General features: G+C 70.3%; 37 protein-coding genes and 1 tRNA gene (2 of these 38 only partly in view). 16 read left to right on the forward strand and 22 right to left on the reverse strand.

The annotated features are described in order from the left end of the window. Positions 1–1262: the 5' portion of a hypothetical protein gene (locus tag ABZ321_RS04265; protein WP_354889270.1), read on the reverse strand. 859 nt of this gene lie to the left of the window's left edge; 1262 of the gene's 2121 nt are visible here — the first part of the coding sequence; it begins with the start codon at positions 1260–1262; the stop codon falls past the left edge of the window. After that, entirely contained in the window at positions 1259–2032 is a 774-nt protein-coding gene (locus ABZ321_RS04270) for a hypothetical protein (RefSeq protein ID WP_354889272.1), read from the reverse strand. The genes ABZ321_RS04265 and ABZ321_RS04270 overlap by 4 nt, the downstream gene beginning before the upstream one ends. Positions 2033–2185: 153 nt before the next feature. Between ABZ321_RS04270 and ABZ321_RS04275 the strand changes: the two genes are divergently transcribed. Both ABZ321_RS04275 and ABZ321_RS04280 read left to right on the forward strand, forming a co-directional pair. Beyond that, positions 2186–2707, forward strand: a complete 522-nt coding sequence (locus tag ABZ321_RS04275) for a hypothetical protein (protein ID WP_354889274.1) — start codon at positions 2186–2188, stop codon at positions 2705–2707. A 70-nt stretch (positions 2708–2777) separates the two neighbouring features. Continuing rightward, positions 2778–3473 (forward strand): Crp/Fnr family transcriptional regulator, encoded by a 696-nt coding sequence (locus ABZ321_RS04280; protein WP_354889276.1) that lies wholly within the window; start codon positions 2778–2780, stop codon positions 3471–3473. On the opposite strand, the gene ABZ321_RS04285 is transcribed toward ABZ321_RS04280, so the two are convergent. From ABZ321_RS04285 to ABZ321_RS04315, 7 genes are all read right to left on the reverse strand, one after another. Beyond that, positions 3468–5180 carry a hypothetical protein gene (locus tag ABZ321_RS04285; RefSeq protein ID WP_354889278.1) on the reverse strand — a complete coding sequence of 571 codons (1713 nt, stop codon included), beginning with the start codon at positions 5178–5180 and terminating at the stop codon, positions 3468–3470. The genes ABZ321_RS04280 and ABZ321_RS04285 overlap by 6 nt on opposite strands. Beyond that, positions 5165–5917 carry an ABC transporter ATP-binding protein gene (locus tag ABZ321_RS04290; RefSeq protein WP_344514908.1) on the reverse strand — a complete coding sequence of 251 codons (753 nt, stop codon included), beginning with the start codon at positions 5915–5917 and terminating at the stop codon, positions 5165–5167. Before ABZ321_RS04290 ends, ABZ321_RS04285 begins: the two co-directional genes overlap by 16 nt. A 77-nt stretch (positions 5918–5994) precedes the next feature. After that, on the reverse strand, positions 5995–6468 hold the full coding sequence (locus tag ABZ321_RS04295) for a hypothetical protein (RefSeq protein WP_354889280.1): 474 nt from the start codon (positions 6466–6468) through the stop codon (positions 5995–5997). 47 nt (positions 6469–6515) lie between these two features. Further along, the gene (locus ABZ321_RS04300; RefSeq protein ID WP_354889282.1) at positions 6516–7760 is read right to left on the reverse strand and encodes a TIGR02679 family protein; all 1245 of its coding nucleotides are present in this window, start codon (positions 7758–7760) and stop codon (positions 6516–6518) included. Next, positions 7757–12199 (reverse strand): TIGR02680 family protein, encoded by a 4443-nt coding sequence (locus ABZ321_RS04305; RefSeq protein WP_354889284.1) that lies wholly within the window; start codon positions 12197–12199, stop codon positions 7757–7759. The genes ABZ321_RS04300 and ABZ321_RS04305 overlap by 4 nt, the downstream gene beginning before the upstream one ends. Further along, on the reverse strand, positions 12196–13422 hold the full coding sequence (locus tag ABZ321_RS04310; RefSeq protein ID WP_354889286.1) for a TIGR02678 family protein: 1227 nt from the start codon (positions 13420–13422) through the stop codon (positions 12196–12198). The genes ABZ321_RS04305 and ABZ321_RS04310 overlap by 4 nt, the downstream gene beginning before the upstream one ends. Next, positions 13415–15136 (reverse strand): TIGR02677 family protein, encoded by a 1722-nt coding sequence (locus ABZ321_RS04315; protein WP_354889288.1) that lies wholly within the window; start codon positions 15134–15136, stop codon positions 13415–13417. Before ABZ321_RS04315 ends, ABZ321_RS04310 begins: the two co-directional genes overlap by 8 nt. A 77-nt stretch (positions 15137–15213) precedes the next feature. Between ABZ321_RS04315 and ABZ321_RS04320 the strand changes: the two genes are divergently transcribed. After that, on the forward strand, positions 15214–16161 hold the full coding sequence (locus ABZ321_RS04320; protein ID WP_354889290.1) for a beta family protein: 948 nt from the start codon (positions 15214–15216) through the stop codon (positions 16159–16161). 9 nt (positions 16162–16170) lie between these two features. Here the strand turns inward: ABZ321_RS04320 and ABZ321_RS04325 are convergent, their stop codons facing one another. Further along, positions 16171–16674, reverse strand: a complete 504-nt coding sequence (locus ABZ321_RS04325; protein WP_354889292.1) for a hypothetical protein — start codon at positions 16672–16674, stop codon at positions 16171–16173. A gap of 114 nt (positions 16675–16788) precedes the next feature. Here ABZ321_RS04325 and ABZ321_RS04330 point away from each other — a divergent pair, with 114 nt between their 5' ends. Continuing rightward, positions 16789–17571, forward strand: coding sequence for an META domain-containing protein (locus ABZ321_RS04330; protein ID WP_354889294.1), 783 nt, complete (start codon positions 16789–16791; stop codon positions 17569–17571). Here ABZ321_RS04330 and ABZ321_RS04335 read toward each other — a convergent pair. From ABZ321_RS04335 to ABZ321_RS04345, 3 genes are read right to left on the reverse strand one after another with little or no spacing between them, the layout of a single operon-like run. Further along, complete coding sequence (locus ABZ321_RS04335; RefSeq protein WP_354889296.1) at positions 17566–19062, reverse strand: plasmid pRiA4b ORF-3 family protein; 1497 nt, start codon at positions 19060–19062, stop codon at positions 17566–17568. The two genes, ABZ321_RS04330 and ABZ321_RS04335, sit on opposite strands and share 6 nt — an antisense overlap. 9 nt (positions 19063–19071) lie before the next feature. After that, positions 19072–20427, reverse strand: coding sequence for a hypothetical protein (locus ABZ321_RS04340; RefSeq protein ID WP_354889298.1), 1356 nt, complete (start codon positions 20425–20427; stop codon positions 19072–19074). Continuing rightward, positions 20424–20936: a SigE family RNA polymerase sigma factor gene (locus ABZ321_RS04345; protein ID WP_354889300.1), complete on the reverse strand. Its 513-nt coding sequence runs from the start codon at positions 20934–20936 to the stop codon at positions 20424–20426. The genes ABZ321_RS04340 and ABZ321_RS04345 overlap by 4 nt, the downstream gene beginning before the upstream one ends. Before the next feature lie 151 nt (positions 20937–21087). On the opposite strand from ABZ321_RS04345, the gene ABZ321_RS04350 reads away from it, so the two are divergent. Next, complete coding sequence (locus ABZ321_RS04350) at positions 21088–22653, forward strand: restriction endonuclease (protein ID WP_354889302.1); 1566 nt, start codon at positions 21088–21090, stop codon at positions 22651–22653. Between the two features lie 8 nt (positions 22654–22661). Here the strand turns inward: ABZ321_RS04350 and ABZ321_RS04355 are convergent, their stop codons facing one another. Next, positions 22662–26006, reverse strand: coding sequence for a helicase-related protein (locus ABZ321_RS04355; protein WP_354889304.1), 3345 nt, complete (start codon positions 26004–26006; stop codon positions 22662–22664). A 209-nt stretch (positions 26007–26215) separates the two neighbouring features. Here ABZ321_RS04355 and ABZ321_RS04360 point away from each other — a divergent pair, with 209 nt between their 5' ends. Next, the gene (locus tag ABZ321_RS04360) at positions 26216–27133 is read left to right on the forward strand and encodes an AAA family ATPase (protein ID WP_354889306.1); all 918 of its coding nucleotides are present in this window, start codon (positions 26216–26218) and stop codon (positions 27131–27133) included. After that, complete coding sequence (locus ABZ321_RS04365) at positions 27130–27543, forward strand: hypothetical protein (protein WP_354889307.1); 414 nt, start codon at positions 27130–27132, stop codon at positions 27541–27543. Before ABZ321_RS04360 ends, ABZ321_RS04365 begins: the two co-directional genes overlap by 4 nt. Before the next feature lie 6 nt (positions 27544–27549). Here ABZ321_RS04365 and ABZ321_RS04370 read toward each other — a convergent pair whose 3' ends face one another. After that, positions 27550–28485 (reverse strand): HNH endonuclease, encoded by a 936-nt coding sequence (locus ABZ321_RS04370; protein WP_354889309.1) that lies wholly within the window; start codon positions 28483–28485, stop codon positions 27550–27552. A gap of 129 nt (positions 28486–28614) precedes the next feature. On the opposite strand from ABZ321_RS04370, the gene ABZ321_RS04375 reads away from it, so the two are divergent. Together ABZ321_RS04375 and ABZ321_RS04380 are read left to right on the forward strand one after the other, a co-directional pair. Beyond that, complete coding sequence (locus ABZ321_RS04375) at positions 28615–28962, forward strand: replication-relaxation family protein (RefSeq protein ID WP_354889311.1); 348 nt, start codon at positions 28615–28617, stop codon at positions 28960–28962. Further along, positions 28932–29387 carry a replication-relaxation family protein gene (locus ABZ321_RS04380; protein ID WP_354889313.1) on the forward strand — a complete coding sequence of 152 codons (456 nt, stop codon included), beginning with the start codon at positions 28932–28934 and terminating at the stop codon, positions 29385–29387. Before ABZ321_RS04375 ends, ABZ321_RS04380 begins: the two co-directional genes overlap by 31 nt. Positions 29388–30264: 877 nt before the next feature. Here the strand turns inward: ABZ321_RS04380 and ABZ321_RS04385 are convergent. From ABZ321_RS04385 to ABZ321_RS04395, 3 genes are all read right to left on the reverse strand, one after another. Continuing rightward, positions 30265–30624, reverse strand: coding sequence for a hypothetical protein (locus tag ABZ321_RS04385; protein ID WP_354889315.1), 360 nt, complete (start codon positions 30622–30624; stop codon positions 30265–30267). Next, positions 30594–30881 (reverse strand): hypothetical protein, encoded by a 288-nt coding sequence (locus ABZ321_RS04390; protein WP_344514940.1) that lies wholly within the window; start codon positions 30879–30881, stop codon positions 30594–30596. The genes ABZ321_RS04385 and ABZ321_RS04390 overlap by 31 nt, the downstream gene beginning before the upstream one ends. Positions 30882–31033: 152 nt before the next feature. Beyond that, complete coding sequence (locus ABZ321_RS04395; RefSeq protein ID WP_354889317.1) at positions 31034–33085, reverse strand: hypothetical protein; 2052 nt, start codon at positions 33083–33085, stop codon at positions 31034–31036. Positions 33086–33424: 339 nt separating this feature from the next. Here ABZ321_RS04395 and ABZ321_RS04400 point away from each other — a divergent pair, with 339 nt between their 5' ends. The 4 genes from ABZ321_RS04400 (at position 33425) to ABZ321_RS04415 (ending at position 51951) form a co-directional block, all read left to right on the forward strand. After that, the gene (locus ABZ321_RS04400; RefSeq protein ID WP_354889319.1) at positions 33425–36520 is read left to right on the forward strand and encodes a DUF3427 domain-containing protein; all 3096 of its coding nucleotides are present in this window, start codon (positions 33425–33427) and stop codon (positions 36518–36520) included. Between the two features lie 123 nt (positions 36521–36643). Further along, positions 36644–39889 (forward strand): AAA family ATPase, encoded by a 3246-nt coding sequence (locus tag ABZ321_RS04405; RefSeq protein ID WP_354889321.1) that lies wholly within the window; start codon positions 36644–36646, stop codon positions 39887–39889. Between the two features lie 307 nt (positions 39890–40196). Further along, positions 40197–45365 carry a RecQ family ATP-dependent DNA helicase gene (locus ABZ321_RS04410; protein ID WP_354889323.1) on the forward strand — a complete coding sequence of 1723 codons (5169 nt, stop codon included), beginning with the start codon at positions 40197–40199 and terminating at the stop codon, positions 45363–45365. A 4-nt stretch (positions 45366–45369) separates the two neighbouring features. Beyond that, positions 45370–51951, forward strand: a complete 6582-nt coding sequence (locus tag ABZ321_RS04415) for a helicase-related protein (RefSeq protein WP_354889325.1) — start codon at positions 45370–45372, stop codon at positions 51949–51951. 61 nt (positions 51952–52012) lie between these two features. Here ABZ321_RS04415 and ABZ321_RS04420 read toward each other — a convergent pair whose 3' ends face one another. Beyond that, complete coding sequence (locus tag ABZ321_RS04420; RefSeq protein WP_354889327.1) at positions 52013–52465, reverse strand: GIY-YIG nuclease family protein; 453 nt, start codon at positions 52463–52465, stop codon at positions 52013–52015. A 121-nt stretch (positions 52466–52586) separates the two neighbouring features. Here ABZ321_RS04420 and ABZ321_RS04425 point away from each other — a divergent pair, with 121 nt between their 5' ends. Further along, the gene (locus ABZ321_RS04425; RefSeq protein ID WP_354889329.1) at positions 52587–54098 is read left to right on the forward strand and encodes a protein kinase; all 1512 of its coding nucleotides are present in this window, start codon (positions 52587–52589) and stop codon (positions 54096–54098) included. Positions 54099–54117: 19 nt separating this feature from the next. Here ABZ321_RS04425 and ABZ321_RS04430 read toward each other — a convergent pair whose 3' ends face one another. Continuing rightward, positions 54118–54762, reverse strand: a complete 645-nt coding sequence (locus ABZ321_RS04430; RefSeq protein WP_354889331.1) for a CBS domain-containing protein — start codon at positions 54760–54762, stop codon at positions 54118–54120. 106 nt (positions 54763–54868) lie between these two features. Here ABZ321_RS04430 and ABZ321_RS04435 point away from each other — a divergent pair, with 106 nt between their 5' ends. Then, positions 54869–55462, forward strand: a complete 594-nt coding sequence (locus ABZ321_RS04435; protein WP_354889333.1) for a hypothetical protein — start codon at positions 54869–54871, stop codon at positions 55460–55462. Positions 55463–55617: 155 nt separating this feature from the next. On the opposite strand, the gene ABZ321_RS04440 is transcribed toward ABZ321_RS04435, so the two are convergent. After that, positions 55618–55690: transfer RNA gene (locus ABZ321_RS04440), tRNA-Thr, on the reverse strand. Between the two features lie 214 nt (positions 55691–55904). On the opposite strand from ABZ321_RS04440, the gene ugpC reads away from it, so the two are divergent. Continuing rightward, the gene (gene ugpC, locus ABZ321_RS04445; protein ID WP_344509242.1) at positions 55905–56996 is read left to right on the forward strand and encodes a sn-glycerol-3-phosphate ABC transporter ATP-binding protein UgpC; all 1092 of its coding nucleotides are present in this window, start codon (positions 55905–55907) and stop codon (positions 56994–56996) included. A gap of 65 nt (positions 56997–57061) precedes the next feature. On the opposite strand, the gene ABZ321_RS04450 is transcribed toward ugpC, so the two are convergent. Further along, positions 57062–57671, reverse strand: partial view of an Hsp70 family protein gene (locus ABZ321_RS04450; RefSeq protein ID WP_354889335.1) — the final stretch only. Its footprint extends 2138 nt past the window's final position; 610 of the gene's 2748 nt are visible here — the last part of the coding sequence; its start codon lies beyond the right edge, outside the window; the stop codon is at positions 57062–57064.

Genomic DNA, 57671 nt, shown 5'->3' on the forward strand with positions numbered 1-57671 from the left:
GCCGTGTCGTACTCGTGCCACGCGACGTCGAGCAGCCCCCGGACCAACCCTGGCTGGCGGAGCCGGGCAAGCCTGGCCGCACCGACGCTGCTGGACCGGTCGGCGGGCAGGTCTCGGCGGATGCCGTCGAGCAGGTCGTCCAGGCTGTGCTCGAGCACGGTCCGGTCGGTCGGGGTTCGCCCGGCCGCCTCGTCGATCCGCCGCGTCAACACGTCGATCGCCTGGAACACCCTCGTCAGCGGGTACCCGTCGAACACCGCGAACGCCAGCCGGGCGGCCCGGCGGTGCTGCGCCAGGCGGCGGGCCTGTTCCTGTTCGCGGCCCCTGCCGTCGTCACCCGGCGCCGCCCCCAGCAACGTCACGGCCTTGGCGCGCAGGGCCGCACGATCGGCCAGCAGGTCGACGGCGCCGTCGGCGTCCGGCCGCAGTTCGGCGAAGTCCGTGGCGAACCGCACGGCGTCCGCCATCGTGGTCACGGACAGGTGCTGCACGAACTCGGTTCGGCAACGCTCGACGTACGAACGGATGCACCTGCCCTCACAGGTCGGGCATGTGCCGATGCAACGACCCAGGTCCCCGAGCCGCCGCTCCAGCCAGACGAGGAAGACCTTGTGCGGGTCGGGGCGGGCGTGCTCGACGTGGTATTCGACAAGCTGCCGGCTGTTGGCGTCGGCGAACCCGACGAGCACGACGGTCGCTCGCGCCGCGCGGGCCATCATGGACAGCTGCGCCAGCTCCGAAGGCTCTGGCTCGGCGGTGGGTGCCAACTCGACGATGTGCCCGTGGTCCGGCCTGAGCAGGTCCCTGTCGGAGAGGTACGCGTGGATCGGGTCATCGCCGATGAGATGCAGTTGGGTGATCCGATCCGGCGTGTGGGTACGCGCCAGCCCGACCAGTGCGGCGGTCACCCTTCCGCTGCCGGCGGACCCTCCGAGGTAGGCGACCGGGCGCCGGGCGAGGCTTTCGACCAGGCGGTCCGGTGTGGTCGTGGCCGCGTAGGTGTGGATCCGTTCCAGCACCACGGCCCCGTCCAGCGGCTGGTTGACGAACCGCCGACGCCCGGGACCGGTGCCGACGTTCAGGACCGTGCCGACCGACGTCGAGTTCGGTCCGATCGCCGAGGGTCCGAGAAAGCCCGAGTCTGAGATGCCGTACGACCGAATCATGTTCGCGGCCAGCGAGCGCACGGTGTCGGCGCCGTCGTCACGCCCCGCGGCGGCCGGTTGGTCGCGTTCGGCCTTCGGCTCGTTCTCGGCGGTCACGGCTCGACCCTTCCGTTCCATGCGCCGTGCACCGTGCCGATGGCGGTGCCGCCGGGCCCGAACACCGTCGGCCCGTGGGTGGTGACACCGCTGATCTGGTACGTCGCCGGCACATCCGAGGGTGCGTCGCTCTGCTGTACAGGCTTCGTCTTCTCAGCCGGCGCGGTCCACGGCACCGTGCTCACGTCCTCGTCGGGCACGCAGATCCAGGCGTCCATGGTCAGCTGCTTGACCGCGACCCGCACCTGGGCGAACCGTTCGGGGCGCAGTCCGCGGTACCCGTGCCGGACGACGTCGTGGAAGATGCTGCGCGACACGATCAGGGCGACCGACGCGCGCGGGAACGTGTCCAGCGCCTGCCGGAGCGGGTCGGCGTCCAGCAGCCGGCACACCTCGACGACGGCCTCGCCGGGGAAGCCGTTGGCGCCGGTCAGGTGGACGAGGCCCTGGTGGATCGCGACGCGGAGGCGGACCTTCGCCTCGGGCAGCAGGCTGCGGTTGTGTTCCCGCAGGATCCGGTCCAGTGCCGGCACGAAGTCGGCCACGACCGTGAGCTCGGAGGTCTCGGCCGGCAGGATCGCCAGCTCGCCGTCGCCGCTCTGTTGCGTGGTCCAGTCCTCGCGTCGCAGCCCGATGCTGGCGACGGCCTCGGCCATCACCTCGCGGAAGAGCCGTTGCGCCTGGTACTGCCGCAGGTTGTCGCGCGGGCTGTAGCGCTCCATGTCGACCGCGACGAGCACACAACGTCTGGGATGGTCCGGCTCGGACATCGCCGCCGCCTTTCACCGTCGATCGCCGCACGGCGGACACCGGCGACCGCTCCTGTATATCGATGAATGCCGCTGGAAATTCCGTCGAAATACGGCATGCGGAACCCGTCCTGCGAGGCAATGCGCTGCCGCTGTACGCGCTTCGATAGATGCATGACCGAACCGCTGGAGCCGCTGGAAGACCTCCGTATCGCCATGACGATGGGCGCGTCCGCCCAGTCGTCGATCCAGCACGCCGACACAAAAGCGGCGGTACTGCTGACGGTGCTGACGGGCGCCGCAGCCCTGGCCGCCACCCAGCCGGAGGTCGGCTCGGCGGCGGTCCGCGCCGGCATGGCGCCGGCCGCCTGCGTGATCGTCCTGGCCGCGGTCACCGTCATCAGCGCCTTCGTCGCCGGGTGGCATCTCGGCCGGTGCCTCCTGCCACGCCTGGCCGGCCCCGACGGCCCGAACCGCAACCGGTTCGCGCTGTCGGATCTCGGGGCAGGCCAGGACCCGGTGGACCCGGCCCCGGTCGAGCGGCAGCAACAGGAGGCATGGGCGGCGTCCATGCTCCTCGCAGGCATCGCGATGCGGAAATACGAGGCGATCAGGTCAGGGCTGCCATGGGTGGCGGTCGCGGTCGCCGGGTCGGTCGGCTGGGTCTGCCTCGCCTCCATGATTGGCGGACAGTAGCCACACCACTCCGGATGGTATCGTCGCCTGTCTATCCACACCAGCGCCTGCACGCGGAGGGTGACTGCAGATGAGCGTCGTCGACCTCGCCACCGCCACGTGGGCACCTGGCACCTTCCTGCACCGGCTGGCATCACCGGCGCGGGACCAGCTGCGGGCCATGGCCCCACGCCGCCGGGTCGAGCCCGGCACGGTCCTGATCAGCCAGGGCGCGATCGAGCACCACGTACTCCTCCTGCACAGTGGCATCTCGAAGATCACCGCCCTGACCAGCGACGGCGTCGAGTCCCTCCTGGCGATCCGGGTCAACGGCGACCTCATCGGCGAGATGTCCGCCCTCAACGACCTACCCCGCTCCGCGACGGCGACCGCCTGCACCCCGCTGGTGTACAGCGTGATCCGCCGCCCACAGCTGCGCGCCTTCCTGGAGCAGGAGCCGAACGCCGCGCTCGCCCTGGCCGGCATGGTCGCCGACCGCCTCCGCTGGGCCAACCAGTTCCGGGTCGACTTCACCGCTTACTCCGCCAAGGTCCGCGTCGCCCGGGTCCTCGTGAAGATGGCCCTGGCGTACGGCCGCCGCACCCCCGCCGGCCTGGAGATCGGCTTCGAGCTGACCCAGTCGGAGCTCGCCAGCCTGTGCGGCGCCGCGGAGGTCACCGTCCAGAAGTCCCTCCGCGACTTCCGTCGCACCGGCTCGATCGTCACCGGCTACCGCACCGTGACGGTCCTGGACCTGGATGGCCTGCGGCGTGCGGCCGAACTATGAACGCTTGGCCGGTCGGGCGAGCCAGAGGCCCGTGCCGTACATCGTGAGGCCGAGGGCGATGAACGCGCCCGCTACCGCGTACTGAAGGCCGGCCGGCATGTAGGTGGCGAGGAACCAGCTGTGGTGGAGCTTGTCGTTGGCGACGAAGATCGCGGCGACGATGCCCTGCGGGAACAGGGGGAGGGCGCCGAGGCCGAAGCACCAGCCGGCCACCGCCTTCTGGGTGTTGCTCAGGTGGTCGAAGCGCAGGGTCTTCTGCGTGACCGGCTTGCGGCCGGTGCGCATCGTGTCCAGCAGTTCGGGGCCGTGGGACGCGAGGCGGCGCTCGGCCAGCGAACCGAGGAACCAGAAGCAGGCCGCGCCGGTCAGGAGGCCGACCGCCACGCCCGGCCAGCCGAACCAGATCGCGGTGAGAAGAGCCGGCGCGGCCGCCAGCAGGACGAGGGCGATCATCAGGTACGCCAGGCCCGTCAGGCCGCCGTCGTTCTCGCTGGTGCGCAGGGGGTTGCCGGCGCGGCGGTGCGGGTCGGTGCCGGGGATCAGGGCGTACACCGAGACGAGCGGGATCAGGCCGGCGGCGCCGCCCAGCAGGGCGGGCAGCAGTGCGAGGACCAGCGGCCATGGGCCGCCCGTGATCGCGGTGAAAACCAACGTGACGAGGATTGCCAGCGGGGCCTGGACGGAAAGGAACGCGAGCTGGCGGCCGCGGACGTCGGAGGCGTTGGCGAGCAGGGTGAGCCAGAGGGCGGTGCCGTCGGTGCCGTACAGGTTGGAGGACATCGCGGCGGCCATGACGACGAAGATGGGGCCGGCGCAGGGGAGCATGCCGTTCCAGCCGATGAGCAGCGGGCTGGCGGCGAAGCAGACGCCATAGGAGAGGGCGAACGCCAGCTGGTGGTTGCGGACCAGGTCACGCGACCAGGTGAGCAGCTCCTTCGCCACCACGGCACCCGTGGGGGACGTGGGCCGCACAGACCACGCGCCGCGGCCCGACGAAGGGCGGGAACGCCGGCCGAGCAGCGCCGCCCAGAGCGCGAGCAGCACCAGTACCGACGCCGCCAACGCTGCCAGAGCCCACCAGTGCCCGCGAGCGGCCTGCACCCCCCACGACGACGGGAGATATCCAACGAACGATGGAATTCCGGTCTCGCCGAACACGGCGAAGAACACCCAGACCTGCCCGAGCGCGGCCAGGATCGCCCCGTTGACGAGGCCGGAGCCGACCGCCCCGACCCGCGACCGCAGCGCCAGGCCGACGACCGCCACGCACACCTTCGACAGCAGCACGAAGACCGCGAGTTGCAGCAGCGTCGCCGGTACTGCCAGCAACACCGAACCGGAGCGGATTCCAACAACGAGCAGACCGAGCAGCGCGGTGAACGACACGAGCGGCGCGACACCGACGAACGCCGCCGTCAGCAGGCCCATCGCCAGGCGCCGCCGGGGCAGCCCGAGCAGCGCGAAGTACTCCGGCCGGACCGTCTCGTCGCCGCCGCCCATGAAGACCGGGCCGAGCATCCAGCCGAGCATCCAGACCGCGTACCCGGCGGCGAGGAGGTCAGCGTCGACGAACGCCAGGTAGACCGTCCCGGCCGCCAGCACCGCCCCGAGCAGTGCACCCGTGCCGGCCGTCTGCGCGCGCGGCCCTCGGAAGGCGTGCCGCAGGATGGCGAACTTCATCTGCGCCATGGTCACTTCGACAGCCACGACAGCTCCTTCTTGGTCTGCTCGGTGCCCACCAGCCCGACGAACGTGTCCTCCAGCGACCGCCCACCCCGCACCTCGTCCAACGGCCCGGCGGCGACGACGCGGCCCGCATCGACGACGGCCACGTGATCGCAGAGCTGCTCGACCAGCGCCATCACGTGACTCGACAGCACGATCGACCCGCCGCCCGCCACAAACCCACGCAGGATGGATTTGATGGTCGCCGCCGACACGGGATCGACCGCCTCGAACGGCTCGTCCAGCACCAGCAACCGCGGCGCGTGCAGCAGCGCCGTGGCCAGCCCGATCTTCTTCCGCATGCCCGTCGAGTACTCGATGACCAGCGCCTTCTCGGCGGCATCAAGCTCAAGCACGGCAAGGAGCTCATCGGCCCGCTCGGCGACGGTCGCCCGAGGCATGCCGCGCAGGAGCCCGATGTACGTGAGCACCTCCCGCCCCGTCAGCCGCTCCGGCATGGCGAGCCCGTCGGGCAGGACGCCGACCAGCGCCTTGGCCTGCGCCGGCGCCGACCAGACGTCCGCCCCGAAGATGCTGGCGGTGCCACCATCGGGCCGCAGCAACCCGACCGCCATCGACAGGGTCGTGGTCTTCCCGGCCCCGTTCTGCCCCACCAGCCCGTAGAACGACCCCCGCGGCACCGCCAGGTCAACCCCAGCCACGGCGACCTTGTCCCCGAACCGCTTGACCAGCCCCCGAATATCCAACGCCGTTTCCATGCCGTCGACGGTACGGATGGATCAACTCCGACGGATTGCCCCTGCCTACCTGACGGGGGTGGGGTTAACTACACCCCCTACGAGCAGCGGGCGGCCTCGAAGGTCTGGTGGCCGCGGCCTGACTGGCAGCGTTGGGTGCGTTCGCCCGAGACGAAGCGGAAGCGGCCGTCGGTCTCGCGGTGCAGGACGACGCGGTAACGCATCGCCTGGATGGAATCGTCGCCGAGTTTGGTGAGGGTGACGGTCAGGACCGGGTCGTCGTCGGTCTTGTCGCGGTGCAGGTAGATGGCGACCGGGCCGTCGAAGCCGCGGTTCAGGTTGAGCAGTTCCGCCACGGTGCTGTCCGCCGCCTCCGCCCAGGCCGGTGCGGTGGCGTCGATGTGGGCGTTGAAGCCCGGCGCTGCCAGTACACCTCCCGCGTCGGCGGTGACCCGGTCCGGCCATGGCGCGCCGGGCGCCTGGGTCGCGGGCGGGGTCCAGGGGGTCGCGCCGGGTTGCTCGATCGCGTCGCTGCAGCCGGCGAGCAGGAGCGCGATCAGGACGAGAGCCATCACTCGGTTCTTCACGGGAACAAAGACGCTCATGGGCGCGTGCCGGTTTACCCGAGATCCGCGAGCAGGGTGTCGGTGAGGCGTTCCTCGTGGACGGCGGCGTCTTCCCGGTGCATGGCTGTCGCGAGGTCCGGGTCCCACCAAGTGGCGGCGGGCGTGCCGGTCAAACGGTGGGGCGGGGTCTGCGGGTCGCGGGTGGCAAGCACCGCGGCCTGGTAGTCGGCGGTGCCGAAGCGCCACGGGAACGCGCCGGTGCGGCGCATGACGCGGCCTGCGATGGCGACGCCAGGCCAGTCGAAGTCGCCGTGGTATCGCAGCTGGACGCCGTCGAGCGCGGCGAGGGCGTCGAGGAGCGCGAGGGTGACCACGGTCGGGTTGCCGAGGGTGCAGACCATCGCGGCGGGCAGTGCGAGTTGTGCGGCGGCTTCCAGGATGCGCGGGTTCTCGCACACGTACACGGTCTGCGGTTCCAGGGCCAGTGGCAGCAGCCGGCGCAGGTCGCGCAGGGTGAGGTGCGCTTCGGCGTGATGGGAGGCCCGGTCGCGCAGGTGGCCGGCCGGGAAGCCGTCGCCGAGCGGGCGCAGTCCGTACGTGAGGACGGTGGTCGCCACGGTGTCGCCGGCCACGCCGACGGACTCCCACAGCGACCGGCGCTCGACGGCGGAGGAGGGCGGCGCGGCGGCGGTCGCCAGGGTGATCCCCCGGAGCACGAGGCGGTTGAGCAGCGTGTCGTCGTCGAGGCCGTGGGCGGTGCCGGTGACCTGCTCGGCGAGCTCACCCCGGGACCACAGCCGCGACGTGCCCCCGAGGACCAGGCCCAGCACCGTCACGGCCTGGGTCAGCGCCGCGGGTGACGGCAGGCGGCCGATGATGCCGCTGCGCCAGACGCCGTCGAGCCAGTCGGTCACCCACTCCTGGCCGTCGAGGCCGGCCTCGGACGCGGTGGCGAGGACCTGTCCACGTAACGAGGCTCGCCGGTCCCGTTCGGCGGCCGCGTCGGCGCGGCGGTCGGGGATCGGGCCGGTCACCGCCTCGACGACCTCGACGAGACCCGTGCCGGCGGCGCTGGAGCGCAGCAGGCGGTCGAGGGCGGCGAGGTCGACGGCGACCGAGGCGCCGACGGCCCGGCCCAGCAGCTGCCCGATGGCGTCGCGGTCCTGCGGGGAGCCACAGTGGACGGTCAGGCGGCCCTCGGCCCGGCGGCCGTTGCGCTGCAGCCGCCCGCGCAGCGAAGTCCACAGTGGAGTCAGTGACGGCGAGCGCAGCCACTGCAGCGTGGTCGGCGGGATCATGCGGGCAGGACCGTGCGGCGGCTGCCGTCCCAGCGGAAGTGCAGGGTGGCGACGCCGGGCTGAGCGGGGTCGCGGAGGCACTCGTAGATGCCGAGTGACGGCACCTCCGGGAAGCAGCCCCACAGCCGTTCGCTGGTGAGGACGGCGTCGAGGTCGAGGGCGACGAGCAGGCCCAGCAGGCGGCCGTGCGTGGGCTCGTCGACCTTGGCGAACGCGTCGTCGAGCAGGATGAGCCGCGGCGCCGGCGGGTGGGCGTCGCCGACGGAGGAGAAGTGGGCCGCGGCGGCGGCGAACAGCACCAGGTAGGACACGACCCGCTGCTCGCCCTGCGACATGGCGGTGCGCGCCGACAGGGTCCGCTCCCGGTCCGGGTTCGCCTGGTCGGTGACCTTGAGGGTGAACGTGAACCACTGCCGGTAGTCCAGCGCGGCCCGCAGGTGCACGGCGTAACCCGCGGACGGGTCGCCGCGGCGGGCGTCGTCGACCCGGCGGGCGAGGACCTCGCGGAGCCGGTCGTTCTGCTCCCGGGTCCGCAGCGCGAGCGGCGTCCTGAGCAGCCCGACGGCCGCGCGGGTGTCGGCGTCCGCGTCGGCGCGCAGCGACCACACGAGCCGGGCGCCGAGGCCGTGCGAGGTGCGGACCTGGGCGAGGGTGGCGTTCATGCCGTTGACGAGCGTCTCGGCGGCGAGGATCTGCCGGGTGAGCGCGTCGCCGAGCTCGCCGAGCAGGAACCGCTCGAACGCCTGCCGCTCCCGGTCCGCGACCGCCGTCCGCTTCTGTTCGAGCTCGGCGCCGAGGCGGGCGGTGGCGTGCGCGACCGGGTGCTGGCCGATGTCGTCGGCGATCTCGACGACCTTGACGCCGTCGCGGTTCTCCCAGATCAGGTCGTACCCGCCGGCGAGCCGACCGCGCACGTCGATGTACTTGAGGTGCAGCGCGTTCTCGCCGACGTCGGTCCGCCGCGGGCCGAGCGCGTCGGCGAGCTTCGCGGCGAGCCCGTCGAGCCGGGCGATGCGTTCGCGGGGTGTCTCGGCGACGTCCGGCGGCACCGCGATGTCCTCACCGAGGTCCAGCGCGGCGGCGACGCCCGGCAGCGTCATGATCCGTGGCAGTGCGGTGCCGGCCTGCAGCGCGACGCGCTCCTGGTCGGCGAGCCGGTCTCGCGCCTCGTCACGGGCGTGCTCCGCGGTGATCCGCCGGTCGCGGCTGCTCTGGTACTGGCTCCGCAGCGTCGGCAGGCGCTGCTCCGCGTCGCGCAGCCTCGACTCGGCGCCGGCCTCCCGGGCCATGACCTCGGCCGCGTCGGCGTGCAGCGATTCCTGCAGCACGGCCAGCTCGGCGGCCGCCTCGGCGTGCTCGGTGGCCGCGGCCGTCGCCGCTTCGGCCGCCTCGTCGACCCGCTGCCGTGCTGCGGTGATGCCGTCGAGGTGCGCCGTGGAGCGGTGCAGCAGCTCCAGGAGGCCGTCCGTGTCGCGGCGGTGCCGGGGCAGCTCGTCGGCGAGCCGCCGCAGCCGGCCGTCGACGCGGGTCAGGTCGTCCGGGTCGCCCGGCAGGAGGTGCGCGTCGGCGGCGGCGGTGACCTTGCGGCGCTGCGCGGTCGCCTCGGTGGCGAGGTCGCGGGCCCGCCGCCGCGCGTCGGCGACCTGTGCGGTCAGCGCCGTGACGGCGGCCTGCCCCTCGTCGCGCCTGGCCTGTGCGGTGCGCAGCGGCTCCGGGTCGGGAAGTGCGGCGAGGAGCCGGTCGAGCTCGCGGCGCAGGGTCGCGACCTCGGCGAGCTCCCGGTCGATCCCGTCGAGTGCGGCGACACCTTCGTCGATCTGCGCCTGCAGCTCGGCGAGCCGCCGGGCGCGCAGGGCGGCCCGGTTCGCCGCCCCGACGTACTCGGCCGCCGGCTTCCGCCACGCCCCGTGCGCCACCCCGAGCCGCCAGCTCCCGTCTGCCCCGATCCAGCTGCCGGCGTCATCGGCGGCGCCGGTCGTGGCCGGGGCGCCTGTGCCGGCCACGGCGACGCCCGCGGGAGCGCTGGCCGCTCCAGCCCCGAGGCCGGCGGCCGCGGGAACGCCGGTGGCAGCGCCCGCTCCATCAGCGGGAATGCTGTCAGCCCCAGCGACAGCGCCCACAGCAACACCGCCGGCACCTGCCCCATTCGCGGGAGCGCCGTCCACCCCGCCCCCGGGATTAGCGCCGCCGGCACCGGCCTGGTCCACGGGCGCGGCGGACGCGCCGGCCTCCTCCACGGGCGCGGCAGCCGCACGGAAACCGACGGCGGCGCCTGCCTCCTCCATAGACGCGGCGGACGCGCGGAAACCGACAGTGGCGCCAGCCTCCTCCATGGACGCGGCGGACGCGCGGAAACCGACAGTGGCACCAGCCTCCTCCATGGACGCGGCGGACGCGCGGAAGCCGATGGCGGCCAGGAGAGCGGTCACCTCGTCGGCGCCGGGGACCGGCACGAGCGCCGTGCCGAGCAGCGGGTCCTGGACGGGCGGGCCGGGGCGCAGCAGCACCTCGCCGGTGCCGGGCGCGACGAGGGTGCCGGCGGCGGTGACCTCCCCGTCGAGCAGACCGCTGGCCTCCAGCGCCGCCTCGATCGAGGCCCGTCGCGTGGCGTCGAGCCCCTCGGCGAAGTCGACCAGCCGGTACAGCGGCCGGTCGGCGGCAGCGTGAGCGAACCGGGACCTGGGCGGTGACGGATCCGTCTTCGCCGCCCACTCCTGATACTCGGCGCGGACGGCCGCGAGCCGGTCCGCCGCCCGGGTGTGCTCGTGCAGCAGGGTGTCGCGGCGACGCTCCAGGGCGGCACGGACCGGGGCCAGGCAAGCTTCGGCCGCCTCCCGTACCGACGCCGGAGACTCAGCGAGGAGCACCGGCGCCGCATCGATCCCGGCCGCGGCCACGAGCGGGTCCTCGGTCCAGCGCTGCACGGCGGTCGAGTAGGCGTCGGCCGCCGCCTGCAGCAGGGCGGCGAGCTCGTCCAGACGCTCGCGGGCGGTGCCGAGCTGGCCGTCGAGCAGTTCGGCGTCGCCGGCGGCGCGGGTGGCCTGCTCGGCGGCGCGGGTCGCGCGGCGGATCAGGTCCTGCAGGTCGGCGACCGCGCGTCGGCGGGCCGCCACCGCCGCCTCGGCCTGCCTGCTCTGGTCGCGGTACGCCCCGAGGTCCCGCGAGGCCTCCCGCACGTCGACGGCGCGGACCTGGAGACCGGCGACGGCCGTGTGCCGCAGCGCCGGTGCCACACCGAGGTGGCCGACGTCCAGCCCGGCCTCGCCGGCGACGTCGCGGAGCCGGCCGTGGTCCTCCCGCAGCCGCGTGGACGCCGCCGCGATGCGGTCGGACTCGTCGTCGAACCGGGCGACGAGGTTGCCGAGGTTGCGCTCCTCGGCGGCCGCCTGGCTGGCGGTGGCCCGGGCCGCGGACTGCAGCGCCTGCACCGCCTGGCGGCGTTGGGCCAGGTCGCGCACCGCCCGGTACGCGGCGCTGTCCCGCACGGCGGTGAGCTCCGCCCGCGCCTCCCGCCCGGCCAGCTCCAGCGCGTCGGCCGCGGCGGCGGCGACCCGCTCCTCGTCGGCGGCGGCGGACACCTGCCGCTCCTGCTGGCCGGCCTGCCGCCGCCGGTCGCGCAGCTCCTGCAGCGCCTGCTGGACGGCGCCGACGCGGGTGCGCAGCTCGCCCTGCAGGTAGCCGCGGTAGCCGGTCATGAGGTCGGCGAGCGCGCCGTGGGTGCGTTCGAGCCGGCCGAGGTCCTCGCGGACGGTCTCCAGGTCGTCGAGGTTGTGCGCGACCGAGTCGAGCACGTCGTCGTCCAGCGGCGGCAGCGCCTCGCCGAGCTCGGTCGCGAGCTGGCCGGCCTCGATCCGGTCTCCGATCGTCGGCCTGCGCAGCCGGTACAGCAGGTGCACGAGATTCTGGTAGCGGCCGGCGTCGTTGACGCCGAACAGTTCCCGCCCGACGCGGGCCCGGTAGTCGCGCGCGCCGGCGATGACGGCGCCGTCACCGAGCCGCTCCCGCAGCCGCTCCAGCGGCAGCGGCTGCCCGTCGACGACGAGCGCGACGTCGACCCCGACGCGCAGCGGCGTGATGAAGTACTGCAGCCGCGCCTCGCCCGTCGCGGAGGACCAGCGCACGACCGCGCCGAGCGTCAGGTGCCGCTCGCTGCCGTCTTCTGCCTGGCGCCGCAGCTCCAGCCACAGGAACCCCTGCCGGTTGACGCCGGTGGCGCCCTCGCCCATCAGCCACCGGAACGTGGTCTTGCCGGCGCCGGTCGCGTCGAGCCGTTTCACGTCCCCGTCGAGCAAGAACGGCAGCAGCATCTCCAGCGCCTTCGACTTGCCCGCGCCGTTCTTGCCGCGCAGCAGCAGCCGTCCGTCCTCGAACTGGAAGATCTGCTCGCCGTACTGCCAGACGTTGCAGATGCCGGCCCGGTGCAGCTGGAACCGTGTCACCTCTGCCCCTCGCTCTCGAGCACCGCATACCGGGCGGCGGCCGCCAGCAACACCAATGTCCCATCGGGTGCGTCGCCACGGGCGTTGCGGGCGTCGACCGCGCGTTCGGCGGCGACGTCCTCGTCGGCCTCCGAGTCGGCGACCGTCGCTCCCGCGCGGCCCAGCAGCCCGACCTGCGTCAACAGGTCGACGACGGCGTCGCTCAGTGCGGTGGGGTTTCCGGTGTACGACCCTGCCCACCGCCTCGAGTGCCGTTGGATCAGCCCTTCCAGTATCCGCTCGACGAGTCCCTCGGGCACCGGGACGCCGACCGCCAGCGGCCCACCCCGCGACACGGCCGGCGCGAGCTCGCGGACCAGCGCCTCGACGGTCAGCAACGCGGCCTGCGCGACGGTGCCTGTTCCGGGGAAATCCACATCGGACAGTTCATCGTCGGGATCGAGGAGCGCGGCCCCTTCGGCCCGCAGCTCGGCGTGCAGCCCCGTGTAGTCGGCGAACGCACGCTCGTCGCGGCGCTGCTCCTTGCGCAGCCAGGCCCGCTCCTTCGCGGTGAGGTCGTCCACGTACACGACCGGGCACTCGACGAGCCGCCTGCGCACGGCGTGCCGGGTGCCCCCGGGCCCTGCCTCGGCGGCGGTCGCGATGAACTCCTCCGCGCTGCCGGCCCGGCCGATCGGCGCGGCGAGCAGGTGCGTCACCAGGTCGCGGTCCACGGTGAGCAGCGCCTCCTCCTGGTCACCGTCGACGGTCCCCTGCTCTTCCACCAGCACCCGCCACCGCACGAGCTGCCGCAGCGCCGTCGTCAGCGCCCGCCGCTCCACCGGCCGGTCCACGTCCCCGAGGTCGATCCCGGCCTCGACGGCGGCGCTGCGCACGTCGGCGACGAGCTGCGACAGCAGCAGCTGCTCCGGCCCGGTGAGCAGGACCGCCGCGGTCAGCGTCAGGTACGCGTAGGACCGTTGGGTGAACGGCCCCGTCGCCCGCAGCAGCGGCCGCCCCTGCCCCACCGGCAGCCCCGTCTTGAACAGCCGGGCGAAGCCGGCCTCGACGACCAGCCGGTACCCGAGGAACTGCCCGAACCAGCTCTTGAGCCAGTCCGCGTGCCGCCGCACCAGCGGAAACTCGTCGTGCGTGGGGTGCAGCAGCGGCTGCCCGAGCAGCGCCCGGACGGCCCGCCGCCGCTCCTCGGCAAGGGCGATGTCGTGCTCGTGCTGCTCAGCCATGCCCGCTCCCGGTCCGCTCGGGTTCCGTCCGCTCGGGCTCGCGGCCGACGATCGCGGGCTCGCGACCAGCGACGTCGGGCTCGCGACCAGCGATCTCGGCGCCTTGGCCGACGGTTCCCGTGTCGTGACCGGCGATCTCGTCGCCATGGCCGGCGACCTCCGTGTCGTGGCCGGCGATCTCCGTGTCGTGGCCGGCGACCGCCGTGTCGTGAGCGGCGACCGCCGTGTCGTGAGCGGCGACCTCCGTGTCGTGGCCGGCGATGAGGATGGCCAGGTCCTCGGCGGTGAAGTCGCCGCCGGCGGAGCGCAGGGTCAGTGCGTGGCCCGGCTTGGCGGTGAGCTCGCAACGCAGCCCCAGGTCGATCGACACGGTGACCGCCGTGCCCGCCGCGGGGTCGCCGGCGCCGAGGGCCTGCGCCATGAGCTCCAGCAGCAGCTGCATCGCCGGCCCCGAGAGCCGCACCGCGGACAGGTCCGCCGCCGCGGACAGCAGCTCGGCCGCGGCCCGGACCCGTGCGTCCTGCGCGGCGGCGGCCCGCTCGACCAGCAGCCGCTGCTGCGCGCTGCGGTCCACGATCCCGCCGGGCCGGCCGCGCGCGGCCCGCTCGCCGCGTTCGCGCAGCGCCACGGGCACCGTGACCGCCGGCCTCGACCACCAGCTGTCGGTGGCCGGCACGACCGCTTCCGCGTCGGCGGCCAGTCCGAGGTGCCTGCTGCCGTACAGGCCGAACGCCGCGGTGAACAGGTCCGCGGCGGTGCCCGCGTCGGCCGCGTCGAACCAGGCCGCCAGCCGCAGCAGGTCGCGGCGCCGCGAGGTGGCCTGCCCCGAGGAGCGGATCATCCGTTTGGCGTTGGCGAGCAGCGACTGCAGCGCCCGCAGGGTCGCGTCGCGCAGCTGGTTGACCTCGCTGCGCCGGCCGCCGGTGTCCTCGAACCAGGCCCGCAGCGCCAGCCAGTCGTCCAGCGAGTGCCCGCGGGTGCGCTGCACGACGACGCCGAGGTCCTTGGCCGCCTCCGCCAGGCCGCCCTCGTCTAGCCGCTCCAGCAGCCCGTCCAGGTGCGGCCAGATCCGCCGCAGGTGATGCTGGATCCTGGGCGACAGCAGCACCACCTCCTCGGTGATCGACTCGACGTAGTCCAGCAGCAGGTTCTTGAATCCGCTGTATTCGCTGCCGTCCAGGTCGTACCGCGCGAGCACCTGCCCCAGGTAGGCGTAGAAGTCGCGGACCGAGTCGCGGAACTGCCAGAACTGCGCGAACACCGCGGCGACCGTGTCCCGCGCCCGGACCATGTCGGCGCCGCCGGGGTCCTCGAGCAGCTCGCTCAGCGCCGCGAGCCCGGTCGCCACCAGGCCGAGCAGCTCCCGGCTGATCTCCCGCGCCGTCTCGGCGCCGGCGAGAACCTCGTCGACCTGCCGCTGCACCCGCTCCCCCAGCGGCGACAGCTGATACCGCGACCGGGTCCGCTGATACTCCTCGATACTCTTCACCCGCACCGAGTGCGAGCTGGGCAGCAGGTTGCCCCACGCGACCAGCTGGTTGAGCCGGCTGACCGCCGTGTCCAGCGGCAGCCCTTCGATCGCCTCGACGACCTGCTGCGCCGACAGGTCGGTCATCAGCGAGGCGCTGAACAGCCGCATCACGGCCAGGTATGTGCCCCGCTCAGGCACGGTGAGGTACGTGTACGCCTCAAGCCGCTCCAGGTCCTCGGACACCAGCACAGGATAGACGCCGCACAGCCCGACCCAACTGACCGTTGCCGATCGACTACCCCGCGCTACCATTGATGACGATGTACGTCCCGATCCTCAAGGCACGCAAGGGCGAGTTCAGGGCGATCGCGGAGCTGGCCGCCCCGCTCGCCCCGCTCGTCATGCCGGTCTTCGAGGTCGTCCCCACGGCGAACGGCCCGGGCAAGGACCTGTGGTCGTTCAGCCTGAAGGTCGCGGACTCCGTGCCCGAAGGCCTGCTGATCGCCGTCGACACGCACCGGCTCGCCGTGCCGCTGTCGGGAATCCACAGCCCGTTGGATTACGTCGCCCACGATCTCGCGGCGTTCGGCGTCCCCATGCTTCCCGTCGTACACCTGACGGATCCCCCCGCGCAGTTGGCGGTCGCCGCCCACGCCGCCCGGCTCCACCTCGGCCGCGCACTCGTCCGCCTCACCGGCGACCCACCCGAGGGGCCGATCCTGGCGCCCGGCCTCCCGCCGGAGCAGTGCGACCTGTTGCTCGACATGGCGTCGGTACTGTCGGACCGCGACCTCACCCGCACCGAGCCCCTCGTGCGGAAGTACCTCGCCTGGGCCCACCGAAGACCGTGGCGCTCGATCACCGTCGCCGCCGGCGCCATGCCCGCAATCCTGCCCCGCCACACCCCGGCGGAGATCCCCCGCTGGGACCTGGCCCTGTGGCACCGCATCGAGGACCCCGACGTCCAGTACGGCGACTACGGCATCGCCCACCCGCAGACCACCAACCCGCGCTGGCGTCCGAGCCCGAACCTCCGGTACACCGGCGACACCACCTGGCAGATCCACCGCTCCCCCGACCTCGACATGTACCACCTGTGCCGCGCGGTCATCTCCTCAGGCACCTGGCCCGGCCCCGACTTCTCCTGGGGCGACGCCGAGATCGCCGCCCGCGCCGCCGGCCAGCCCGGCCCGGGCAACGCCACCAACTGGCGCGCCTGGGGCACGTCCCACCACCTCGCCCACGTCGTCCACCAACTCACCCCCTGACGCCGCCCATCAGCTGAAGAGGGTCAGCAGCTTTCGCTGCTCGTCGGTCAGCGTGAACGCCGCGGTGGGCGCCGGGTCTGGGTAGATGCGGGCGGCTTCCAGGTCGGCGCGGCGGATGCTGGTCGCGATGCCGATCTTCACCCCGCGCTCCCGCAGCACGGCCGTCAGTTGCTCGGTGTCGAAGAGGTACACGCCGGTGATCGCGAACCGGGTGGTCGACGGTCCCGACAGCACGAGGTAGTAGTCGCACGGGTGGGTGCCGAGGTCGATGCCGGCGTACGCGTCGCCGTAGAGCTTGACGTTCACGGTCCGGCCGGTGAGGGGGCCGCTGCTGAACCGGCCGTCGTAACCCGCCTGCACCGCCGTCTTCGCCAGTTCGATGTCGAAAATCCGTGCCGCGATGAATTCTCCAACGTCACCGGGCCGCGCCGAGCGGCCGGTCAGCCGTGCGATGTCCACGTCGATCCGGGCGCGCTCCGCCAGCAGCGCGGCGAGTTCCGTCAAGGCGTCCATCGCTTCACCCTGGCAGTCATCGAGCGGACCGCGATCGGACGCTCAGACGGGCTTCGGCGCCATGTGGCCGAGTCCGTCGGGAACCACGAGGAGCGGCCTCGCGTCCAAGGAAGCATGAGGCGTTTCGGAGCCGTGCTGACGGTGGTGCTCCTGTCGGCCCTCGGGCTGGTGGGGTGCGCCCGCGAGAATGTGGCGGGCGGCGGCGGGCCGTGGGGGCGGACGTTCCTGTCGCAGTCGACGAGCCGCCCGCTCGTCCCCGGCACCCGGATCGAGCTGCGGTTCAGCGACGGCAAGGTCGGCTTCCGGGCGGGCTGCAACTACATCAGCGGCAACGCGCGGATCGACGGCGGGCGGCTGGTCGTCAGCGAGGTCGCGAGCACGGCCATGGGATGCGACCCGCAGCGGGCCGAGCAGGACACCTGGCTCGCGACGTTCCTGGAGGCCGGGCCGCAGTTACGTCTTGAGGGCCCGGATCTGGTGCTGGAGGGCGGCGGCACCACGGTCAGCTTCGTCGAGGGCGCGGTGGCCGAGCCGGACGCGCAGCTCGTCGGCCCCGAGTGGACCGTCGACACGCTGGTCGACGGGCAGACCTCCGGCTCGGTGCCGGCCGGTGTGCGCGCGCACCTGACCTTCACGATCGACGGGAAGGTCACCGGCTCCGGCGGCTGCAACAGCCTCACCGGCACGTACACGGTCGACACCGAGACGATCACGTTCACCGCCGTGGCCTCGACCCGCAAGGCGTGCACCGAGGCCGGCACGGTCGAGGACAAGGTGCTGCACGTCCTGCGGGGCACGGCGCAGTTCCGGATCGAGGCCGGCCGGTTGACGCTGACCGCCGCCGACGGCACCGGCCTGGGTCTCACCGCCGGCCGCGCGACGCCGTCACCCTCATGAGGACGTCAACTGGGCGAGGCGCTGGTTGATGGTGTCGAGGTCGAACGACGTGGTGTCGGGGCCGTCGTCCTCGTTCCAGTCCTCGACCGGGGCGTCGCCGGCGCCGGCCGTACACGCGATCGGACCCGGATCTTCAGGAACGGTGATGCGCTCGACGGTGATGGTGTGCTCCCACCAGTCGCCGAGGTCGTAGACGTACGTCATCCTGGCGCCGCGGCCGGGCAGGAGCTTCGACAGGCGGACCGCTGACTCGTCCTCCGAATCCTCCAGGTTGAGGTACACGTCGCTGTAGTGCTGGCCGGCGGCTTCGAACAGGTGGGCGTGCTCGTCGTCCCAGTCGAACGCGACCTGGATCGCGGCGTGGAGGACCTCCAGGGTCGTCGGGCCCGGCAGCCGCAGGCGGCGCCAAACCGTGCTGCTGAGGGCGACCTTCAGCTCGTACACCGGAATCTCCGGACGGCCGGACGCCTTCAGCAGATCGAGGAGGTGGGCACGGTCGGGGTGGTCGCTGGCCTCGATCGTTGCCGTGCCGCCGCACTCCTCGACCAGGTGGTAGCGCTCCTCCGGGTCGTCCTCGGCGAGGGCGACCTCGACGGTGAGCCAGCACCGGTCCGCCTCGGACGGCTCCTCGTCGGACAGCGTCGTCCGGGCGTGCACCGCGAGCATCGGGTGCTCCAGGATCGGCCGCAGGAAGGGCAGCGCGGGGTCGCCGATCACGGCGATGACGCCGAACGCGTCCAGCCGGTCGGCGGCACCACCGGCTCCGGCGGCGGCGAGCAGCTCGGCGGCGGTCGCGGCGAGGTCCCTGCCGTCGAGCCAGCGCCAGGTGGCGCGCCCGGCCTCGGCGTCGGACATGTCCCGCAGCCTGGCGAGCAGTTCGGTGGCCGGCAGGTCGGGCCGCACGGGCGGCGGCAACGCGAGTCGCGCGGCCGTCTCGCGGCCCAGCGTGGTGAGGCGCCCTTGATGATCGACCACGCCGAACTCGGCGAGCAGCGTGAGGGCTCCCGCGACTGGCAGCACGCCGCGCCGGAACGCCCGGTACACCGCCTGGAACTCCCGCGGCGACCGGTCCTCGAGCCGCTCGTCGACGCGGTCGTCGAGGTCGTCCAGCGTGGCGCCGTCGACCAGGGCGGCCAGCACCTCGGCGCACGCGATGAGAGCGCCCTCGTGCCGCGGGTCGTCGGACTCCACCGCCAGGACGGCGAGCAGCGCGTCCCACCGCGCGTCGGCCGGGTCACGGCCGGGGCCGCCGACCATCGTCGCCCTGTTGCCGTCGATGCTGATGTACCCGGCCCCGACCGCCGCGGTCCACGGCCGGTGCAGGCCTTCCATGTCGGCGGCGGACCTGACCTTCGCGGGCACCTCGACGCCGGCGACCGCCGCGGCCGCCGGGATGTCGGCCGGCCGCGGCACGCCCTTGGCCGTGACGGTGCGGCCGCCCGCACCGACCCACTCCGCGAGCTTCCGGGCACGGACCATGATGTCGGTCATGGTCAGGTTCTACCAGCCGTGCACCTCCGGCTCGTAGCCGCCGGAGGGCTGGTTGCCGGTCAGGTCCGCGAAGGCGCGCTGCGCGACGACCTTGCCCTGCGCGTCGAGGGCGCGGACGGTCAGCTGGAGCGGGCCGGGCAGTTCGACGCGGCCGAGGCCGTTGCTCAGCGGTACAGTCGCCAACACCTCCTCACCCTTCAGCAGGTCGACCCGGACGGCCTGCGGCGGCGCCACGATCTGGAGGGTGTCCGGCGCCGTGTCGTCGAAGTGGGGCATGCGCATGGCGATCACGGTGTGCTCGGGGTCGCCCGCGACGCCGGCGCCGGTCGGGTGGTTGCGACCGTTGGGTTCTGGGCTCGTGTCGGTCGCGATGGTGATGTACGGCCCGCCGCCCTGCTCAGTCACCGCCATCACGGTGGCGATCTGGCCGACGCCGTCAGGCACCGCGAAGTCGTTGCTCCACAGCACCACGTACTGGATGCCCGGTCCGACCAGCCCGGTGCTGTAAGCGAGCGCGTCCGCCGCCACCTGGGCCGCCCTCGGAGCGGGTTTGCCGCGGCCGTACAGCGGGCTCGGGTCGATCCGCTCCGCCCGCGCGGTGCCGGGCGAGGCGACGGCCGCCTCGTAGAACACGACGTCGCCCCTGCTCATGCGGACCCGCAGCCCACGCGGCAACGTGCTGGTGTCGCGGACGATGTACCCCGCCGGCTCCGGCTCCCACGTCCGTTGGATTGTTCCGTCGTCCATGTACCGCGGCGCCTCCGAAACCGAGACTTCGTAGTCCGCGGGCCCGAAGAGCAGCGCGTAGCCCTGGTTCTTGTCGTTGCGCCACTCTTCGCGGACGACCGGATCCTCCACATCGGACCAGCCGGTGAGCTCCAGCTTCTTCGCCGCCGCCTTCCCCGGCGCGGTGAGGTGGACCATCCGCGGCGCGGCGGTGACCCCGGCGACGAGCGCCACCCTCCGGTTCCCGGGCAGATCCCCGGCGAAGAGCACCCGCAACCGCGCGCGATCGCCCGGCAATCCAAAGGCGGATGGATTGTCGACGACCCGATCCAACAACGCGTCGAGGAACGCGGCGTCATCTTTGAGGGAGCCGCGCGTCGGCGCTTCGAGCAGCGGCAGCACCTTGCTCGACGGCTCCCCGTCGAGCCTTCCGGGCCCACCCTCCGGCCTTCCCGGCCCGCCGGACGGCAGCACGAACGCGACCACCCCGACGAGCACCGCCACCATCGTCACCATCGCCACGGCGGTCTTCCGCACCCGCCGACGCCGCCGCACGACCTTGATGGCGTTGTCGGTGAGGTCGTACAGCTTGGCCTGCTCGGCAACGTCCCCCAGCACCTCCGCGAGCCGCCGCGTCACGACCACACCTCCATCACGTCTTCCAACTCCGGCGCCAGCACCCGCAACCGCCCCAGCGCATGACTGGTCTGGCTCTTCACCGTCCCCACCGACGTCCCCATGACCTGCGCCGTCTCCACTTCGGACAGATCCTCGAAGTACCGCAGCACCACAACGGCCCGCTGCCGCTTGGTCAGCTTGGCCAGGGCCTGCTCCAGCACGACCCGCAGCTCCGCCCTGCCGGTCTCATCGCCACTGACGGCCGCGTTCTCAGGAACGCTGGCCGTCGTGTGCTCAAGGAAGCGCCGCCTCCGCCAGGAGCGGACGTGCTCGTGATAGAGGATCTTCCGCACGTACGCCTCGGGATCCCCGGCCCTGGAAACCTTGGACCAGTGCGTGGCCGTCTTGATCAGGGCAGCCTGGATCAGGTCCTCGGCCTGCGCGTGCCCCCCGGCGAGCAGGTAGGCGGCCCGGGACAACCGAGGCAGCCGCGCCCGCACGAACTCCCGGAATCCTTCTTCGTCCTCCACGCGGCTCCTCCCAGGACCAGCCTCATTGGAGTACATGCCTCCAACGACAGGCCAGGTTGGAACCGGGTCACCACCGGCTTCGCAACGGCTTGCGTCTATACGAATTCGTGTCGGCTCGGCTACTCTGCGATACAGCCGGGGGAGGGTGGAGATGGCGTCGGGTTCTCGATCAACGGACTTCCAGCGCGCTGTAGCAGCACAACGCAAAGCCGCCGAAGCCGCCAAGCGGCAACAGGCACGAGATGCCGAGCAGCAACGCAAGGAGCAGGTCAAGCAGCACGAGCAGCACCGATCAGCCGAGGCCGCCCGGCTCACGGCGGATGCCGAGCGGCGGATGGCGGCGCTGAACGGTGTCCTGGCGACAGCGCTCGCGCACCCGCCGGCAGGTATCGACTTCGCCGCACTGCGGAGGCACCCGCCGGCAATGCCGATCGACCTTGGGCAAGACGCTCGGCCTCTGACGGCACCCACCTGGGCGGACTTCGAGCCGGCGAGACCCGGCGCTCTGGGGCGCCTGCTCGGGGGCGACGCCCGGCACGCGCGGGAACGAGGTGAGGCAGAGCGCAGGTTCGCCGCGGCAGCCGGCGACTACCAGGCGGCGGAGGCCGCCCGGCAGCGTCGAGTGACCGAGGCACGCCGGATGCATGCGCAACGGCTGGCAGCCGCACAGGCCGAGGTCGACGCGCACAACGCCTCGGTGGATCAGTTCGCCGCGGGCGTCCGCGACCGCGACCGGCACGCGGTGAGCCGGTATTTCCAGATGGTGATCGACCAGGTCCAGGATCCTGCCGGGTTTCCTCCCCACCGCCTGGCTGGCTACGTCCCCGAGTCCACCCTGCTCGCCCTTGAGTGGCGGCTGCCGCCCGTCCAGATCGTTCCCGATCAAAGGGCATTCAGATGGGTGAAGACGAGGGACGACATCTCCGGGACCGCGCGTACTGCGGCGGAGATCCGACGGACCTACCAGAACCTGGTCGCGCAGATCGCGTTGCGTGCGGTGCACACCGTCTTCACCGCCGGACGCCTCTCCCTGGTGAACACGGTCGTGTTCAACGGCATCGTCGAGGCAATCGATCCTGCGACGGGCCAGACGATCAGGCCGTGCCTGATCACGCTGCGGGCCAACCGTGAGCAGTTCACGGAACTCGTCCTCGCGAACGTCGACCCCGTCGCGTGTGTACGTAAGTACTTCGCCGCCGATGTCTCACAACACCCCGAGGAGCTGCAGCCGGTCCAGCCGGTCATGGAGTTCAAGATGGCCGATCCTCGGATCATCGATCCGGTGGACGTCATCAGCCAGATCGACAAGCGTCCGAACTTGCTCGAACTCACCGCCAAGGAGTTCGAACACTTCATCCACAACCTGTTCACGCGGATGGGGTTCGACACCAAGGTCTTCAGCGCCAGCGGTGACGGCGGTGTGGACTGCGTCGCCTACGACCCCACCCCGATCCGCGGCGGGAAGTACGTCATCCAGGCCAAGCTCTACACCAAGACCGTGCCACCGACGGCAGTACGGGACCTCTTCGGCACGATGCAGCACGAGGGTGCCAAGAGCGGCATCCTGATCACCACGAGCGGGTACGGCCCGAGCAGCTATGAGTTCGCCAACGGCAAGCCCGTTGCAGCTCATCGACGGCAGCGGACTGCTCGCGATCTGCAAGGACCACGGCATCCCGGCCAGGATCGTCCCGATCGTGAAATGACGAACGCCTGAGTCGCGAGTCAGTGAGGGTCGGTGCCGCGGGACCACATCTGGGGCCACTTGAACTGCACACCGTTGACCAGGGCGGAGACCCGGACGTCCGTGAACGGGTCGCGAACGTAGTGCACGCGATCGGCTGCGGGGTCGTGTTCGTCGACCTCGACGAGCGCCAGCCGGTAGTTGTCCGCGTTCTGGCCGGCGCGGATCTCGCGGTTGGTGACGAAGAAGCTGTCGTGGCCGGCCATCCGGCCCTTGACCTCGATGTGGACGATCTGCTCGTCCTCCCCCGCCGACCGGACGTCATAGCCCGGGTTGTTGTGCGCCATCACCTGCGGCACGCGGCCGAGGCGCTGCTCGGCCGCGACGACGGCTCGGATGGCGCGGCGCTCGATCGCGGCGAGATCCTCCATGTACTCGGCGACCGGCTCCTCCCGGCGTCCGGCGCGGCGGTCGATCAGGCCCTGCGGCACGACAAGCGCCACGGCCGCGATAGCGGGTGGGCGCACCTGCGTGTGTGCCTCCTGGTCCAGCTCGGTCATACGGCGAGCGAGCCGGAGACGGAGGTCCTGGGCGCGCTGCTCAGCCGTTGTCGGCTGCATGGCGGGTTTACCGCCCTGCATGACGATGTTGGTGAGGCGGGCTACCTCGTCGCGCCAATGCTGGATTTCCTGCGTCAGCCGCTCCTGTACGAGGCCTCGCGTGCGGCTGACCTGTTCCCGCCGGGCCGCGCCGACGTGCGCGTACCAGGCGGGCAGGTCCGTGCTGGCGGCCCAGTGCTCTGCGGTGCGCCGGGCACCGTTGAGCCAGGAGGCGTTCAGGAGGTCTGCGGTGAGCTCGCGGTCGTAGTCGCTGGGCGCGTCGTAGTCCAGGAACGGCGCGACGCTTGGCTGACTCCGCCCGTCGTTCCACAGCTCGACGTACTGGAACCGTTTGGCGACGGTGCGCTCCAACCCGTCGATGATCTCCTCGTGCAGGGCGATCAGCAGGCGCGGCTCCTCGGTCGGGTCAAGCCGGTCGACCATGATCGTGCCGCGTTCGAGGGCTTCCCCGTACAGGTCGATCATCCGCTGCACGAGCGCGTCGAGCAGCGGGTGGCCAGGTGCGAGGAGCTGCGCGGGAGGGGCGCCGTCGACGCGGAGGTGCGAGCGGTCGAAGCAGATCCGCTCATACCGCAGGTTGATCGGTGCCGCGGGTGTTCGCAGCTCCCGGACTGACTGCGGCACGCTGGGAATCTCCCAGCGGCCTGGCTCGCGTCCCCGGATGCGGCCGCCCGTACGGTCGAACGCGTCGCGGAAGAACCCTTCGATGTAGTGCGGCTGGAGGCGCAGCAGCCGCGCTTCTTCCAGGTCTCGGCGGGCGCTGTCGGCGTCGGACACGGAGCGCAGGTCGTGGTGCAGCGCGCGTTCCTGGACGAGCTTCACGGCGGTGTCGCCGACGCGTTCGTCGATGACCCGGTCGAGGTGGGCCCTCACCTGCGGGTCCTCGCCGCGCCGGATCGCATCGAGCAGCAGCTCGTGCAGCGGCTGGCCCTCGAACGCCTCGCCCAGGACGTCGAAGACCTTGCCGCCGAGCGCGGCGTTCTGCTCTTCGATCTTGGACAGCAGCCGCTCGAAGACGGCGCCCTCGCGAGTGTTGACGGCGACGAGGTTCCACAGGTGGCACATCTCGTGCTGACCGATGCGGTGGATGCGGCCGAAGCGCTGCTCGATCCGGTTGGGGTTCCACGGCAGGTCATAGTTGACCATGAGATGGGCGCGTTGCAGGTTGAGACCCTCACCTGCCGCGTCGGTCGCTACCAGTACCAGACAATCAGCATCGGACGTGAAGCGCTCCTGGACGGCACGTCGAGCGTCGCGGGACAGGGCGCCGTGGATGGAGACGACGGCGTTCTTCCCGGGCAGCGCCTGGCTGATCCCGTCGACGAGGTAGGTCAGCGTGTCGCGGTGTTCGCTGAAGATGATGAGCTTCTGCGGCGCATGCCGCTCCAGCAGGAGCTTCAGCTCGGTCCACTTGCGGTCGGTGCCTGACGCGCGGACCTTCGCCGCCAGGTCGACCAGTCCTTGCAGCACCGAGATCTCGAACCGCAGCTCTTCGGCGGATTGAGCCGCGGTGGCCGCGTCGACGAGCTGCTCCTCGGTCTCCTCCATCGTGTCGGCGAGGTCGTCGTCGAGGATGTCGGCCAGTTCGATGTCCGGCAGGCGCTCTCTCGTCGCCGGCTTGGTGAGTAGTTCATTAAGGCGCTGTTCGAGGCGGGCCTGCCGACGCTGCAGGGAACGCAGGATCGCTTCGGGGCTGGACGCCAACCGGCGCTGCAGCACGGTGAGCGCGAAGCCGACCCGGTTTCCGCGGACTGTCTCACCGGCACTGCGCAGCTGGTCGACGCGGTCCCACTCCTGCCGGACATACTCCGTCACCGCCTCGTACAGCTCGACCTCGAGCTCCGACAGCTCGTACGGCACGGTGTACGCGTTGCGCTGCGGGAACAGCGGCTTGCCGGCAAACGTCAGCAGCTCCTCCTTGACCCGCCGAAGCATGAGACCGTCGGCGCCGAGGTTGTGCTCGTCCTTGCGGTACCTGCCCTCGAACCGGTCCGGGTCGAGCAACGCCAGGAAGAGCTGGAAGTCCTCTTCCTTGCCGGCGTGCGGGGTCGCGGTCATCAGCAGGAGGTGCTGCGCCGCCTTGCCGAGCGCTTGTCCGAGCTTGTACCTGCGGGTGCTCTGCAGCTTCTTGCCGAAGTAGTGCGCCGACATCCGATGCGCCTCATCGACCACGACGACATCGAAGGCCGAGTGGCCGATCTGGTCGACCAGGGCGTCACTGCGCGACAGATGATCCATCCGGGCGATCAGCCGCGGATGCTCGTCGAAGATCGACTCTCCCGGCGGTGTCGCGGCCACCAGGTCGGCGGTCAGGATCGCGAAGCGGAGCCCGAACTTCTCGCTCAACTCGTCCTGCCACTGGTTGACCAGGCCGCCGGGCGCGACGATCAGGCAGCGCGACAGGTCACCGCGGAGCATCAGCTCCTTCAGGTACAGGCCGGCCATGATGGTCTTGCCGGCGCCCGGGTCGTCCGCGAGCAGGAAGCGGAGCGGGACCTTGTCGAGCAGGTGCCCGTAGACGGCCTCGATCTGGTGTGGCAGCGGCTCGAGGTCGCTCGTCGTGACGGCGAGCATGAGGTCGGACTGGGCGGCCGCACGGATCCGCATCGCCTCGGCGGCCAGCTTGAAGTCCGTGGTGTCAGCGTCGAACGTCGTGCGGTGGACCTCGACGATCTCCAGCGCCGGCTCGTTGACCCGCATCAGGATCTGCTCGCCAAGCGCGCCCTGCTCGGTGCGGTACACCAGCCGGACGGAGTCCGGACCCATCGGCGCTACGGCGATGACCTCGACCGGGCCACCTGGCACCACACCGCTAACAGAGGATCCGGGCACCAGGTCTTCGAGCCGCATGGTCCTGAGCTAACCCGAAATCGCATCGACCGGTCATAGGTCTCGCGTCGATGAAAGCTCGTCTTAACGGTCGGTGGTGACCTTCCACTCGCATCTCTACCGTTACCTCGGTGCAAGTAGTTTCGGTGATCAACTACAAGGGTGGGGTCGGCAAGACGACGCTGACCGCGAACCTGGGTGCCGAGTTGGCCCGACGCGGACAAAACGTGCTACTGATCGACCTCGATCCGCAGAGCAGCCTGACGTTCTGCTTTTACCAGCCCGACGAATGGCGTTCGGAGCTGCGCGAAGCACTGACGATCAAGCGATGGTTCGACTCCATCGAGGACGGCATCCCCAAGGTCGCCCTGGCTGACCTGGCCGTCCAGCCGCGCCCGGTCAACGCGGCACTCCCCGAGGGCAGCGGACGGCTCAGCCTGATCGCGTCACATCTGCAGCTCATCGATGCTGATTTCAAGCTCGCCCGCAGCATTGGTGGAATCGAACAGAAGTTCGATCCGGCGCTCTATCGAGTCCGCTGCGCCCTGGCGAGCGCACTGCACGACCAGTCGTTCGCGGAATACGACTGGGTGCTGATCGACTGCCCGCCGAACTTCAACGTGGTGACCCAGGCCGCCATCGTCGCCAGCGACCACATCCTGATTCCGGCGAAGGCAGACTACCTGTCCACATTGGGCATCGAATACCTCTACGGCAATGTCGATGAACTGGTGCAGCGGCACAACGAGCACTCGCTGAAGCACGCGAGGACCCGACACAGCCGCATCGACCCGAACATGGCCGGCGTCGTGTTCACCATGATCCAGTTCCACGGCGGCCGCCCGATCTCGGCGCTGCAGTACTACATCGACTCGGTGCGCGCCCTCGGCGTGCCGGTGTTCAGCACGTACATGCGCGAGAACAACACCCTGTTCGCCAGCTCCGTGCCGCGCGGCGTGCCGGCGGTGCTCCGCGAGCGGGTCACCTCGCAGATCAACATCGAGCTACGCACCCTGGCCTCCGAATTCCTCAACACCCTCCATGCCGAAGGGGCAGCCGCGTGAGCGACGTCGCGAAGCTTTCCATGACCGTCCTGCAGCGGATCTCCGAGTTCCTGGCGACCCTGCCCGAGGACCAGCTCGTCGACATCGCCGAAGGCCGGGCCACGCTGACCTACCACCCGTTCGGCGCCGCCGCACCGGTTGCGCCTGCCAAGAAGGCTCCCGCTCGGCGGCCCGCCGCGGCGAAGCCGGCAAAGGACATGTCGGCAGTGGTAGACGACCTCGCGAACCTGCAGACCCGGGATGAGGGTGAGCGCTACCTCAAGCCCATGCTGGTCGGCGACCTCCGCGCCGTTGCCGCGCAGCTCGGTATCGGTGGCGTGAGCAAGACCCCGAAGGGCGATCTGATCACGATGCTGGTGGAGCGGACGATCGGCGCCCGGCTCAACTCGCTCGCCGTTCGCCAGCTGTAGCAGTCGTCATCCGGCCTGGAAGACGGTGTCCACGTGCCATTCCAGGAAGTCGCGGTGCGGCCGGTCGGCGGCGCGCTCCGGCACGGCGATCGACTGGCCGTGCCGGGAGTAGAACTCCTCGCCGTTGCCGAAGTCCTCGCGCAGCCTCGGGCTGACCAGCAGCCGGTGCTTCGGGTCGACGCTCAGGTACCCCCGGTCGAACATGATGTGTACGTCGGACCGCAGCAGCAGGCCGTTGTCGAGCCGGTGCTGGCCACCACTCGGCAGCGGCAGGATGTGCGCCGCCTGCAGCACGGGCCGGATCTTCGCGCCGGTGATCGCGCAGCGGTGGCGGTACGCGTCGAGGACGACGCCCTTGAACGCCTGCTGGCCGAGTCGCTGCGGCTGAAGGCGCGGGTCGCCGTAGACGGGTCCGGCGCGGTGCCAGGGTTCGCTGAGGTCCAGCTCGACGGCCGGGCCGGTGAGGCGGTGGATCACGTCGCGGAAGTAGCCGGCGTACGCGCCGTCGGCCAGGTCGTAACCCTTGCCCTGGACGATGTTCGACGCGAAGTCCGGCGGCGGCCCGGCGTCCTCGTCGGCCCCGAAGAACCGTGTGTCGCGGACGAAGAGGCAGCCGATGATCGGGTCGTCGCGCGACGAGATCGGCTGGTGCCGGTACCGGCTGATGGCATCGCGCATCTGCTGGAGGCTGGCGGCGCCGTTGCCTTCGCCGAACAGCTCCCACGCTTCTGAGATCGGCAGCCGGGCGAAGCCGCTGTAGAACCCGCCGCCGACGACCCGGTTGTGCGGGGCGTGGGACTTGAAGAAGAACGGCTCGCCGACCTGCAGCGCCCGGAACGCCTTGTCGCTGGCGGGCCGCCAGAAGTTGACCTCCTGCAGGTGCGGGCGCTCGGCGAGGAACCTGTACCACTGGCCGTCGGTCACGCCCACGTAAGCCCTCACGGCGAACAGTGTGCTCCATCGATGCCACTGTGGCGTTACGACTCGCCTCCTACGTATGCATGGCCTCCGGTTGGTCTGGTTGGTGCGTCCCGATCCGATCGGGGAACCAACCGCCACCAACCGGTTGGCATGCTGTTGGCGGCGGTTGATCACGGTTGGGGCTTCGCGACGCACGAAGGCACCCAACTGGAGGCCATGACCGGGCAGGAGGAGCCGCACACGCGCGGCACCGCTGTTGCCTTGGAGGCATGGATGACACAGCCCCACCACGATCCGGTGCTCTACGCACAGTCGTTCCTCACCGACCGGGACCATCGCCTGCTCGACTGGCTGTATGACCACCAGGTCCTGAGCACGGCGCAGATCACCGCGGCGCTGTTCAACCGGCAGGACGCCGCCCAGGAGCGTCTGCTGCGGTTGTACCGGCTGCGGCTGTTGGAGCGGCAGTGCGCGGCCCGCTGCGGTTCGGCTCGGTGAGCATGCACCGGGTCCGCGCCGACGGCCACGGCATCTATCAGGAAGGCGACCTGCGGGTGGCGTTCTTCCTCGAGCTCGACCGCGCCACCGAGTCCGTGCCGACGCTGGTGAAGAAGGTGCAGCGTTACGAGCAGCTGGTCACCGAGGGCGGACCTGCCTGGCCGGTGCTGTTCTCGCTGCCGGACCACACCCGCGAGGAGCACCTGCACAAGGCGCTCGGGCGGCAGCCGCGAGCGGCCCCGGTCGCGACGGTCGCCCGGGACCGCCTGATGGACGGCACGGGCGTCGCCGATGCGGTCTGGCTGCCGACCGGCGCGGCGGGTGCGCCGGAGCCGCCGCGCCGCCTGATCGACCTCGGCCGGCTCGGCGACCCTGCGGACGACAGCGCGCTCCTGCGCCTGGATCGGCGCCCGCTCGCGCAGTAGCAGGCACCCGGTTCGCCGGCCGATCCTTGGCCGGCGAACCGCCTGTTGGATCTTCGCTGCCCCGGGTGTTGCCCCGGGCGGATGGGTAGGCGTACCCCTAGGTGGGCCAAGACCCTGGATTCCGGCGCCAACGGGACCCAACCTCTTCAGCACCGTCGACAGATTCCCGGCCGCAGGCAGCCGTACAGCCGCCGCGTAGCGGGTACGGTCGATCCCTCCGTCGCCGTCGCGACGCCGTTCCCGATGCCGCTCGATCCCGTACCGTCAGCTGGCGTACCGGACGGCGGGTACGACCTGGAACGGGAACACAAGCCGGACGGGTACGACGCGGTACTGGGCAAGACCCGGGAACGGGAACGGGTGCATCAGGGCGGCGCGGTACGCGGAACCGGTACAGCACGCGGGAACGCCGGGCGCATCCCCGGTACGAGAGCGCATGACCGCCGGTTTTGCGGCTGGCGGGACCGTACGGCGTTCCGTACTCGTTCCGTTCCGGCCGCCCGTACCGCTCCAGACGGCAGTTGCCCAACGCGTTGCGCAAACTCGTTGTCCAACCAGCACCAACACACTCGTACCAGCCCGCTCGTACCCGCCAACCGGTTGGGCAACGTCTGGTGGCGGTTGCCGTACCCGTACCCAGCTGACCAACGGGTTGCCCAACCCCGTTGTCCAACCGACCTGGCAGGCCCGTTCCCACTGCCAACCGGTTGGTCAACCCACCGGCCGTTCCCGTACCCGTTGCCCAACCCGTCCGCCGTTCCCGCACGTGGTTGGTCAACTCGTCCGCCGTTCCCGTACCCGGTTGCCCAACCCCGCGCGCCGTACCCGTACCCAGTTGGTCAACCCGGGTACGGGTACCAGTGAGGCACCTCTTCGCTCAGGATGGGAACGGGGACGGGCTCGCTGAAGAAGGCGTCGTGGACGGCACCGTACCCGGCGACACCGTCTTGCAGCGCGCGTCCCATTCCGGCACCCGTAGCAGCGACGGCGCGCTCATTCCCTCCCGGCTGGCCGTCGCCGCGAACGCGATCCCCCGCACGCAGACCATCGCCACGTTCGGGAAGTTGTCGGCGTTGCGGAAGACCTCGATGTAGTCGACGTCGGAAATCTTGTCGGGTGGGGCGCCTTCTTTGCCGCCGCGGTCGCCGAGTTGTTCCGAGCAGCCGGCCAGCGCCAGTACCAGTGCTGCCGCCAGCGCCAGGCGCTTCATTTCGCGGCCGGGCAGGTCGGGTCCCATTCGGGGACGCGGACGAGGTCCGGTGCGGCGTAGGAGTCCTCGCCGCGGGCGCCGCTCGAGGTGGCCGCGAACGCGATCCCGCGAATGCACACGCGGGCCACATTCGGGAAGTTGTCCGCGTTGCGGTACACCTCGATGTAGTCGACGTCGGAAATCTTGTCGGGTGCGGCGCCCTCGTCGCCGCCGCGGTCGCCGAGCTGTTCCGAGCAGCCCGCCAGTGCGAACAGTACAGCCGCCATCACAAGCATGCGTTTCATCGGTTCCCCCCGTTGTGCGGATGGGGTGGAGGCCGCCGCGGCACAGCAGCGCTGGCGTGCCGCGGGTACAGCCCCCGATACCGATGAAGGTAGGGACAACCGTCGAAGCGTTGGGCGTTTCGGCCGACGGGTTGACCAAGTCTTGAGAAGTCTCAGATGCCCGTACGGAACTCCATGGTGCCCTTGCGCTGCCCCTGCATGAGGCGAATGGCCAGCTCCGCGTTCATGGCGAGCTGGTTGAGCAGCTGCACGACCGTGCCGAGGACCTTGATGGCCTTGGTCATCGCGGCCAGGGCCTTCTCCTCTTCGAGCAGTTTCGCGGCGGCCTTGGTGGCCCGTTCGAGCGCCGGCGGGTGGGCCTTCTCCACCAGGTTCTTGAGCTTCGACGTCAACCGCTGGATCTCGCTGTCGAGCTGCCGCTGCTTGAGCAGGCACTGCTGCACCTTCGGCGGGCAGACAAGCGCGGCACGCTCCGCCTTCCGCGCGTCCAGGTCCTTTCCGACGGCCTTGATGTCGTCTTCGATCTCCTTGAGCCGCAGGTCCTTCTCGGCCTTCTTGGTGGTCGCGTCGAGCACGTTCTGCTCCTGGTCCGGCAGGCGTTCCTCGACGTTTGCCTTTCGGCGTTTCAGCTGCTCCTCGGTCGCGCGGTCGCCGAGTTTGTACGGGTCGGCGCCAAGCCCGAGCCACGCCTTCGTCGCCTCCTCCGCGAGCTGCGCGAGGTCACCGATTCCGGGCACCGCCCCGACCGTGGCGAACAGGAACTCCCGCAGCCTGGTCGCCTCGGGCTCCAGCGTCAGCGCCGCATACAGGTACCCACCCGCGACGGCGATTTTGCCTTTGCCTTGGGCGATCCGGACCATCTCATCGATGGCGGCGCGGGTGTTCGGCAGCGGCCATTCGGAGACGCTTTCCCAGGACGTCATGGCGCGCGCCATCGCGTTCACGTCGATTCTGCCGCCCGAGACGGAGCTCAGGAACCCGGCCAGCGCCGTCGCCGCGAGCGCCCGCCTGTCGGCGATGTCGGCGTCGACCCAGAAGCTCTGCCCGGCCTTGTTGAAACATCCGCCGGTCCACGTCGCGACCCCGTTCGGCGGCAGCAATCCAAGTTCCGCGGTGGCACCCGGTACAGGCGGATTCGTCAACGCCGCAGACGACGCGGTGCGCAGCGTCGCCCAGATCCCGATGTCCGACGTCACCGTCAGCACGGTCCGGTCCCCGTCGCACGGCGCTTTCGGATCCGCGACCAGACCCTTCATGAGCCCATTGGCAAGCGTGTCAACCACGTCGATGCGATAGCCGACCGTGACCTGCCGCCGCACGGTCCGCCCGGTCCCGTTCTTAGTGGCGGTCATCGCGATCTCATAGGTCCCCGGCAGCGGCGCATTCCACACCACACTCGGTCCGCTTTCACCGAGCGGCGTGCCGTTGACGCTCCACGTGTACGAGGTGTCGACCGCCGGACTCGACACCACCAACCGACGCGACAACGCCCTTCCGGGAATCTCGATGACCTCGAAATCCACCGGCGCCGTGATGGTGAACGTCCCGGTCGCGAAACCGCAGTGCAGCGGCGGCGACAACGTGCAGAAGCTCAGCTTCACCTCATACCTGCCGGGCGCCAGCCCGTCGACGGTCGCCTCGACACCGTCCCGCTCGGCAACCGGCTCGGCGGCGCCCTCCGCGTACACGTCCCAGCTGATGAGGCCCGTGTTCGGCGCGATGTCGACCGCCTTCAACGCCACCGACGTGCCCGTCACGGTGATGGCCGGCGTCGCGCCGGGCCCGCCGTCACCCTTGACCGTCCCGGTGACCTTCCCCGCCGGGCCGGACACCCCCGCCTCATCGACCTCCGCCGACCGGCACCCGACAAGCTTCCCGGCCACAGGCGCCGTGAACGAGAAATCGACCGTCGTGTACACACCCTGCACACGCTGATACCCGACGTTCGCGAGGTCCTCGACGACGCTGTACGAGTTGTCGACGAACTTCAGCTCAAAATAGAAGTCGTTGGAACCCCGGCCAGCCATGGTGGCCGTGCCCGACATTTCCGCACCTGCACTGATGTTGTCCATGACGAGATGCGCCGGCCCGAGGTCCGTGTTACACCTGTCGGCCGGATATCCCGTGCTGCTACTCGTGAATGCGATGGGCCGGTCCCCCGGGTCGGCCTGCGCAGCGGTCTCGGAAAACGACAACGTCGCCACGACAACGGCACCCGCCAAGGCACCTGCCAGGACACGACGCGAGCGGGAAAGACGCATGCCTCATAGAACCGTAGGACATGCCGCCCAGCCTTCAGTCAAACCCGCGAACCCATCACACCATGTGGTCAACCGACACCAGCCGGTTCGTTACCTCGCCTCACCGCTCACGTCAGATGCCAGCCGCCGGTACACCTCGGAATCCACCGACTGCTCGACGAACGCCTCGACAAGTTCGCGCCGCTCGCCGCGGGGACCGAACAGGACACCGCATGGTTGCGGACGGCTTGGATCGCGGTGCTGCCGTAATCGGCGACCGCCGCCCTGGGGCAAACTGATGCGGTGGCTAACGACGTGCCTGCGGGGCTCTACGAGATCGTCGTAACGAAGGCCCTCGAAGAGCGGTTGTTGAGCGTCGACCAGGGACTCGTCAAGCGGCACGGTCTGCGGTCGGCCGATGCAGCCGATCGGATCGCATTGCTGATCGCTCAGCAGGTAGAGCGGGCCCTCGATGCCGTACCTGAAGCCGACCGAGTTGCGACCGGCGTCGACGTGGCGCGGCGTCTCCTTGAAGCGCTCGGCACCCAGCTGCCCCGAACTGGCCCGGCGCTCGAATCGCCACTGGCGCCCGGTGAGGTGTTAACCGCCGTCGGCGAGCGGCAACCTGACGGCTCCGTCCGTAGCGCCGGACGACCACTCATTCCACTGCTCGACACGACGCTGCTCACCAACGCACCCGGCGAACCCAGAGTCGGCAGCCAGATCCTCACCGAAATTGAGTCAGCGGACGCCATCGACCTGGTGATGGCGTTCATCCGCACGAGCGGTCTACGGCCAATCATTGACGCACTCCGGCAGCATTGCGCGCGAGGAAGACGGCTACGGGTACTGACGACCACATACACCGGCTCAACCGAAGGCAAGGCGCTCGACCTGCTGGCCGATCTCGGCGCCGAAGTCCGGGTCTCCTACGACGTGACCACGACCCGCCTCCACGCCAAGGCGTGGCTGTTTCACCGCCGGTCAGCGTTCAGTACGGCATACGTCGGATCATCCAACCTCACCCACTCTGCCCAGGTCGCCGGCCTGGAGTGGAACGTCCGGGTGTCGGCAGCTCGCAACCTAGACGTCATCAAGAAGATTGATGCCGTCTTCGAGAGCTACTGGCAAAGCGGCGACTTCATTCCCTACGTCCAGGCAGACTTTCAGCAGGCCCTCGACCGATCCCGACGGTCCGACGGACGCACTGTTCCGGTGCTGAGTCCACTGGAAGTCCGTCTTGAGCCGTTCCAGGAGCGGATGCTTGAGCTCATCGAGCTCTCACGCACGCGGGGACATCATCGCAATCTGCTGGTCTCGGCCACTGGCACGGGCAAGACAGTGATGGCAGCAGTTGACTATGCGCGACTCCGGCAGAAGCTGCCTCGGGCACGGCTGCTGTTTGTTGCACATCGAGAGCGAATCCTCGACCAGAGCATGGCGACGTTTAGCCACGTGATGCGCGACTACGAGTTCGGCGAGAAGTGGGTCGGAGGTACGCGACCCACCCAGTTCAACCAGGTTTTTGCGTCTGTGCAGACGCTGGCGGCCAACGGGCTGCAGCACCTCGCTCCGGACCACTTTGACGTCATCATCATCGATGAATTCCACCACGCCGCGGCGCCGTCGTACCGCGCCATCATGGAAGATCTGAAGCCGCAGGAGCTGCTCGGACTCACCGCCACGCCAGAACGCGCCGATGGCCTACCGCTCTTGCACTGGTTCGGTGATCGCATCGCAGCGGAACTGCGCCTGTGGGACGCCATCGAACAGCACCGCCTGGCGCCGTTCGCCTACTACGGCATCCATGACGGCATCGACCTGCGGGAGGTGCCGTGGCGCCGAGGACGCGGTTACGACGATGCGGCGCTGACGGAGATCTACACCAGCGACATGGCATGGGCGCGCTTCGTCTACAAGCAACTCGACCAGCACGTAACCGATGTCTCGACGATCCGATGCCTGGGCTTCTGTGTCAGCGTCGCCCACGCCCGCTTCATGGCCGAACAGTTCCAAAAGCTCGGCGTGGCCGCCGTTGCCGTCTCGGGTGAGACGCCGGACGCGGAGCGTGAGTCCGCGATCCGGGAACTTGAGGAAGGCACGCTTCAGGTCATCTTCTCGGTCGAGCTGTTCAACGAAGGCGTTGATGTGCCCGACGTCGATACTCTGCTCATGCTGCGGCCCACCGAAAGCGCCACGCTGTTTCTGCAGCAGCTGGGCCGAGGCTTGCGAATCGCGAGGGGCAAGAGCGTTTGTACGGTGCTGGACTTCGTCGGGATGCACCGTCGCGAGTTCCGTTTCGATCAGCGGTATCGCGCGCTCCTCGGCGGCACTCGTAGCGACCTTGAACGAGCCGTCGCAGAAGGCTTTCCGTTCCTACCGGCCGGCTGCCACATGGAGCTTGACCGGGTAGCGCGCGACATCGTCCTGCGCAGTGTTCGCGAGGCCATCCCGTCCCGTTGGCCGTCCAAAGTCGCCGAACTCCGGGCGCTGGCTCAACATCAACCAACGGTGACCATAGCGAACTACCTCACCGAGACGGGGCTCGAGGTTGCGGATATTTACGCCGGCAACCGCGGCTGGTCGGCGCTGCGCGAGGCAGCTGGCCTGTCCGTTGCTCCTGCGGGGTCAAATGAACAAGCCCTCCGCCGTGGCATCGGCCGAATGCTGCACGTGGATGACCGTCAGCGGGTTGATGAGTACCGTTCGCTGCTAGCACACATGAGCCCACCCAAGGTCGGCACGATGAGCGGCGTCGAGCGGCGCCTGGTGCACATGCTCGTTGCGAACCTCGCGGATCAGGTGGTCACGAAGGACACCTCGCTCCAGTCCGCGGTCGACCTGCTCTGGTCGCACCCTCAGGTGATCGTTGAGCTGCGCGATCTGCTCCATGTCCTTGGCGATGCATCCAGCCATCTGCAGCACCAGGCGCTGCCCGACGTCCCACTACAGGTGCACAGCCAGTACACGCGCATTGAGATTCTGGCGGCAGTCGGCGAGGGTGCCGGGGCCAAGACGCCCCAGTGGCGCGAGGGTGTTTACGACGCAAAGGCCGTCGGTGCCGACGTGTTCGTCTTTACCCTCGACAAGACCAGTGGCGACTTCTCCCCAACCACTCGCTACCGCGACTACGCCATCAGCCCCGACCTCATCCATTGGGAGAGTCAGTCCACCACATCTGGCGACAGCCCAACCGGTAGGCGGTACTGCAACCATGTGGCGATGGGCCGCTCAATCCTGTTGTTCGCGCGGACTCGGGCTGATGACCGGGCATTCTGGTTCCTCGGCCCTGCTACCTACGTCCAGCACGAGGGTGATCGCCCAATGGCCGTGACCTGGAAGCTCGAAACGCCTCTCTCAGGAGACCTGTTCGCCGCGTTCGCTGCTGCAGTTAGCTAGTAGTCGGCGTTGCGGGGGAGACCGCCGTCTCCAATCGATGGTTGAGTGCCCGTGCCTGAGCTTGCGGTGGCGGGCACAGGTGGCCGTGTCCCGGTACAGTGCGGCGCACGGGAGGGGCACAGAATGAGTGTGGTGCTGCGGGTCGCGCGGGGCTGGCCGGGTGAGTATCCGTCGATCGCTGCGGCGATAGCGGCCGCGCCGCCAGGTGCGACGGTGCTGGTCCTACCGGGTGACTACCAGGAGTCGGTGGTGCTGACCCGGGCGGTTCGGATCCAGGCGCGCGACGGTGCCGGTTCTGTGCGGTGGCGGTCGGCGCGGGGAGCTGCCGTTCACGTCCGTGGTGGCTCGTCGGTCCTGAGCGGGTTGTCGATCGCTGGTGACGACCGGGATTTCGCCACGGTACTGGTTGACGCCGGCGAGATCCTCGTCGAGGACAGCCACTTGGAGGGCGTCGCTTCGGCTGTCTTCGTCCGGGGTGGTGCGGCCACCGTGCGTGGGTGCTCGCTGCGTTCGATTGCGGCGGACGGTATTCAGGTCCGCGACGGGAAGGGCGTCGTCGAGCGGTGCACGATCGGCCCCGTCGGGGTGAGCGGGATCGTGGCCGACAACGCGGCGGTCGCGGTGTCCGCCTGCACCGTCACTGGTGCGGCCGGCAACGGTCTGTACTGGCATAACGGCGCGTCTGGTGAGTGCGTCGATGTGACCGTCACCGGAAGCAAGATGCCGGCCATCATGGTGGCGAACGGTGCCAGGCCGGTCGTGCGGCGGGCGCGGCTGCGTGAACTCGCCGCGCAGGCGATCGTGGTCCGCGGCGCCGCCGGCACGTTCGAGGAGTGCACCGTCGAGCAGGTCGATGGGGCCAGCGCGATCGCGGTCGAAGCGGGTGCGACCCCCCGTTTCGAGCACGTCCAGCTGCGGCGCATCAACGGCCTGGGGGTGCAGGTGAGCGGCGACGCGGCACCTGTGATGCAGCACGTGACCATGGAGTCGGTCGCCTCCCAGGCGTTGGGCGTGACCAACGCCAAGGGAAGGTACTCCCACTGGACGGTGCGCGACGTCGCGGACAAGAGCGTGCCGGCGGTCGGCATCCAGGGGCCGACTGCCGAGGTGTGGCTGGACGCCCTGGCCTTGCGCGATGTCGGCGTCGGCGTCGTCCTTTCCCAGGGCGCCGCGACCATGTCCGGCGTGAGCATCGAGCGGGCCGAGGGGTCCGGCATCGTCGTGCAGGGTGCCCGGCTGGTCGCCAACGACGTACGGATCAGCTCCGGCGGGCAGACGGGCATCGCCCTGAGCAATGCGCGCGCCACGCTGACCGGTGTCAGCGTCACTGACAGCATCGTGGGCATCTACGTCGGCGCTGGCACGAGCGGCGAGCTGATCCGTTGCGCCACCACCGGTAACCGCCGCGACGGCATCCAGTTCGACGCGTGCGGCGAGATGGAGGTGACTGACTGCACCGCCACCGGCAACGCCGAGGACGACGTCTGGCTCAGGGGCGGCGAACCGGTCACGTTCGCACGTCACGTCGGCCCACTGCCCGAGGGGGCGCGCGAGTCAGCGCCCGCCGGCGAGAGCCCGGTCACCGATGAAGGACAGCGGGCGTCGGGCGGCCAGGCCACGCGCAGCGGCGCCAGCAGTACAGCGGCGACACAGAACTCGGACCAGGCCGCACCCGCGCAGCAGGGCCCCCACCTCGACACGGCACTCGCTGCGCTCGACGCGATGATCGGCCTGGGTCGGGTCAAGGAGGAGGTGCGCAAGCTGGTCGACTTCGCCGACTACCAGCGGCGCCGGGCCGAGCGTGGGCTGACACCGGTGTCGTTGGAGCGGCACCTGATCTTCACGGGACCGCCGGGCACCGGCAAGACCGAGGTGGCGCGGCGCTACGCGGCGATCGCCTCCGCCCTCGGCCTCATCGCGCGCGACCACGTCGAGGAAGCGGATCGGGCGAAGCTGGTCGGCTCGCACATCGGCGAGACGGAGAAGCGCACGCTCGCCGCGTTCGAGCGCGCCCGGGGCGGGGTCCTCTTCATCGACGAGGCCTACGCGCTCGCGCCCGCATCCGGCAACGAGGACAGCAACGACTTCGGCCGGCTGGCGATCGACACGCTCATCAAGCTGATGGAGGACCGCCGGGACGAGGTCATCGTCATCATGGCTGGCTACCCGAACGAGATGCGCAAGCTCCTGGACGTCAATCCCGGCCTGCGGAGCCGGTTCACCACGACGATCAACTTCCCGCACTACACGGTCGAGGAACTCGTCGAGATCGTCGAGAAGTTCGCGGTGGACGAGGACTACGTCGTGCCCGGCGAGACCCGCGCCGCGTTGACCGCGACGCTGATCCAGCTCAGCCGTACCGCCAACTTCGGCAACGGCCGGGCGGGCCGGATGCTGTTCCAGGCGATGCGGGAGAACCTGGCTCGCCGTTCAGCCCGCAACGACGCCTATGACGTGGCGGCGTTGACGACGTTGCTGCCCGAGGACGTGACGGCGGCGCGAGCAGCCTCGGGCATCGCCGCTGGAGTGGGGGTCGCCGACCAGGAGGAGACGCAGCGGCTCCTCGCCGAACTCGACGCCATGGTCGGTCTCGGCGCGGTCAAGCGGGAAGTGGCGACGCTGGTCGCGCAGGTCGAGATGGCCCAGCACCGTGCCGCGCTCGGACTGCCTGCGCAGCCGCTGAGCCGGCACCTGATCTTCGTGGGCCCGCCGGGCACCGGCAAGACCTCGGTCGCCCGCCTGTACGGTCGGCTGCTCGCCGCGCTCGGCGTCCTCGCCGACGGCGGCATGGTGGAGGTCAGCCGGGCCGACCTGGTCGCCGGGTTCGTCGGCCAGACCGCGCTCAAGACGACCTCACGGTTTGAGGAGGCCCGCGGCGGCGTCCTCTTCATCGACGAGGCCTACACGCTCTCCGCACACCACGGTCCCGGTCACGACTTCGGCAGGGAAGCGGTCGACACGCTCGTGAAGCTGATGGAGGACCACCGGGACGAGGTCGTCGTGGTGGTGGCCGGCTACCCGACCGAGATGGACCGCTTCCTGATCACCAACCCGGGACTGCGCAGCAGGTTCGGCCGGCGGATCGAATTCGCCCAGTACACCGTCGACGAGCTGGTCGCCATCTTCCACCGGATGGCGTCCGAGCAGCACTACCAGTGCCCACCGCAGACCTTGGCGGCGGTACGGGCGGCACTCGAAGCCAGCTCGCCTGACACTGGCAATCCCGACGACTCCTTCGGCAACGCCCGCGCCGCCCGGCAATTACTGGAGTCGATGACCGGACGCCAAGCGATGCGGCTGCGCGGCACCGCCAACATGGACAGGGAGGCGCTGACCACCCTGCTGCCGGAGGATTTGGAGGACGCCTGAACGGCGCCGCCGCCGGCCGGAAACAATCGTCCGGTCGGCTGTGAATGGCGGTACACAACCAGGCAATGATCAACCAAAAATGCCTCAACGCCCGGTCACAGACGGTTTCAAACGCTACCCATCCGGATGATCCGAGACCGGCACAGTAGTCCCTATGTTAGGGGCCTCTGGGGCACCGTGCCTTACCAATCCCCCTGAGCCAGCGTGCTGTCCGCGTCGGCCCACGCCATTTGCTCATGTCGGCGGGGCGCAGGGCGATGCACCAGAGCGACGGCGTGCTCATGCAAGGGGGCGAAGGTTGCGCGGCTTGTTGCCCCCGAACCTCGGGTTGGCGCGCGACCTGCTGACGCAGCGAGGACCGCTCTCGCCGGAGGACCTCGCGGCCGCGCTCCGGGACAGTGGAATCGTTCTGGGGCCGCCACGACTCGCAGGTCTGCCGGAACGTTTCCCGGACGCGTTCGGCCGCGACGACATGGGTCGGCTCATCATCCCGACCCTCCGCGTCGCGCCTGAGCCTCCGACACCTCCCGATGTCCCCACCGAGGCCGAGGGCGACGGGATGCCCGCGTGGTTGACGGTCGCAGCTGCGCCGCCTATCGCGGTGAGCGACCTGGTGGTACTGGCTGCCGGGCCGCTGCGCAACGAGCACGAGACGGTCCGGGATTTTGCGGTCATCCGGCTGGACGACACCAGCAGCGCATGCCTGCCCGGCGACGGCGACCAGGCCGGCCCGTTGCGGAAACTGGCCGAGGGCGCCTCGGCCGCGGTGGGCTTCGGGCTGTCAGATCTTCCGACCAGCCCATACGCGGCCCTCACCGCTGCCCTGCCGAGCGCACTCATCGATCTCCGGCTGCTGGCGCTCCTGCACGAACCCGCCCGGCCGGCCAGTCGCCTGAGCGACCTGTGCGCCACCCTCGGCGTGACCTATGGGGATGGTCTTCTCGATCAGGCACAGGCCGCCGCGGAATGCCTGCGGGCGCTGCTGGCGAAGGTCGATCCGGCCGACGCATCCTGGCGACTGGCGCGTGCCTGCCTGGTAGCGGGTGGGTTGGATCTCGCCCGGGTTCTTCCGGACGTACCACTTCCGCAGGGCGCGACTGACGGACTGTCCTGCGCCACCGACCCGCTGTTGACCCCGCCGGCTGTGAGCTCGGCACCGTCTGGAGCACGTGACGCAGTACGCCAGGTCCTTGCTCACCTCGACAAGCTGGGATTCACCGCCCGCCGGTCGCAGGAGGAGATGGCGAGGGCGATCGCCGAGGTCCTGGACGATCAAGGTCTGCTCGCCATCGAGGCGCCGACGGGCACGGGAAAGTCCCTGGCCTACCTGGCACCGGCCGCCGGCCGGGCAGCACGGGCAGCGCGTCCCGTCGTGGTCGCCACCGCGACGAAGGTGCTGCAGCAGCAGTTGCGTCGGGACGTGGCCAGGATGCAGCAGCAGGGCATGTTCGCCGCGCCGTTCCGGCAGTTGTTCGGAGTCGCCAACTACCTGTGCACGCGTGAGGTCGCGGTCAACCTGGAGGCATCGGAGGCAGCCGCCGGCGCCGACCATTGGCTGGCGTTGGCGGTCGCGGTCCGGGCGCTGGCGACCTCGGAGGCAGGCATCTGGGACGACGTCGCCGATGCCGACGTGGCGAGCACACGGGCCGACTATCGGGCCACTCGGGAGGCGCTGCGCACCGACGCCCCTTCCTGCGAACGGTTCGACTGCGCCTGGGCGGCGCAGTGCCCGCTGATGACCCGGCTCGCCGGCGTGCGCGAGCGACCGGGTGTCGTGGCGGTCAACCATGCGCTGATCGCGACGTGGGCGAAGCTCGCGCAGCAGGGTCACCGTCCGGGTGACCTGTTGTCACCAGCTGGCGCTGACCTCGTGTTCGACGAGGCACATGATCTCGAGGACTCCCTCACCGCCGCCTGGACCGAGGCGGTCGGATCGCCACAGCTGCATGGCCTTGCCGCCAGGCTGGACGGCCGGACGGGCCTGGATCGGCACGTGCGCCGCCTGGCCCGTGCCGGTGTGCAGCTTCCCGGAGGGCGGAACCTTCGGGCCCTGGCCAGCCAGCTGCGACGTGAGACAGACGAGCTGACTGCGGCGGTGACCGGATACCTGCACGAGTACGGCGGGACCGGGCGCTCCACGGTGCTCCGGCTGGGCGTGGTGCGCAGCCGTCCCGAGTACCGGCAGCTCGCCGAGGCGGTCCGTAAGTTCGGCGACTGCCTGTACGGCGTCAAGCATGAGGTGGACGCGGTCGAAAGCGCCGTCCGGGCTCTCGCTCCCAACGGCGCCCGGCAGCGGATGCTGGCGCGCGTCACAACCATCCGGACGGGCGCCACCGCTCGTGCCGTCCGGGAAGCCGGCGAGATCCTGGCTCGTCTGCGCAGCCTGCCCGATGAACACTTGTGGGTTTACCTGCTGTCCGGTGTCGACGACCTCACGGACTGGACATTTTCGTGTATCCCGATCGAGGTCGGGTCGGCGTTCGCGGGAGGCATCGTCCGGGCGGCGCGCAGCGTCACGCTCACGAGCGCGACGTTGACCGCCGGGGGCACCTTCGAATATCTCGGCACCCGGCTGGGGATCACCGTTGAGCCCGGCGCACTCGATCCGGCCGTCTTCGAGGGGCGGCAGCTCAGCAGCCCGTTCGATCACGAACGGCAGTCGGCGGTGGTGCTCACCAATCATCTTCCGGCGCCGGTGCCGACTCAGGAGCAGGAGTTCATCGAGGAGTTCGCCCGCGACCAGGTCGGCCTGCTGTCCCTCACCGGCGGCAGAGCGCTCACGTTGTTCGCGGCCCGGCGCCGGATGGAGGCGGTCGCTGACCTGGTCCGTGATCGGCGCGACGCGTTGGAGCAGCGCGGTGTGAGCCTGATGGTGCAGGGAGAGGCAGGATCGGCGGAGATCGCCGAACGGTTCCGCCGGGATCTCGGCACGGTCGTGTACGGCGTGCGCTCGTACTGGCAGGGCTTCGACGCACCCGGGGAAACGCTGAGCTACCTGGTCATCGAGAAGCCGCCCTATCCGCATCCGGACGATCCGGTCGTGGCGGCCCGGGTCCGCGCCATCGCCGATCGCGGCGGTGACCCATTCCTGGAGTACGTGGTCCCGAAGACGGCGATCCTGCTCGCCCAGGGTTTCGGTCGTCTGATCCGGGGTGAGGCCGATCGTGGCGTGGCTTTGATCGCCGACCGGCGGATGCAGTCCCCTGGCACCGCCAACCGGATGCTGCTGGAGACGCTCCCCGGCCCACAGGTGTACCACGCGCAGGACCGCGACGATGCGTGGCGTTTCGCAGTGCGGTTCGTCACGGGCGAAGAGCCTGATCTGGCTGAAGCGCTCGCCCTTGCCGGCAACGATGTGGATGCCGCGCTCGCGGAGTTGCGGCTACACGAGGGCGAGGACCCTGAGGCGAAACTGCGGGAGGCCGCCCGCCGCCTGTTCGGCATCGAAGAGCTGCACGACGAGCAGTTGCGGTTGATGACAGCGCAGCTCGGCGGTGCTGACACGGTGGGCATTCTGCCGACCGGCATGGGCAAGTCGCTGTGCTTCCAGCTTCCAGCGCTGCTGCGCCCGCAGGACCGGGCGACCGTCGTGGTCAGCCCATTGGTGGCACTGATCAAGGATCAGCTGGATGACCTGCGTGGTCGCCGCGGGTTGCGGGGCGTCCAGGGCATCACCCAGTCGACGCCGTCGACGGTCCGGACGGAGATCGTCCGCGATCTCGCCGCCGGCAAGGTGCGGCTGTTGTACGTCTCGCCGGAGCGTCTCGTCCGTGACCCGGTGTTACGGATCGCTTTGGAGCGCCAGGATCTTGCAGCGCTGGTGGTGGACGAGGCGCATTGCGTCAGCGACTGGGGACACGACTTCCGGCCAGAGTTTCGGCGGGTTTCGACGGCCGTCGCCCACCTCGGCCGAGCGCCGAGGATGGCGCTGACCGCGACCGCCACGCCGCTGGTCGCGCAGGACATCGGCCAGACCCTCGAGCTGGATCGACCAGTGACCGTCAGCCGGCCCGCGGACCGCCCTAACCTGCGCTTCCGTGTGGTCAAGGTGACCGGTGAGCGGGATCGGGCTCGTGAGCTGCTGCGCGTTGTCACCGCCATGGATGGTGTCCCCGGCGTCGTGTACGCGTCGCGGCGCGCGGTCACCGAAGAGGTCGCCGCGTTGCTGCGCCGTGCCGGCGTCCGCGCCCGGCATTACCACGCGGGGATGGTGCCCGAGCAGCGTGAGGCCGTCCAGGACGACTTCCTGGCCGGCACGACGCAGGTGATCGTGGCGACGAAGGCGTTCGGCATGGGGGTGAACAAGCCGGACATCGGCTGGGTGGTGCACTACGACCTGCCGGACTCGCTCGACGCGTACGTGCAGGAGTCCGGGCGTGCGGCGCGTTCACCGCAGCTGACGGGTGAGTGTGTGCTGCTGTACAGCGTCGGCGACATCGCACGGCGGAGGTCACACCTCGCCGACACCGGCGAAGCGCGACGGCTTGCCCAGGTCACGATGCTGCTCGGCCTGCTGCCCCGGCAGCAGCATCGCTGCGGCGATGTCGTCTTCGACCAGGAGGAGCTCGCCGACGCTGTCGGCGTCGAACCCGATGAACTCAACGTGCTGCTCGCCTGGCTGGAGCGCACCGGCGCGTTGGAGCAGCGGCCGGACTGCTCGGCACGTGGGACCGTCCACGTCGGGTTACGTGAACCGGAGGACATGGCAGCCCGCCGCCGCTTTCGCGAACTCTCGGTGCTGTTGAAGCTGCGTCCGCAGGTCGCCAGCCGCATCGACTTCGACGCCCTGCGCGACGCCCACGGCATCGATCCCGACGACTTGGAACGAGACCTGGTCGACTGGTCGCTGGACCGCTTGGTCACCTTCGCCTCGTCGCGCCGCTACCGCCGTGTGCGGCTGCTGTCCGAGCGGGTGGACGCGCGGATGCTGTCGCGTGAGGTTGACCGGTGGAGCCAGTGGCAGCGCGCGCAACTGCAGGCATTGCTGTCCTATGTGGAGAGCGGTACTTGTCGCCGATCGACGATGGTCGAATACTTCGGGTTCCCCTCTTACCGCTGCGGTCCCGGGCATGAGGTGTGCGACAACTGCGGCGGGGTGTCGGCAGGGCGGGACCTTCCGGCTTCGGCGGTGCCCGACCCGGAGCATCTGGTGAACGCCGAGCTGACCGTGCTGCAGGCGGTGGCGTGGGCCAGCGCGCTGCCGGTCGGCCGCTACGGCGAGAGCGGACTCAAGGCCGCGGTCCTCGGCGCAGAGACGATTGCCGGCCGCCCTCTCGGCGCCGGACTGCAGCGCTGCCCGCAATTCGGCGCGCTGCGCTACCTGCGCGCTGCCGAGCGTCGCTGGGACACCGCGGTGTCGGCGCTGCTCGAGGGCGGCCTGATCGACCGGGAGAAGGCGCAGCGCGACGAGCGGACCTACACCACATTGAGCATCACCGTTGAGGGACGGAAGCGACTCGGAGGCGGAGTTGGTTGAGCGGATGAGCGTCGAGCGGACGGTCACCGAAGCCATGCTCGACACCGGCGAGATCTCGCTCGGCCCCGCCGAGCAGCGACGACTCGATCTCGGCGACCAGTCCGCCTCGTTGACGGTGACGGTCGACGGCGAGCAGCTGCCCGTCGTATGGACCGCAGGGCGGCGCAACCTGTCCGGCGAGTCGCTTCTGGAGTACCTGCAGGACACCGCGCGGATCGGTGACCTGCTCCGGCTCGAGCGCCGTGCCGATGGCGCGATGGAGCTGGTCGTGCATGCCCCGCTGACGAACTTCTCCGGCACGTCCTCCCCCGGCTGGCCAGTCGCTGCGGCGACGCTGCCGACCGCCTCGCCTGACGTGCCGGCAGCACCCGCGCGCTCCGGACGGCGGCGACTGGCGCGTCGCGCCACCCGCGGCGGCCGGTACCGCCTGCGGCAGCCCGAGGAGTACACGTGGCACGGCAACATCGGCTTCTTCAAGGAGGCACAAAGCCATCTCCTCAAGGCGCTCCGCGAGCGGGGCTGGGATCCTGTCGACGCGGTCGAGATGCGCCTGGAGGGCGAGCGGCTGGCGACACTTGACCAGTTCGATGAGCTGCTGGCCCTCGACGCCGCTCACATCGAGCACATGCCGCATCAGGAAGCGGCCGCACGGACGGTGCTGACCCGGATGGGCGGCCGTGCCGTGCTGGCGGACGAGGTCGGCCTGGGCAAGACCGTCGAGGCCGGTCTGATCCTCAAGGAACTCCTGCTGCGAGGGCTGGCCGATCGAGTGCTCATCGTCTGCCCCGCTCCGCTGCGCGAGCAGTGGCGGCAAGAGCTGCTGGAGAAGTTCGACGAAGAGTTCGTTGCCGTCGTCAGCGGCCAGGACCCGTCGGCGTTCGAGCACGACCGGATGATCATGACGCAGCACCTCTTGGTCCGCAACGCGCACCGGCTGGGCGAGCCGTTCGACCTCATCGTGCTCGACGAGGCGCACCGCCTTGCCACCGCCGGCGCAAAACGCGGCCGCGAGGTAGTTGGAGAGCTCATCGCTCAGGCGCCTCGCACGCTCTTCCTCACCGCGACTCCGGTGCAGAACAGCCTGCTGGAGCTGTACCGGCTGATCGAACTGCTACGGCCCGGGACGTTCCTGTCCGAGCGCGACTTCACGTCACGCTTCGTGGACAACCAGGATCCGCGCCGCCCGGTCAACGCGCCCGAGTTGCGCAAGCTCATCAGCAGCGTGGTCGTGCGGACAACACGCCAGCAGGCAGGGGTCGACCGGGTCCACCGGATGCCACCGATCGATCGAGGGGTGCGGCTCACCGAGCCCGAGCGCCAGCTGTACGACCTGCTGCTGGACACCCTGCGCAACCGGATGACCGCGCCCGGGGACACGATGCGCCGGCGGCAGCTCGCACTGCGGCTCACCGCGTCGCCGCAGGCCGTCTCGCGCAGCGCACTGCGGATGGCGGAGCGGCACCCCGACCGTCAGGTCGGGAAGGTGCTCACCGAGATCGGTCACCTGGCCGGCGACATCCACCACACGGCCCGCGAACAGGCCGCGTTGCAGATCCTGCGGCCCTGGATCGATGAGCACGGCCGCGTCCTGGTCTTCACCCAGCACACCGACACGCTGCTCGGCCTGCTGCGGCTGCTTGACGCTGAGGGCATCACCGCGGTGCCGTTCCACGGCAGCATGAGTCACACCGCCCGTGCCGAATCCGTGGCACGCTTCCGCGCCGGCAAGGCCGCTGTGCTTATCTCCACCGACGCCGGCGCCGAGGGCCAGAACCTGCAGGTGAGCAACTGTGTGCTCAACTACGACCTGCCATGGAACCCGATGCGGGTCGAGCAACGGATCGGCCGGGTCCACCGGCTCACCCAGACACGCAACGTCCACATCGCCAACCTGTTCGCCTTCGACACCCTCGACGAGCAGGTCTACCGGCTGCTGCACGACAAGCTGGCGATGTTCGAGCTGCTCTTCGGTCAGGTCGTCACCGTGCTCGGCGAGCTCGACGGCGCCGACCAGGACTCCAGCATGGAGAACCGGGTGCTGGAGGCGCTGTACCAGAAGAGCGACGCCTCCATGCAGCACCGCCTCGACGAGTTGGGGCGTCAGCTGGAGCAGGCCCGGAGCCGCGCGATGCAGATGATGACCGCTGACAGCAGCCTGAGCCAGTGGCTGGCGCAGCACCGCGCGGAGCGCTCCGTCCGGGCGGCCGAGCTGCAGGCGACGGAACTGCTGCCGCAAGCGGCGGACCGGCCGCGCCGACGGCAGAAGGACCTTGAACAGTTCGTCTGCCAGTTCCTCGCCCGGGCCGGTGCTCAGCTGGAACAGCCGTCGGAAGGGTTCACCATCGTCACCCTTCCCCGGGACCTCTCCAAGGCGTTGGACGGCCGGGAACAGCTCTACCTGGCATTCACGAACGCCGCCCTGGATGCCCACCCGGACGCGGAGCTGTGCGTCGTCGGCTCTGAGGTCTTCGACGAGCTGCTGCGGGCGCTGCGCGTGCGGGGTGACCTGAGCGGCTCCGTGCCACGCATCCCCGGCGTCCACCAGCGACCCGTCGTCGCCCACACCGCCGACGTCCGCCTGGTGGAACGACGTATCGAAGCAAGCGACGACTGGTCGGCCCGGGCGACCTACCGTGTCCAGGAGGGCGCCGCAACTGGCAATCAGCAACTGGTGACCGTCGACATCGGACAGCGGCCGGCGGATGGCGCCGACCGGGATCCGCTGCCGGACGGCGCCGACCTCCCGGTCGAGCTCACCGAGCCAGAAATCCTGGCAACCATCGACCGCGCGGCGGCCAACCACCTCAACGAGGAGCTGAAGCAGGCGCGGCTCGCCGATCGCCAGCGACAGCAGGAGGCCCGTAAGCAGCTGATCGACAACCTGAGCCAGCAGTTGAAGGAGGCCAGCACCCGGCACGCCTGGGGCGGTGGCCACTACGAGCAGATGGAGCGCCGCGAACAGCTCACTCGAGCCCTCCAGGCGGCGAAGGCGTCCACCGTCACCGAGCAGCACTTCGAACTGCGGGCCGAGCTGCTCACGGTGGAGGTGCACAGCTCCGACGAGCTGTACGTGGTGGAGCAGTGGGAGCACACTGCCGGCCCCCGGCGGGAACTGCGGTACGCGTGGAGTGGCGACCCGGCCGACCACACGCCAACCTGTGAGGCCACCGGAGTTCCGGTGCAGACGCTGGCCCTGTGCGCCGACGCCCATGTCGTCGACGCCGCGGCGCTCGCAAGCTGCGAACTGTGCGCTCGGCAGCGGTGCGGTGCCTGTGGACCACGACTCGCCGTGGCCGCCTGCGCGGCATGCGGCCGCATGGCCTGCGGAAGCTGCCGCAAGAGAAGTGCGCTGTGCGAGGAGTGCCGGCGCCCGGAGCGGGCACCCGACCTCGACAGCACATGGGAACGTGGCTGGCGGCTCGGCGCAGGGGCGCAGGTCCTCGTCGGGACCGATCACGCGATCCTTGTCGCGGCCGACGGCACCCGGACCACCATGGTTCCCGATGCACACCTGGACGATCCGGCCCGGGTCCGGTTGCGTGGTCTGGCCGCGCGACTCGGCCTGCCGCCATCCATCGGCCTGACGGCCGAGGCGGCGCCGGACACGGCGGAGCTCACCGACGCGGCGGTGTGGGCGCAGGTGGAGCGGTCGGTGTGGTGGACCACGGCGGCCGACCAGGGCACGCACGTCGACATGGCCGCGGCCGAATGCCTGCCGGATCTCGACGGTCCGCCGGTCGGCGGAGAAGCCGCCGCCGGGCTCGCTGCTCTGCTGGCCAAACTCCGGGGGCGCAAGGCGGCGCCGCAGGTGCCGGCGGTCGTCGTGATGCCGTTCGCCGCGGTACGCCGCGTCGACGTGCTTCACGGGCAGTTCGTGTACCAGGAGCTGTGGCACGACGGCACCGGTGAGCCAGGGCTTGCCGTCCATGACACCCGGCCCTTGATGCCCAGTGAGCACGCGGTGGCGCCGAACTGCCGGCCGGTTGCCCGCACGACTGTTGGTCCGGTGACGGTCGACGTCGACGGAGTGCACCGCTCATACCTCTGCCGCCTCACCGACGGCGCCCACACCGAGACGGTGTTCATCCCCGGGGTCGCCGGTGCGGTCGCCGCCGAGGAGGAACAGCTGGCCCAGGTGGTCGCCGGTGCCGGCCTGCCTGCCAACCGGGCGGTCGTGCGGCATCCGTGGCCAGGCGCGAGCGCCGACGAGCTCAAGTACACCCCCGCCTCCTCTGACACTCAGGTGAAGCGCCAGGTCAGCGTCTCCCGCGCCCTTGTCGACTCGCAGGGGGGCGAGCCGTACATCAGCCAAATCCCTTCCGGGAAGCGCCGCGCCACCTTGGCCCAGGCCGCTCACCTCGACGATATCCAGCTTCGTGATGCCCTGCATGAACTGTCGCCGCTGTCGTTCGTCGCGCTAACGCCCGTCCTGAGCGTCGACGAGCAGTGGTCGTCGACGCACGGCAAGGCCACCCGGCGCTATCTGGTGGCGCCCGCTGCCCCGATCGACGCGGACCTGCTCTCAGGCCGGACGCTGGTGAGGCCCGGCGAGATGCTGCAGGCATTCCCAGAGGACGACGCCGGCGCTGACGTCGCACTGTCGGTGGACTGCAGAGGGCATCTGCATGACAGCACCCGGAGCTCCTCGTGCCCCGTCTGCATGCTCTCGTACGGCCGCTGCTGCGGCGACGACGGAACGATCGCGCCCTGCAGGACCTGCGAGCGCCTCGCGTGCGGCGTCTGCCGGACCGGCCAGCACACCGACGTCCTGACCACCGTGTGCGCCCGGTGCGGCGACCACTCGTGCCGCGACTGCTCCCGTCGCCTGTCTCTCTCCGCGTGCGCGCTGTGCGGCCGCAAGATGTGCGGCACCTGCATCGCCGGAACGATGTGCCTGACCTGCCACCGGCTCGCCCCGGCGACCGAGGACGACATGCGGCTGCTCCCCGCTGAACTGGCCGCCGAAGGCCTCAGCGTGCTCGTGGCAAACGACCCGGCCGCCACCGTGGCCCTGCTGGTCGGCAAGCACCGCACCGAGTTGGCGCTGTTCTCCGGCACGAAGGTGCTGGCATGGGAGACGCTGCGGGACGATCCGGCGCCCGTCCTGCAGGCACGTATCCAGGCGGCCCGGCTCATCGGCGCCGGCGACATCGACATCCAGCAGCTCGACGCGCAGACGCCCTCGTACGACTCGGATGAACTGGTGCTGGAGCGGCACCCAAGCAGCCAGCTGCTCTGGTTCGCTGAACATGGCGGTGAGTGGAAGGCCGGCAATTCGCCTCGCCCCTCCGGCATCCTGACCGCCGCCGCTGTAGACCCTGCCGCACTCGCCGAGGCCCAGCAGCAGTTGTCCGAGGCCACGGCCGCCGGCCCGCTGCCGACAGCGACTCCTGCCTCGCGTCGCGAGACGGTGCTGCGCCACGCCGGCAAGGCGAGACCAACCGCCGGCCAGGCGACACTCGTCATCTGCCGCCAACGTACCGAGGACGCGATCCTGCTCGACGCCCGCGGGCTCGTCCGCCGCTGGAGCGAGGGCGTCACGACCTCCGACGAGGTCGCCGCGTGGCGTGTACCGCAGGAGCCGCTGGACTGGGCGCTGCGGGGCTGGCTTCCGGCTCCGGAACTCGTCGCCGTCTCCACGCTCGGCGCGTACACCGCCGTCGTCGCCGCGATCGGCGACCACGCCCTCCTCGGCCTCCGCCACGGCGACAAACCCCCGACCTGGCACCCGCTCAGCTGGGACCGTGACGACCTCAGGCGTGGAGCCTTGGGCGCGGCCCTGCTCGGCCGGCCCGCCCTGCTCTCGATCAGCACGATGACGGCACGCTCCGGGCTGCGCGGACCGACGATTCTCGGCGCCCAGCCGCACACGCGCCAAGTCACCCCGGTTCTGGCACTCGACGCCGAATCCCAGACAGGCACGTCCTCGGTAGCGCCGGCAGCTGCCCTCATTGAGGTCGGTATCGCGGAGCCGTACACCCCGGCGCTCACCGGCACGCTTCCGGAGGCGCTGACGAGCTCGCTCCTCGGCGTCGTGCGGCGACGCGCCATCGAACACCTGCACGGTGGCATCGGTCTGCATGTCGACGAACAGTGGCGCCTCGCCAGCGGGGAACTGGTTCCCGTCGCGTACCAGGTTCCGCCTGGGCAGCTTGACGGCTACATTCGCGACGCCGTCTCCGGCAGCCCGCTGCGCATGGTCCCGCTGTGCCGGTCCCACCACCCCAGCGAACAACAGTCCACCTGCTCGTCCTGCCTGACCGCCACCTGCGGCGCCTGCCTGGACGCCGTCCGCCCCTGCGCCCTGTGCGGCACGAACCTGTGCGGCCGGTGCGTAGCCAGCCGCGACGGCCGGTGCCCCGCCTGCGCCGTCCTGCAGAAGGCCGGCCTGCTCGAACGTCGCAAGCTGGACGTCCCCCGCGGTGGCACCGCCTGGCACGGCCAAGCCGCCCACACCCGCGTCGTCGTGCGCCAGGTAGACGACGAGTGGTCACTGGAACGAGCCGACGCCCTGGGCCAAGTCCAGCTGATCCTCGAGGGCGAATGGCTGCAGAGGGTCCAGCAGATGACCTCGTCCGCGAAGTAGAACGCCGGTTTATGCCGGTCGATGAGCCTCGCTGCACGGACCCTCAACAGCGCTTGGCTTCCTACTCTTGGCTCGGCACCCGCCGATTGAAGCGCGGTTTGAACGCCAGGATCAATGTGTCCTTCACGCCCTCCGGATTGTCCGTCTCGTACCAGCAGACCGTGCACTGCCCCAGCCAGGCCGCGATCTCGGCGGCCGATGCAGTGTGGTCGGGCGTATCGAGATCCTGGCCGACCTGGTCGTGCAGCACCGACGAGCCGCGGTTGCCGGTCAGGTGCTGCCGAAGCCGGCGCCGCAGGTCACCCGTCGACCCGACGTAGCCGACCACATTCCGCTCGAGCACCACATGCACGCCGGCCGAGCTGGGTGCGCTCGCGGCGACTTCCGAGGTGTACGGCTGAGCGGCGGAGAAGTCAGCAAGCAGATCGCCATACGACAAGTCAGACATCGGCCAACGATAAACAGCACCGTGCTGACCAAGCGGTTTGGTGTCGCGGTGCAGCTTCGTCGTCATCAAGCATCCGTGGCCACCAGGCTGTCCGGCCAGGGCAGGACGACGCCGGGCGTCCGGCCACCGTGACGTGTCGTGACGCCCCTATGGGGTGATTAGGACGATTGTGTCAAGGTTAACCACCATGGTGGGGCGTCTGTTGAACGGCCGGTACGAGCTGCGATCGGTCATCGGCCGCGGCGGTATGGCCGATGTGTGGCTGGCTTTCGACGGGCGGCTGGATCGACCTGTGGCCGTGAAGATGCTCCATGACCAGGGCGGCGCGGATCCGTCGATACCGGAACGGTTCGAGCGCGAAGCGCACACCGCTGCGCGGCTGTCGCATCCGAGCATCGTCGCCGTGTACGACGTCGGGGTGGACGGCGTTACGCCGTACCTCGTGATGGAGCTGGTCCAGGGGCACAGCCTCGCCGACGAGCTGGCCAGAGGTCCGCTGGATCCGCGGCGTGCGGTGCGCATCGCCGAGCAGGTGTGTGACGCCTTGACGGCCGCGCACGACGCCGGAGTGGTGCACCGGGACGTGAAGCCGGCCAACATCCTCATCGGCGACGAGGGCCGGGTGAAGGTCTGCGACTTCGGCATCGCCCGCATCACCGACCGGGCACAGGCAGCGCTGACCGCGCCCGCCACCGTGGTCGGCACCAGCTCGTACATGGCGCCGGAGCAGGTCCTCGGCGAGCCCGTCGACGCCCGGACCGACCTGTACGCGCTGGGCTGTGTGCTGTACGCGATGCTCACCGGCCGTCCGCCGTTCACCGAAGGCTCGCCGGTGCAGATCGCCTGGCAGCAGATTCACCAGGCAGCGGTTCCGGTGACGGTACTGCGGCCCGGCCTGCCGCCGCGGCTCGCCGGGCTGGTCGGCGCATTGCTGGCCAAGCGCGCGAGGGACCGACCGGCAAGTGCGGCGCAGGTCCGCGCGGCGCTGTCAGGCACCGCCGGCGGGACCGGAACGGCTGTGCTCGCACGTACCGCCGGACCGGCCGCGCTCGGGGGCGAGGCGCCGATCCGCGGCCGCGCCCCGGTACGGCCGGCGACGCAGAACCTGCCCGCGCTCGGCGAGCCACCCGAGCCGACTGCCCGGCGACGGGGCCGTTCGACCGGGATCGCGATGACGGCGCTCGGCGCGGCGGCCGTCGCCGTGTTCGCGCTCGGTGTCCTCCCGGACCGATCCGGCCACCCGGCCGCGGCGCCCACCACCCCCGCGGAGACGACCCGCTCCCTGCCGTCCGCGGACATCTCGAGCGCGGCCCCGAGTGACCCGCCGACCGACACTCCGAGCCCAACGCCGGCCGCCACACTGAGCGACACACCGAGCGCCCCGACGAACGACCCGGTCGAGGCGTCGCTGGCTGCGGCTCGCGCCGCCGTTCAGGCCCAGACCGGTGGCGGCGGCCTGGACCGCGATACCGCGCGTGAGCTGAACCGGCGGTTCGACAACCTCGCCGGCCAACTCGCGCGCGGCAACAACGACCTCGCCGCAATGGAGCTGGCCGGTCTGCGCGCCCGGCTCAACGAGCTGCACCGGGACGGCACACTCACCGACACCGGGTACGCGGCGGTCCTCACCCCCGCCGACCAGCTCGGGGCGAACCTGCCTTCCCCCGCGTCGGCCGGGCCGCCCAGCCCGTCGGCCTAGGGTCTGGGAGCGGCCGGCTTCAGGGAACGTCGGACGTCGCGTAGACCTTCCCGACGAACTCGGCCAGCCGGCGTTCGTCAAGGTTGCGAGCCAGGTCGGCCTCGCTGATCATGCCGACCAGCCGATGGTTCTCGATGACCGGCAGCCGCTTGACCTGGCGGTCCTCCATCTGATGCAGCACCTCGTCGACGCCGGCGCCGGCATCCACCCAGACCAGCTCACCACTGGTCAGGTCGCGCACGCTGACCTGCCCGGGATCCTGGCCCTCAGCGATGCACCGCACGACGATGTCGCGGTCGGTGATGATGCCGTGCAGCCGGTCGTCCGCGCCGCAGATCGGCAGGGATCCAACGCCGAGCTCGCGCATCTTCCGCGCGGCGGCCGCGACGCTCTCGCCCTCGCCGACGCACTCGGCTCCCGGGTGCATGATGTCTCTCGCCCGCCGCTCGTACTTCGCGCGAAGCGCCTGCTCATGGTCATCCAGAGCGCGGAGCTTCCGTGCCACGGCCTCATGCGTCGCATGGCCGGCGTGCTCGGCGTAGCTGGCCTTACCGAGCTCATACAGCAGCTTGTCACGCTGCCGCTGGGCTTTCGTCTCGTCTATCCGGGCCCGGCCCGTCGCCAGGCCACGCTTGGCGGACTCCATCATCTTGTCCAAGGACATGATGTCCTCCTCTGGCGTACGTCAACGCAAGAGCCGACAACAGCAATGCCCAGCCAACGCTACGTCGCCGACCCCACGGCCGGCACCACCTCATCAGCCCACGGCGGTGACCGGCTGGACGCAGGTATCCGCCGGCAGCGGGAACACGTGCGCGGTGCGGTCCGACGCCACGCTGTGGTGCTGGGGCGCCAACGGCACCGGGCAGCTGGGCGTCGGCGACACCACCGGACGGCGGGTGCCCACGCAGGTCGGCGGCGCCGCCTGGGCGTCGTTCGACACGGGACCGGACCACATCTGCGCGCTCAAGACCGACGGCACCCGGTACTGCTGGGGCGCCAACGACACAGGGCAGCTCGGCATCGGCGACAGCACGGCCACCGACCGGCTCACCCCGGTCATGGTGAGCAGCCGCACCAGCTGGACCCGCGTCGCGATGGCGACCGGCGGCCGGCACGCCTGCGGCCAGGCGGCCGGCGTCCGCTACTGCTGGGGGCTCGGCGCCCCCGGGCTCGGCGTCGGTGACCTGGCGACCCGGACGACACCCTCGGCCGTCTTCGACGGCCCGTGGACCGGCCTGTCCGCCGGGTTCGGCCACACCTGCGGCATCCGCAACACACACCTGTACTGCTGGGGCGAAGGCCCCGCGCTGGGCCTCGACACCGACGACGACGCGGTGACCCCCGCACTCATCGCCGCGTAGACACTCACCGACACGGATCCGATGACACCATCGACATGCGTGAACTCCAGCTCGCCGGACGCCAACTCCGGGCAATTCCGCAGCTGATCATGCAACCGGGGCAGCGACAAACGCGATCCGCCGGAGAAGCCGCAGACCAGCAGGGGTAGAACGAGAGCCGACGGCGGGACTTGAACCCGCAACCTTCCGATTACAAGTCGGGTGCGCTACCAATTGCGCCACGTCGGCTGGTGGGCTGATCCTACCGGGCCGGGCGGGGGGCTTGCCTCCGACATACGGGTCGGGCGGGTTGGCATCAAAGTGGGCAAAAAGGGCTGGCGACCTTGGCAGAGCGGTGAACGGCGCCTAGTGTTACGGGAACTCTGGGTGTGCAGTGACGCTGCCTGGGGCTTCTACTCGGATCGTCCGGCACGTTCCTGCCGGTGGAAGGTGGCACTCTGTCATGGCTACGGTCACGTACGCGAAAGCGTCCCGGATCTACCCGGGGACGCCGCGTCCCGCTGTTGACCAGCTGAACCTCGAGATCGGTGACGGGGAGTTCCTCGTCCTCGTCGGCCCGTCGGGCTGCGGGAAGTCGACCTCGCTCCGCATGCTCGCCGGCCTCGAAGATGTCGACGCCGGGGACATCCTGATCAACGACCGCAACGTCACGCACCTGCCGCCCAAGGCTCGTGACATCGCGATGGTGTTCCAGAACTACGCGCTGTACCCGCACATGACGGTGTACGAGAACATGGCGTTCGCGCTGAAGCTGCGCAAGACGCCGAAGCACGAGATCGACCGGCGGGTGAAGGAAGCCGCGGCGATGCTGCAGCTGGAGGACTACCTCGGCCGTAAGCCGAAGGCGCTGTCCGGTGGTCAGCGGCAGCGTGTCGCCATGGGCCGCGCGATCGTGCGTGAGCCGCAGGTCTTCCTCATGGATGAGCCGCTGTCGAACCTCGACGCGAAGCTGCGTGTGCAGACGCGTTCGCAGATCGCCACGCTGCAGGCGAAGCTCGGCATCACCACCGTGTACGTCACGCACGACCAGGTCGAGGCCATGACCATGGGTCACCGGGTCGCCGTGCTGCTGGATGGCGTGCTGCAGCAGGTCGACAGCCCGCGTGCGCTGTACGACCGTCCGGCCAACGTCTTCGTCGCGGGCTTCATGGGCTCGCCGGCGATGAACATCAAGACGGTGCCGCTGACGGAGAAGGGCGGCCGCTTCGGCGACGTCACGCTGCCGCTGACCCCGCAGCAGATCTCCGCGGCGCAGGCCGACGGTGGCGGCAACCGCGTCACGGTCGGGTTCCGCCCCGAGGACACGGACCTGGTCGGGCCGAACGACGGTGGCATCCCGATCACCGTCGACCTGGTCGAGGAGCTGGGCTCGGACGCGTACGTGCACGGCACCGTCGCGCTCGATGGCCAGGACGAGCGCTTCGTCGTCCGGGCCGACCCGCGCCGCACGCCGCGCCTGACGGAGATCGTGTACGTCCGCCCGCACGTCAACACGCACCACGCGTTCAACGCCGCGACGGGCCTGCGCATCTGAACTAGCACATAGCAAGCAAAAAGGGCCGGTTCTCCAAAGGAGAGCCGGCCCTTTCCCTTGAAGGGTCAGGAAGCGGCGAACCGCCAGACCTGGAACTTGCCCTCCGAGGCGCACAGGATCACCGACGCGTTCCACGAGCAGCTCAGGCCGACTGCTTTCGACGACAGCGGGCCCAGGGCGATCCGCTCGCCGGAGGACGACGTGACGCCGACGAGCGAGATGTCGTAGGCGGAGGAAGCGCTCAGGGTGCCGGTGAAGAACATCAGGCTGCCGGCGGTGACGCGGACGCCGTAGGACGTCTTGTCCTCGTTGCGCAGCAGCTGCTTGCCGTCATAGGAGAGCAGCACGCTGGCGGGCTTGTCCCCGTCGGTGGCGAACACCTGGCGGCCGGCGGGAACGAGCACCGTCGAGCCGGGCGCCGAAGCCTCCCAGACCTGCTTCTTCTCGGCGGCGGAGATGGCGCGGACCTTGTTCTCCTTGCCACCGGACGGGCCGTCGATGAGGCACAGCCGGTCATCGGCGCACGGGGCCATGTCGACGACCTGGACCTTGTCGTTGGAGAAGCTGTAGATCTGCGCCGGCTGACCAGATGTGGTCAGGTCGTAGACGCTGACCTTGTACTTGGTGCTGCCGCCCGCGACGAACAGCTTGTCCTCGTGGGCGAGGTACTTGGCG

This window comes from Dactylosporangium sp. NPDC006015, assembly GCF_040614215.1.
In the GTDB taxonomy this organism is placed as follows: Bacteria; Actinomycetota; Actinomycetes; order Mycobacteriales; family Micromonosporaceae; genus Dactylosporangium; species Dactylosporangium maewongense.

Excerpts from the sequence above, each read along its gene's own strand:
- ABZ321_RS04270 (WP_354889272.1), bottom strand. The coding sequence starts at position 2,032 with ATGTCCGAGCCGGACCATCCCAGACGTTGTGTGCTCGTCGCGGTCGAC.
- ABZ321_RS04275 (WP_354889274.1), top strand. The coding sequence starts at position 2,186 with ATGACCGAACCGCTGGAGCCGCTGGAAGACCTCCGTATCGCCATGACG.
- ABZ321_RS04280 (WP_354889276.1), top strand. The coding sequence starts at position 2,778 with ATGAGCGTCGTCGACCTCGCCACCGCCACGTGGGCACCTGGCACCTTC.
- ABZ321_RS04290 (WP_344514908.1), bottom strand. The coding sequence starts at position 5,917 with ATGGAAACGGCGTTGGATATTCGGGGGCTGGTCAAGCGGTTCGGGGAC.
- ABZ321_RS04295 (WP_354889280.1), bottom strand. The coding sequence starts at position 6,468 with ATGGCTCTCGTCCTGATCGCGCTCCTGCTCGCCGGCTGCAGCGACGCG.
- ABZ321_RS04300 (WP_354889282.1), bottom strand. The coding sequence starts at position 7,760 with ATGATCCCGCCGACCACGCTGCAGTGGCTGCGCTCGCCGTCACTGACT.
- ABZ321_RS04310 (WP_354889286.1), bottom strand. The coding sequence starts at position 13,422 with ATGGCTGAGCAGCACGAGCACGACATCGCCCTTGCCGAGGAGCGGCGG.
- ABZ321_RS04320 (WP_354889290.1), top strand. The coding sequence starts at position 15,214 with ATGTACGTCCCGATCCTCAAGGCACGCAAGGGCGAGTTCAGGGCGATC.
- ABZ321_RS04325 (WP_354889292.1), bottom strand. The coding sequence starts at position 16,674 with ATGGACGCCTTGACGGAACTCGCCGCGCTGCTGGCGGAGCGCGCCCGG.
- ABZ321_RS04330 (WP_354889294.1), top strand. The coding sequence starts at position 16,789 with ATGAGGCGTTTCGGAGCCGTGCTGACGGTGGTGCTCCTGTCGGCCCTC.
- ABZ321_RS04335 (WP_354889296.1), bottom strand. The coding sequence starts at position 19,062 with ATGACCGACATCATGGTCCGTGCCCGGAAGCTCGCGGAGTGGGTCGGT.
- ABZ321_RS04350 (WP_354889302.1), top strand. The coding sequence starts at position 21,088 with ATGGCGTCGGGTTCTCGATCAACGGACTTCCAGCGCGCTGTAGCAGCA.
- ABZ321_RS04355 (WP_354889304.1), bottom strand. The coding sequence starts at position 26,006 with ATGGGTCCGGACTCCGTCCGGCTGGTGTACCGCACCGAGCAGGGCGCG.
- ABZ321_RS04375 (WP_354889311.1), top strand. The coding sequence starts at position 28,615 with ATGCTGTTGGCGGCGGTTGATCACGGTTGGGGCTTCGCGACGCACGAA.
- ABZ321_RS04385 (WP_354889315.1), bottom strand. The coding sequence starts at position 30,624 with ATGGGACCCGACCTGCCCGGCCGCGAAATGAAGCGCCTGGCGCTGGCG.
- ABZ321_RS04390 (WP_344514940.1), bottom strand. The coding sequence starts at position 30,881 with ATGAAACGCATGCTTGTGATGGCGGCTGTACTGTTCGCACTGGCGGGC.
- ABZ321_RS04405 (WP_354889321.1), top strand. The coding sequence starts at position 36,644 with ATGAGTGTGGTGCTGCGGGTCGCGCGGGGCTGGCCGGGTGAGTATCCG.
- ABZ321_RS04415 (WP_354889325.1), top strand. The coding sequence starts at position 45,370 with ATGAGCGTCGAGCGGACGGTCACCGAAGCCATGCTCGACACCGGCGAG.
- ABZ321_RS04420 (WP_354889327.1), bottom strand. The coding sequence starts at position 52,465 with ATGACGACGAAGCTGCACCGCGACACCAAACCGCTTGGTCAGCACGGT.
- ABZ321_RS04425 (WP_354889329.1), top strand. The coding sequence starts at position 52,587 with ATGGTGGGGCGTCTGTTGAACGGCCGGTACGAGCTGCGATCGGTCATC.
- ABZ321_RS04430 (WP_354889331.1), bottom strand. The coding sequence starts at position 54,762 with ATGTCCTTGGACAAGATGATGGAGTCCGCCAAGCGTGGCCTGGCGACG.
- ugpC (WP_344509242.1), top strand. The coding sequence starts at position 55,905 with ATGGCTACGGTCACGTACGCGAAAGCGTCCCGGATCTACCCGGGGACG.